This window comes from Enterococcus sp. VV15 (assembly GCF_005236045.1).
Lineage (GTDB): Bacteria > Bacillota > Bacilli > Lactobacillales > Enterococcaceae > Enterococcus_B > Enterococcus_B durans.
On record NZ_QPTY01000025.1, the window covers coordinates 1 to 48869 of the forward strand.

The following is a 48869-nucleotide window of genomic DNA, read 5'->3' on the forward strand; positions in this document are numbered from 1 at the left end:
GAAAATATATTAAGTTTGATCAATGAGAGACCGGTAAAACATTGTATAGTATTTTACACAGGATTATGGACTTGACTTTCGAAAAACTTACTTTATTTAAATAATTGTCATAGGCTTTCATAATCGCTTGGCTATATTTGTTTGAAGACTGTATATCCTCTCCCTCCATCATATATAAATTATTGTATCCTTCCATTTGGGTGTTTTTAGGATCATTGCCACTTTTATAGACTACTATTCGATTCCTCTTATCTAATAATTTAACACCAGCTAGCTTATTTTCTTTAGCAGTTTGTATACGGTTGCTTGCTTCATCAATAGCGACTCGAGCTTCCTTATCTCTTTGGCAAGTTTCCCATAGCGAAGGGTTCGTCACCCAAGGAGAATCAATCAGATTCGTTCCCATGAAAAAAGAAAATTTCTGTTTTAATTCAGGCGAATGATAAATATATCTAAGTCCAACAGCTAACGGAGAGTTATCTTTTCCAAGTATGATGTTTTTATCGTCTATCTGCTTGACTTGAGAAAATTTAATTGAGGCATCCTGGATTTTTTCTGTCATTTTTAACGTAACTAGTAGCTCATATTTTTTAAATAATTCTGACAACTCAATTCGATTTTTGAGTTTCAAGTTTGATAAATCAAAATTTTTATAAGTGTCCACTGCCTGATGAAATTCTTTCCAATAAGGCAAGTTTCTGTCTTCCGGTGATAAAAAAGTAGTATAGTGTTTAAAAAAATACTCTCTCAAATTTTCTATTTTTGTAAATTGCAAATCACAAAAATAATAATACCTGACTGTGCTAGTTTGATTAACCGTCTTGAAAGGAACATTCTCATCATTCACAGATGAAGTAGAATGTCTATCTTCCCTTCTTTTTTCAATAGATTTCATCGTTTCTTCTTGTGTAAGATCAACGTACGTTACTTCAGACATCGCCTTTTTAAATCCTTCAAGTAGTATAGTTAAATATCTGTTTGGAACGATTGGTTTTAGTGAACGATCATCTTGTTCAAATTCTTTTACTTCATTTGCAAAATGGATAGTTAGCTTATTCATTTAAGACCACCTTTATTATTACTAAATTATTTTAATTAACCTTGGATTTTTGGTAAAAGTGTTTTTTTAAGCATAGAAATTTTTTCACTTTTCAAAATTATTGAGTTTCAGGAACTTCTTATACTAACGAGCGTTGCGGTACTTTTGACTTTTATATAATTTTAAATTGGTGGTTTTGCCTGTTGTTTTCGTATTATTTTCTTGCTTCTCTACTAGGTCATCAAGATTTCTCCCTCGTAACTCATTGATCTCTTTTTTATCTGATGAAGAATGTAGAGAAACTAATGGTTTTAATTCAAATTCCATTACTTTTTTTTGTTTGCTGATTTGCTTTTGTTCTTTCTTGTCATTGTTAGAATGATCATATGAATCTCTTGAAATTGATAAGCCTGAATAGAATTTTTTTACACATTTTTTCCAAGCTATCGGATTTTTTTCCCAAGGTGCTTTGTTAAAATTTTCCCCATCATAGAATCTAACTTTTTCCTTTAACTTCGAATGATGGTAAACATACCTCATTGCATTCGCTAAATTAGAGCAAGAGTTTCCTTTTATTACATGATTGAGATAATCAAAATTTTTATCGCAAATAAAACAAATCCTTTCATTTTGACATAAATTCACCATGTCCAAAGAGATTCGCCATTCAGAATGTTTAAGGAAATCGGGTAACTTATCAATATCACGTCTTGATAAATACGGTAGGTTAAATTGCTCATACTGGGGAATTAATTGAAAAAATTATCCCAAAATGGATATTCCATTTGTTTCTTTGTAAAATATTTGGATAAAAGACTTTGAATGTTGCTGTTTCTGCTACACTCTGTTGAACTATTTGAAACAAATGGATTGGTTTCCTCTCCTATTTCTATATCCATCAGGCTTTTTTCAACCGCTTCCAAAAATGCTTGACAATATTCATTTGAAAAACTGATTTCAACTTGCTCTCTTTCTTTTTTTAATCTACAAACTTCACCAAAACCGTTTACATAGTGTTGATTAGGTTCTATGTTTGCATCATGAATCAATAGTTTTTTTATAGAGAGGTTGAAATAATCTTTTTTTTCTCCCAATTTGTTAGGTTTCCCTTTATCTCCACTTTTAATTCCTTTGTCTACGTAATCATGGTCTACTGTTAGCCCAGAATTAAATCTATGTATACATGCTCCCCAAACTTCTGACTGCTGTTTCCATGGTGCGTCAATTTCTTCTTCACCCTTATAAAATTTCACCTTATTTTTTAGTTCTGGCACAAGATAAATATAGCGAATATTATTAGCAAATGGTGAAAGGTCTGCACCTGAAATAATCTTTTCATAATCACTATCAGTGCCCCATAAAACAGTAACGTGGATAGCTTTAGTAATCCTTGCCATATCAAGACTCAATCGATCTTCTGAACGCTTGAATAGGGCTTTTATAGCTATATAGTCTTTTTTCTTGATTTCTGAAAGATTAAAATCTTTATACCATTTTGTTACTTTCATAAATTCTTCCCAATAAGGTAAATTTTTTTCATCTTCAGTTAAAAATGTAAGAAAATTCCCAAAAAAACATTCTCTCATTTCATCTAGGGATTGAAACTCTTTACCACAAAAATAACCAGTTTCTCTAGCCATAAGAGCAAAATCAAAGAATTTATAGAATGCAGTAATTTTATTTTTTACGAAAGATTTTCTTTCATTTAGTAAGTCTGCTTCTTCTATCATTGGATCTGGTAAGTTTTTTTCAAATAACTGTCTTGTAATAAACTGTGACTCATCAAAAAAATAATTATATGCCCGGTGAACGGCTTCTAAGTATTCATTTTGAAAATCTGGTTTTATTTTGAGTGATTCATATGTTTTCAAATCAGTCATTCTATTTTTGGAATTATCGTAAACAATTACTACATTTTCATTATTCATTTTCTTCTTCTCCATTTCATCTACTTGATCGCTTTTCTCCTTTAGTGAAAATCAATCTTATTTATAAATGCGATATTCTAAGAATAGACCTAGAACAAAGACGGTCTCATTTAATAATAATTTCCAAGGGAATATGATAAAAATAATGAATAATCTGTGTATCCACGAACTTCCTTTGTCTCCATTCTTAGAAAAAATAAACCTAATCTTATTCATCACTTTTAAAAAGAACGATCATTATCATACTTACTTTTGAAAGAAAAATTTCCTCCCCTTAAATTTTTAAATCTAACATTGTCTTTATTATCTTCGAATAACTTAATTAACCAATGATCTATTTCTGGATAATTTTGCTTAATTTGCTTAATTTTACTATCTGTTTGCGAAATAATAAATGCTACTACATCTCCCGGAACATGATTCACATAAAAACTTTGGTTTTCACTAGTTAATAAATCATCTATTGTTTTTTTGATTCTCTCTAACCCATATTCATTTGCAAACGGGGTTAAAAAATGACCGAATATATCATTAGTTAGTTTTTCTTTTATTTCCTTTACTGATTTCCCTGTCCTGTCTGAAAGATAGGTAAGGCTAATTTCACTAGATATTAGCGCATCGGGTAACAACTCATCAAATTGATTGATTTGTTCAAAATCTACTTTTTTATGAAAAGATTTTAATATTTCCTGCTCTATTTCAGTGAATGGTAATTCACTATCTTCATAGAAAATTTTACGAACTATCAGATCACAATTAGAATTTTGAGATAGAAATTCAGGCAATTGCCGTGCTAATTGTTCAACATATCTTTCAGCTTTCATTTCAGGAGTTGCTTTGTTTTTTAATAATAGATTCCTCAAAGTTTGCATAGACATCCGATTTCTTTTTGCATATTCATGGCTATCATTATATCCACCTACAAAAAAATTCCGTAACACTATTTTCTCAATCTGCTTTTTATTCACTTGCTTCCCTCCAAATTTTAAAAATATTTATTCGTATCCTCAAATGATAAACTTTTTCTAGACATTACTTTTTCCATTCCATGCTATCTTTTTAGTAAGTTTTTCTTTTTCAACTTTTAACTCATTCATGCCATTTTAGATAGCGCTTTCTTTTAAGAACTTTACAGACATACTATCATTGTACTGGATAGGCATAAGTTCTATTTTTTATTTTTTTTTAAATTAAAGTTCTTACTAAGAAAAAAACAAGTCAATTAATTGAACAACAATTCATTTCTCGTTGGATAAAACAATATTCCGAAGTAAAAATCATTGGTAATACGATTATTACGGCGCTTCAAATCAAAGCACTTCAAAAAATAAATATCCAATTGGAGGAGGATATTCTAATTCCAAAAAATCGATTGCCATTTTCATGTTTCACTCAATGAATGATTAAGCGCAATACACATTCTTCGATACGAATATCGTATTGTTACCTTGTACCGTGTTCGTAAATAGGGCTATCCAAGCACATCCATTATTTCGAGCAGTCATGTTTCATACGAATCAAACCTCTCAATTTACTTCATTTGATTTTAGAAAGTCTTTCGAAGAATATCCAATTATTCAATCACTTTCTAAAACTGGTTACGCATGGGACAATACAAAACAATAGAAGCTTTTTTATATATAAAAGTAAGAACTTAACAGGCGAACATTTCATTCTCTTCAAGAAGCAAAATTGATCCACAATCCTCGTTTTTAATTTTTACTAACATTGATTGAAACACTAACCACCATGTTATGACAGTTTCCGTTTATTTTTTACTCTAATAATAGTCATTGCAACACTTGCATCGACACGAATCCCTTCAAATCTTACAGTTTTACTTGTGACGCTGACCTAGAATTCCTTCACATTGAGATCACATCATCATGCTTGAAATCAAAAGAATGATTATACCCGTCCTCATCTCTAGCAGTTTTCGATTGACTCACAGATAACCATCATACCGAAAAAGGCATTCCTCACCGATCTGTAAGGAATGCCTGAAATAGTTAAATATGGATTGGTAATCCTAATGCTAGTTCTGATGCGTCCATTGTGATCTCTCCAAGTGATGGATGTGGATGGATAGTTAAAGCGATATCTTCCGCATTCATTCCTGATTCAATGGCTAAAGCTAATTCTGACACCATATCGCTGGCACCAACACCACCGATTTGTGCGCCAATAACCACATTATCGTCATTTGTTGTGACTAAACGAATGAAGCCTTCAGTTTTCGCAAGTGACAAGGCACGACCATTTCCAGAAAATGGGAATTTATAAGCAGTCGCTTCTAGTCCAGCTTCTTTTGCTTCTTTGATCGTCATTCCAACAGAAGCCAATTCAGGATCCGTAAATGCAACTGCCGGCATTGCTTTATAGTCGACAGCTACCTTTTTGCCTGAGATAGCTTCAGCTGCAATTTTCGCTTCATAGCTTGCTTTATGGGCTAATGCTGCACCGGGTACGATATCGCCGATCGCATATATATTCGGAACATTCGTACGCCCTTGTTTATCCACTTTGATCAATCCGCGTTCGCCAACTTCAACACCAGCTTGTTCTAAGCCCATGTCATCAGTATTTGGACGGCGACCAACTGTTACCATGACATAATCAGCCGTCACAGTTTCTTCTTTCCCGTCAACAGCATATTTGACTGTTACGCTATCGCCATTATCCACTGCTTCTTTTGCCATGGCATTGGTTACGACGGTTACTCCTTTTTTCTTAAAGTCGTCTTCCACTAGTTTCACCAAATCTTTTTCATAAGTTGGTAAGATTTGTGGCGAACCTTCAAGAATCGTTACTTCGGCTCCAAGATTTGCATACGCACCACCGAGTTCCGCACCGATGACACCGCCACCGATGATCACAAACTTCTTAGGTACTTCTTTCAATGCTAGACCGCCAGTCGAATCAAGTACACGTCCGCCAAATTTGAATCCTGGAATTTCGATAGGGCGTGAACCAGTAGCAATGATTGCATTGTTAAATGAATACGTTTGTGCTGAATCTGGATGGATCACACGCAATGTATGATCATCCACGAAGAAAGCTTCTCCTTCAATCGTTTCTACTTTGTGTTTTTTTAGTAAGAATCCAACACCTGAAGTAAGTGTTTTAACTACCTTGTTTTCTTTCCAATCTTGTGTTTTTTCAAAATCAAGAGTAACATTTTCGCTTGTTACACCAAAAATAGTGGAATCAAGTGATTCTTGATAATGGTGTCCTGCAGCAATCAATGCTTTTGAAGGAATACAGCCGACATTCAAACAAACGCCACCGATATATTCTCTTTCGATGATTGCAACTTTTTGACCCATTTCAGCAGCGCGGATGGCTGCTACATAGCCGCCAGGTCCCGCACCGATTACAACTGTATCTAATTCTACAGCAAAATCTCCAACTACCATTTGTTTATCATCCTTCCATCATTAATAGCTCTGGATCAGCTAAAAGACGTTTGATATTGTTCATTGCTTGTTGTGCTGTCGCACCATCAACGATCCGGTGATCGAAACTTAGAGAAAGTTTCATTACTCGACCTACGACGATTTCACCTTCACCATTCACGATCGGTTGTTGTGCAATTGTACCGACACCTAAGATCGCTACTTCTGGATAGTTGATTACTGGAGTAAACCAGCCGCCACCAACTGAACCGATATTGCTGATGGTGATCGTTCCATTACGCATATCATCAGCAGATAGTTTTCCATCATGAGCTAGTTTTGCTTTTTCGTTGATTTCGTCAGCGATAGCAAACATTCCTTTGCGGTCTGCATCTTTCACGTTTGGCACATATAACCCATGATCTGTATCTGTAGCGATACCGATATTATAGTAATTTTTATACACGATTTCTTGTTTTGCATCATCAATCGAAGCATTCAAGACAGGGAATTTTTTCACTGTAGCTGTCAATGCTTTCACCACGTATGGCAAGAAAGTAAGTTTTGTTCCATTGGCTGCTGCAACTTCCTTGAATCGTTTGCGGTTATCCCACAATTTAGAAACTTCAACTTCATCATGTAACGTCACATGAGGCGCTGTTTGTTTGCTGTTGACCATGGCTTTCGCAATAGCCTTACGTGTAGGAGTCAATGCTACGCGTTCTTCTAGATCACCTAGATTTGACTTGAATGCTTGAGCTGGTTTCGCTGATTTTGTTTCAGCTTTTTCAGCAGGAGCAGTTTCTTTTACAGGTGCTGCTGCTTTTGCAGAAGCCCCACCACCAGAAATGAAGTTTTCAATATCTTCTTTTGTCACACGTCCGCCTTTTCCTGTAGCCGTCACTTGAGAGATGTCAACATCTTTTTCACGAGCGAATTGACGAACAGACGGCATCGCTAACACACGTTTATCTGGGTCTGAAACTTCGACAACAGCGGCTGATCCCGATGTTTCGACTTTTTCAGAAGTAGGTGCAGCTGGTTTTGCACTTGATGGAGCAGTGTTATGACCAGGGGCATCGATTTCAACTAATACATCCCCTACATTTGCCACTGTGCCTTCTGGTACAAGAACATTTTTGACTGTCCCTGTTACTGGAGAAGGAATTTCTTCAACTGATTTGTCATTTTGTACTTCTAATAAAGTATCGTCTTCATTGATCGTATCTCCTGCTTTAACAAACCATTTGACGATTTCACCTTCTGCGATACCTTCACCGATATCAGGCAACTTGAATTCAAACACGCCACCATCTGTCGCTTGTGTTTCAGTATCAGCAGTCGGTTCAGCTGCAGGCTGTTCTGGTGTTTGCTCTTTGGCTGCTACACCAGCATCGCCACCGCTTTCCTCGTTATCTTCGTGTCCAGGAGCATCGATTTCTACCAATACATCCCCTACATTTGCTACTGTGCCTTCTGGTACAAGAACATTTTTGACTGTTCCTGTTACTGGAGAAGGAATTTCTTCAACTGATTTATCATTTTGTACTTCTAATAAAGTATCATCTTCATTGATCGTATCTCCTGCTTTAACAAACCATTTGACGATTTCACCTTCTGCGATACCTTCACCGATATCAGGTAATTTAAATTGATATGCCATGATTTAATTACGTCCCCTCTTCTTAGAATTCTGCGATTTCTTTCACTTTTGCTTCAATATCAGCAGCATTAGGTAACCAGATATTTTCTGCTTGTCCAAAAGGAAAGACAGTGTCTGGTGCTGCAACACGGCCGATTGGTGCCTCTAAAGAAAGGATCGCGCGTTCTGAGATTTCAGAAATCACTTGTGCACTTACGCCAGCTTGTCTTTGTGCTTCTTGCACAACTACAACACGACCAGTTTTTTCAACAGATTGAATGATCGTGTCGACATCCAATGGTGCTACCGTACGTAGATCGATGATTTCTACTGAAATATCTTCTTTTGCAAGATTGTCTGCTGCTTTGATTGCTTCACGAACCATTGCACCATATGTGATGATCGAAATATCGGAACCTTCACGTGTGACAGCAGCTTTATCCAAAGGTACTTCATACGCTTCATCTGGTACTTCCTCGCGGAACGAACGGTATAGTTTCATATGTTCCAAGTAGACGACTGGGTCATTACTACGGATAGCTGAAATCAATAGTCCTTTTGCATCGTACGGATTTGATGGGATGACTACGCGAATTCCTGGTGACTGAGCGATCAATCCTTCCAAATTATCTGAGTGAAGTTCTGGTGTATGGACACCTCCGCCGAATGGTGAACGGATCGTGATCGGTAAGTTTCTTGTTCCGCCCATGCGGTATCTTGTACGTGCCATTTGTGCAACGACTTCATCCATTGCTTCAAAAATAAATCCGAAAAACTGGATTTCTGGTACCGGACGGAATCCTTCAAGAGCTAATCCAAATCCAAGTCCAGCGATTCCTGATTCCGCTAAAGGAGTGTCAAAAACGCGTTCTTCGCCAAATTTTTCTTGCAATCCTTCTGTTGCACGGAATACCCCACCGTTTTTACCGACATCTTCACCAAAAACGACAACATTTTCGTCATTTTCTAGTTCCAACGCTAAGGCATCTGTGATTGCTTGAATCATTGTTTTTTGTGCCATGATTATTTCGACTCCTTCGCTTCATAGATTGCAATTTGTTCTTTGATTGTTTGAGGAGAAACTTCAAACATATTTTTCAAGAAATCTGATACTTTTTGTTTTGGTATTTTATCAGCTTCTGCAATTGCTGCTTTGATTTCTTCTTTTGTTTGTTCAATAACTTGTTCTTCTTTTTCTTCTGACCATAATCCTTTTTCAGTCAAATAATTACGGAAACGGATCAATGGATCTTTTTTCTGCCACTCGTCATCCGTATCTTTCGTACGGTAACGTGTTGGATCATCTCCCGATAATGTATGTGGTCCGTAACGGTAAGTTAACGTTTCGATCAACACAGGGCCATTACCACTTACTGCCCAATCGCGTGCCATCTTAGATACGGTATAAACTGCTAATGGATCCATGCCATCAACTTGGATACCTGGAATACCAGCAGCGACAGCTTTTTGTGCTAGTGTTTTAGCAGCTGTTTGCTTTTCACGAGGAGTCGAGATAGCGAAACCATTATTTTGAATGTAGAATACCGCGTTGGCATGGTAAGCACCAGCGAAGTTGATTGCTTCATAGAAATCTCCTTGTGAAGAACCGCCATCACCTGTGTAAGTGAACACTACATTTTTCTTATTACGTTTCTTTAAGCCAAGTGCTACACCAGCCGCTTGAACATATTGTGCGCCAATGATGATTTGTGGTGGTAGAGCTTTCAATTCTTCTGGATAAAAGTTTCCTGCCGCATGTCCGCGTGACCACAAGAATGCTTGTGATAAAGGTAAACCATGTTTAACCAATTGAGGGACATCACGATAACCTGGGAGCAATACATCCTCTTTATCAAATGCAAATGAACTTGCAAGCTGACTTGCTTCTTGTCCTGCTGTTGGGGCGAAAAATCCTAAACGTCCTTGACGATTCAAAGCGGTTGACCGCTGATCTAAAACACGAGACCAAACCATATTCGTCATCAATTCAACTAATTGTTCATCTGATAAATCAGGAACAAGGTTTTCATTTACTACTTTACCATCTTGGTCTAGTGCTTGGTATACTGGAAAATCTGAATTGACTTCTTCTAATAATGCATTGAAGTCGATAAGTGCTTTCTTGTTTGCCATTATCACACATTCCTCTCTCATCTATAAGAAAATCTCATCTTTCTGCGATTGAAACAGTGATATAATCTGTATCACTATTTAACCGTCTTCATTTATAAATTATCACGTATCATTAAGAAACACAAGCTTAAAGCCCAAATTTTCACGATTTAAAAAAATTATGGATATCCGCTTTATTACAATATTAGTGAAGCCAATCACAATCAAGAAAGCGGTTTACATTTTTTTGCCATTATCGCTTGTTTTTTTCGCCCTCACTATACTAGCTGTTACTATTAACAAAGCTTATTGTTATACCTTTTTAACGAACCAAGCAAAAGCTTCTAAAGATATTAGTGATAAAATAAACAAACACTTATATTCTAATTTACTCCTATATGTGCATTTTTTTCAACTAAAAAGCAACAGTCAGGTTTTTTCCAAACTGTTGCACTATTTATTCCTTCATTTTGTTTATGGTTGCAACCAACCTGACAATTCTTCCATTCGTTTGGCAAAAACAATCATTCGATCTTGGTCAAGTCTGCTGAAATTGATCCTTATCCCATTCGTCTCCCGACCAAATAACCAACTAGGGGCTACGCCCAACCCTTTTGCCACCACTTCACTTGCAATTTCTGCCGTCATTTTCTTTCCCTCCCATGTTACCCAGGCATAATATCCACCTTTGATTGGCCAAACATTGAAAAAGTTCTGCTTCTGTGCCCATTTCTGCAACAACAAACTTTTTTCCTGCAGTTTTTTACGCACAAGTACTAGTTTCGCATCATAACTTTCTTCGAAAACTGCAGTAGCAGCAATTTGTGTAAAGATACTCATGGAGAATTCCATCATTTGTTGTGCTTTGGCTAATTTGAAAATCAACGTTTGCGGGCCGATTATCCAACCGATTTTCGTCGTATTCCCAAGTAATCTAGATAAAGAACCAACATATAGAACATTTTCAGGATCGAGTGAATGGATAGAAACAGGGCTTTTTTCAACTTCCTGAAACGAAAGATCACTAAAAACATCATCTTCAACGATTGGGACCTGATACTTCCTACATAGTACGACTAAATCATTTCGCCGTTTTTGCGACATGACTTTTCCGGTAGGATTTTGAAAATTAGGGTTGACTAGTACAGCTTTGATTTTATTTTTTTGGATGGACTTTTCTAAAATAGCCAAATCTATCCCTTCATCATCCATCGGAATACCAAATAGCCTAGTCCCTGTTGCTCTAAACAAAGCCAAACGATAGAAAAAGGAAGGTGATTCGACTGCTACTGCATCTCCATTGGCGAGAAGTGTTTGTAAAATCAAAAAAATAGCTTGTTGCCCCCCCACCGTCACTAATAACTGTGTGCGGGAAAAATCAAATTGAAACTCGTCACTTAAATATCCTTTAATTTTTTCTACTAATGGAAGATAACCTAGATCCGTCATTTTTTGCTCTTCAGTGATCATTTCTGCCATCGTATGTGCCGGAAATTGTACATCAGGCAATAGTTTATTTGGCATTTCACTGGAGAAAAGATCCAGAAAATCTGGTTGTTTTTTTGCTTCCTTGATCCGTTCTTCATACCAGTCATCTACTTGCTCATAGCGCTGAGAAAAAAGTTCACGCCAATTGATTCGTGGAACAGAAAACTTTCCCCATTCCGTTTGATTGACATAGCGTCCACTTCCCTGTCGACTAGTAAGAACTCCAAGATCACGTAATTCATCCAACGCACGTACCACTGTTGTCCGATTCGTCCTAAAAGCAGCCGCCAATTTTCTCTCAGAAGGCAATCTTTCCCCAGGAGCTAGATTGCCATTTTCGATATTTTTCATTATCTGATCCATCATTTGCCGATAGATCGGTCCCTTCATTTTATCTATTTCTTTCCACATATTTTTTCTCCAGTTTTTTTCTTTATTTTAACGGATTTCCCGTAGAAAGAAACAGAAAATAAAAAATAAGAGCACGATAAAAGGAAAAATCACCTTTGTCGCACCCTCTAAATCGGAACTAACCACTGCTTTGTGTCAATAACATAAGATTCTTAGGAATTTGAAAAACAACTCCTCTGAATTTTCCTTATTTATCGAAGACCACTTTCTGCTATCTCCGTTTTTATTTCATCGATCTTCTTTAGATCGTATCTCCATTGAAAATCGAATTTTTCACGATTACATAATCTACTTTTCGAATAGCTTCAAGGTCTCTTCCACCTGCGTAGGAGATCGAAGACTGTAGATCTTGCTGCATTTCAATCAGTGTATCTTTTAATGATCCTTTATGTTGGATCCAAATTTTCTTACCTTCGACATTTTTCTTTTCACCTTTTTGGAACTCTGATGCAGAACCGAAATATTCTTTATATACGACACCATTCTCCACTTTTGTTTCTCCAGGTGATTCTTCATGTCCTGCAAAAAGCGAGCCAATCATTACCATCGTTGCACCAAAGCGTACTGATTTCGCAATATCACCATGCGTACGAATACCACCATCAGCAATAATCGGTTTTCTTGCTGCTTTTGCGCACCATCTAAGAGCCGCCAGTTGCCAACCACCAGTACCAAAGCCTGTTTTGATCTTAGTGATACATACTTTCCCAGGTCCAATGCCGACTTTCGTGGCATCAGCACCGGCATTCTCTAATTCACGGACTGCTTCTGGTGTACCGACATTTCCAGCAATCACAAAGGTTTCTGGCAAATGCGCTTTGATATGTTGGATCATTTCAATGACAGAATTTGAATGACCATGTGCAATATCGATTGTGATATAGTCTGGCGTTAAACCTTGTTTGGCTAACTCTTCTACAAAAGAATACTCTTCCTTTTTCACCCCAACACTGATCGAACTAATCAATTGGCGTTCCTTCATTTTTTTGACAAATGGGATTCTTGCCGTTTCATCAAAACGGTGCATGATATAGAAATAGCCATTTTCTGCTAGAAATTCTGCGATCGAGTCATCGATGATCGTCTGCATATTCGCCGGTACTACAGGCATCTTGAATGTGTGTTTTCCTAGAGTAACGGTCGTATCACACTCTGAACGGCTATTCACGATACATTTATTAGGAATTAGTTGGATATCTTCGTAATCAAATACTTTCATTGACATCATCCTCCTGATGTTCGAATACAGTAAAACACGAACATTATTTACTTTCAAAGCACTTATTTTTAGCGCCCTATGTAATTTAACCTAATTTAAATAAAAAATCAAGAGAAAAAGCAAACAAAAAAACAAAATCAGTATTTCCTCGCAGATTTTGTTTTTTTGCCCATTGTTCGTTTTTAAGGGTATTTACGTAGTTGATTATAAAAATGAGCGACCCGTACTCTTAGAGCGTCGAGCTCCTATCAGGTCGGTCAACTTTTTTAGCTGTTTCCCGATTTCTTTTTATATAGGACTCATTCGTGCTGTTAGCGACTGCTTGATTGATGACGACACCAAGTCGCCGAGAGTTGATCGACTGATTACTTTGAGCACGTTCTATCACCGGATGATTAAGAGTTTCTTGCTCTTTTTTTGGTGGTTGTGTATTCTCGACAACTTCTTTTTCTTTATTGACTTTCGCTAAGAGCTTATCCTTTTTTCTTAACGCATCATCTATCCTTTCTCGACTGCTTCGATCCGTATAAGCATCATAAAAACCAAGGATTTGGGGAGCTTGATACTTTTCAAGCGCCAATTGAAGATTTCCAATAAACGACTCTTGTGTGTAGTCGACTTTTTTGAGTGTTTGACTAGCATTGATATACTTTATTTTATTCTCTGTATTCAAGGATGTATGATGTACCAACGCTATTCTTGTTTGGTGAAGCTTAGTTCTTACTTGATCCAGAGTCACAAATTGATCGATGTATGTAACAAAATCCTTGCTATGCTCGACACACAACTTCTGATGCTTCAATGCTTCAAGCTCACTGATCGTTCTGCCAATGTCTTTACAGCTATTGAGAATATTTGCGTTAATTTCATCTAACTTCTTTTTACTTTTTTCAATCACTTTTATTTGTTCTGTCACTTCTTTATTCAATCGAGCTTTTTGCGTATATAGGACTCTTCGGCTAAGGGAATTGTTTTTGGTATATGTACCTGGATATAGTTTATTTTTCATTGGATGTACAGGTATAGCTGTATTTAGGTGAACGCCATTATAAGTGGTTTTCAAGCGCTCGATATACGTTTTCAACTGAGAAGGATAGTATATTTCTTCAGCATTCTCCAATTTCCATTTAGTCCACCCTGCTTCATAGTTCAGTCTTTTGAATGTATGGCTACCCCTATAATAGGGATATTTTTTGGCGTAATTGATATCTTTTTCAATTTGTTTCACCCTGCGTAATCTCGGTAAATGATCATCTATCTTTTTCCTATATTGATGCAACAAATCAACGATCTGACTGTCTACGTATTTTTGATCTGAAGTTGTTCTATCTTTGCTATTCCCATTATTAATGTGGAGCACGATCGCTTTTTGTAGTTGATCAAGTTCATGAGTTTCTTTCCTAACATTGGAAAGTTCCCTCACAAAAAGCTTGTTCAATGCTTTTTTCTCTGCTTTCAACAGCTCTTTATATGTCGCCATGTTCTTCTTCCTTTCTTTATTCGTTTTTGTGCTTTATTCTATGTAAAAAAGCCGTTAGATCAACCTCAACTGACTAACGGCTCCATATTGTTTAAGGAAGGATATTTCCTGCTGCACGATAAAGTTCATACCAATCTTCGCGCGTTAATTGGATTTCTGACGCTTTCGCAATTTCTTCGATCCTTCCAGGATTCATCGTTCCAGCAATTACTTGCATATTTGCAGGATGACGCAAGATCCACGCCGCTGCTAAACCGGTCGGAGTCGTTCCGTATTTTTCAGCTAAGTTATCCAATACTTGATTCAACTCAGGGAATTTTTCATTTCCAATAAATACTCCTTCAAAAAATCCGTATTGGTAAGGAGACCACGCCTGGATAGTCATATCATTCAAGCGTGAGTAATCTAATACACTACCGTCATGGTCAACGCTTCCATCATCAGTCATATTGACATGGATTCCTTGATCGATCATTCCAGAATGCTTTAAGCCAAATTGCAATTGATTGGCTAGTAATGGCTGTTTCACATACTTCTTAAGCAAATCGATTTGCATCGGTTTTTGATTGCTGACACCAAAATGGCGAACTTTCCCTGATTTTTCTAATTCATCAAATGCTTCAGCCACTTCGCTAGGATCGACTAAAGTATCTGGACGATGGAGTAAAAGCACATCTACATAGTCCATATTCAAACGTTGAAGGCTTCCTTCCACCGATTCAATGATATGTTTTTTTGAAAAATCGAACATAACACCAGGAACTATCCCACACTTCGTCTGGATAAATAAGTCTTCTCGTTTAAGTGACGTTTTTGCCAACGCATCAGCAAAAATCGATTCACATTCTCCGCCTCCGTAAATATCGGCGTGATCAAAAAAATTGATTCCATTATCGTAAGCTGTTTCAATCACTTTTACTGGATCCTTTGCTCCGTTTATTCGCATACAACCAAGAATAACAGAGGAAACCATCTGGGTTGATGCACCCAATTGAATCTGTTTCATCTCAAAACTTCCTTTCTTTTCGGGATAATTTTACCACAACTTTAATGAAAAGGCTTTAAAAATAGACACCGTATTTTTCTATTCTACAGAAAAATAATACGGTGTCTTGCCCTATTCTCAACTTTATGATTTTACGCGTAGCCCTTTTGCTCCAATATCCATCCGATAGAATGTCTGATTCGTATCTTTTGCCGCAAGCGCTGTGTAGATGTTTGTTCTTGCCTCAGTCAAGGTTTCACCAAAACTCTCCACCAAGTAGATTCGCCCTCCTGATCCCACCAATTTTCCATCTTCTTTCCCTACACCTGCATAATAGACGGTCACATCCTCAGTTGAAAAATCAGGGAGTGACATCCCTTTTAAGTAGTCGCCCGGATACCCTTCAGCTGCAACAACTACACCCACGTTATACCCCTCATTCTCCCATACAAGTTCACTTGGCGCTTGCCCTTTAAGCAATTCATCAATCACTTGGACAAAGTCACTTTTCAAACGGGATAAAACGACTTGCGTTTCAGGGTCTCCGAATCTTGCATTGAATTCAATCACTTTGGGCCCCGTTGATGTTGCGATCAACCCTGCATATAAAATACCAACGAACGGACGTCCCAGTTCTACCATTCCATCAGCGGCTGGTTGAAGGATTTTCTGAATCGCTTCTTCCACTAACTCGTCGGCGATTTGTGGCACTGGCGTATATGCCCCCATTCCGCCTGTGTTTGGACCTCGATCCTCGTCGTATGCTCGTTTATGGTCTTGTGAGATCGGCATTGGATATATTTCATTCCCATTGACGAATGCCAGTAAAGAAAATTCCTCTCCCGATAAAAATTCTTCAACAACGATCAATTTTCCGCTGTCTCCAAAGCGATGATCTTCTAACATTTCTTTCGCAGCCTGAACTGCTTCTTCCACTGTCAAAGCCACTACGACACCTTTACCAGCAGCTAATCCATCCGCTTTGATCACGATAGGTGCACCTTGTTCTTCGATATATTTTTTTGCAGCTGCAAAAGTCGTAAAGTTCTCTGATTCAGCTGTGGGAATGCCAAATTTTCCCATCAACTCTTTTGCAAAACTTTTCGACCCTTCGATTATCGCCGCAGATTGAGTTGGGCCAAAAATTTTTAGCCCAGCGTCTTGGAAGTCATCAACGATCCCATTCAACAATGGTTGTTCTGGACCAACGAACGTCCAAGTAATCTGATTTTCTTTGGCAAATTCAATCAACTTTTGATGATCCAGTTCATGGATATCTACTTGTTCGATGCCATCAATGGTCATACCTGGATTACCAGGTGCACAATAGACCTTGTTAACTTTCGGACTCTGTTTTATTCTCTTTCCTATCGCATGCTCTCTGCCACCAGCACCTATGATCAATATATTCATCTGCTACTCCTTTGTATTAGTGTCTGAAATGACGTACACCAGTAAATACCATTGCCACACCATATTTATTTGCCATATCAATGGATGCTTGGTCTTTGATACTTCCCCCCGGCTGGATGATCGCTTTGATTCCATGTTTTGCGGCATATTCGACAGAATCATCCATCGGGAAATAAGCATCACTTGCTAATACTGCATCCTTGGTCTTAGCTCCTGCTTGTTCAATAGCGATCTTAACAGAACCCACACGATTCATTTGTCCCGCACCGATTCCTACTGTTTGATGTTCATTTGCCAAAACAATCGCATTTGACTTCACATGTTTCACTGCCCGCCATGCAAAAGCCATAGCAGCTAGTTCCTCTTCAGTCGGTTTTCGATCAGTCACTACTTGCCAATCTTGTTTCTCTTCCATCGCAACATCTTCGTCTTGGACTAATAATCCACCTAAAACAGAAACCGTTTCTTCCGTATACGTAGACTCTTTCACAGTAAAATCAACAGTCAACAATCGAATATTTTTCTTCGTCTTCAATACTTCTAAACTCTCTGGTGTAAACGATGGTGCAATGATGATTTCTAGAAAAAGCTTATGCATCGCTTCAGCTGTAGGCAGATCTACTTCTCGGTTGAGAACGATAATTCCGCCAAAAATCGATACGGGGTCTGCTTCATAAGCAGCATTCCAAGCAGCAAAAATCGTTGAAGCAGAACCAATCCCACAAGGGTTCATATGTTTCAACGCAACAACAGTCGGTTCTTGATACTCTCGCATGATCCGTAGCGCCGCATCCGCATCACGAATATTATTGAAGGACAATTCTTTTCCATGAAGTTGTTGTGCTTGGGCAATCGAATAACTTTCCGGCAATGCCGTTTCATAAAACGCTGCCTTTTGATGACTGTTTTCTCCATAGCGAAGATCCTGTTTTCGATCAAAGGTAAGCGTCAATTTTTCTGGTTCGCGTTCAGCTACTTGACCGGTTAGATACTGTGCGATCAAAGCATCATATGCAGCAGTATGGCGAAATACCTTTGCAGCTAATTTTTTTCTCGTTGCAAGCGACGTTCCCCCCTGTTCCTTCAATTCCGAAAGAACCACAGGATAGTCTGCAGGATCAACGACTGCTGTCACAAACTGATGGTTTTTAGCTGCGCTACGCAACATACTTGGTCCACCAATATCGATATTTTCAATTGCTTCTTCTTCCGTTACACCGGATTTCATGATCGTTTCTTTAAATGGATATAAATTGACACAGACAAAATCAATTGGCGTGATCTGCGAAGCTGCCATGTCCTTCATATGACTAGATAGATCTCGACGACCCAACAATCCCCCATGGATCTTTGGATGAAGGGTTTTGACACGACCATCCATCATCTCAGGAAAATCCGTTACTTCTTCAATTGAAATCGTGGGAATACCTGCTTCATCAAGCACTTTCTTCGTCCCACCAGTAGAGATGATCTCAATGCCATTTTCTATTAGCCCTTCAGCAAACGCAATAACACCTTTTTTATCTGACACACTTATTAATGCTCTTGTCATTTTATATGAGCCTCCATTGTCTTCATTTCTTTTACAACTTGTTCAATCACTTTTGGGTAGATTCGATGTTCTACTTGATGTATCCGTCTTTCTAGCTCTTCCAGTGTATCCTCTTTTTTGATTTCTACACTTTCTTGACAAATGATCGGACCAGTATCAACACCTTTATCAATGTAATGGATCGTCACTCCTGTTTTCTTTACTCCTGCTTCAAACGCATCACGAATACCATGTAATCCTGCAAAATCAGGTAATAAAGAAGGATGGATATTGATGATCCGTGATTCATATTGCTCTAGTAAAGTAGAACCGATGATCCGCATATATCCTGCTAGAACAATCAGTTCTACTTCTTTGTCCAACAAACATTCCAATATTTTTTCTTCGTATGCTTTTTTTGTCTGAAATTCTTTTGGAGAAAATACACTTGTCGAAATATCCAGTTTACTCGCACGTTCTAAAACGTATGCATTCGGTTGATCACAAAAAAGCCACACAAATTGATCTGTTAAACCTTTTTCACGGAAATATTCGACCAACGCTTGAAAATTACTGCCATTTCCCGAAGCAAATACTGCAATCCTCATCTTGTTGCCTCAGCAAATTCCACTTTTTCTGTTTCTAACGGCACGACTTCTCCAATACGATAAACAGCTTCCCCTTGTTTTTGTATTTTCTCCATGATCTCATCAGCTTCGATGGCTTCTACTGCTAATACCATTCCAATGCCCATATTAAAGATTTCATACATTTCTTTCGTTGGTATTTCTCCGTACTTTTCCAAACAATCGAAGATCGGCAATATCGGCCAAGAACCTAGTTGGATGCGAGCCGCTGTTCCTTCAGGCAGCATGCGAGGGATGTTTTCAACAAAACCGCCACCAGTGATATGAGCTGCTCCCTTGATTTTTTGCTCTTTCATGATCGGCAATAGTGAAGAAACATAGATTTTCGTAGGTTTTAGCAATTCTGCGTTAAGCGGTTCTGATAATCCGCTGATCGTATCAGATAATGCAAAAGCGTGTTTCTCAAAGAAAATTTTGCGCACCAATGAATAGCCATTAGAATGAATACCACTAGAGGCCAAGCCAAGAAGGACATCTCCAGCTTTGATTGCTTTTCCTGTGATCAATTGCGATTTTTCAGCGATACCTACCGCAAAACCAGCAAGATCATACTCGTCTTCCGTGTACATCCCCGGCATTTCCGCTGTTTCGCCGCCGATCAGAGCCATATCGGCCTCAACACAGCCAGTAGCTACTCCCGCTACGACTTTTTCTAACTTTTCCGGAGAATTCTTTCCTGTTGCCAAATAATCCAGAAAATAGAGCGGTTCAGCACCTTGCGCAAGAATATCATTCACACACATCGCTACACAATCAATTCCGATCGTATCGTGTATCCCAGATTCGATCGCTAAGAGTAATTTCGTTCCCACACCGTCTGTGCCAGAAACTAGGACCGGTTCCTTTAAATGGCTGAATGAACCAAGCTCGAAACACCCGCCAAAACCGCCAAGAGCCCCCATTACACCAAGTCGTTCTGTCCTTTTGACATGCTTTTTGATCCTTTCGACTACTTCATAACCTGCTTCGACATTCACACCCGCATTCGCATAAGCATTTCCCATCTCGTTCGTGTCCTCCTTAATAATCAAAAAAACGATACTTTTTCTTTTAATGATTCCTGATACTTTTCGTCGTAATCGTAGAGTGGAGTAGGATAATCTCCATTGAAATAAGCCATACACAAACCAGAATATGGAGCATCCTCCGCTAGACCGATTGCTTGGATCAATCCTTCTTCACTTAAAAATTCAAGTGAGTCAGCTTCAATACATTGTCTGATTTCTTCTACACTATGATTCGCTGCAATCAGCTCTCTTCTAGTTTGGATATCGATGCCATAGAAACAAGGATATTTCAATGGTGGTGAAGCAATCCGCACATGGACTTCTTTCGCTCCTGCTTCTTTCAGCAAACGAACGATCCGCCGACTCGTCGTTCCTCGAACGATCGAATCATCGACCATCACGATCCTTTTTCCTTCGACTACACCGCGAACTGCTGAGAGTTTCATCCGGACTCCTTGTTCTCTCAGTTCAGGGGTTGGTTGGATGAATGTGCGTGCAATATATTGGTTTTTAACTAAACCAATTTCATAAGGGATACCACTTGCTTCAGCATAGCCGCTAGCAGCAGATAAAGATGAATTAGGAACACCAACTACCATGTCAGCATTGACTAACGCTTCTTTTGCTAAATTCCGCCCCATGTTCTTACGCGCTGTATGGACATTGATTCCTGCAATATTGGAATCAGGGCGCGCAAAATAGATATATTCCATTGAGCAGATGGCTAGTTGCGTATCTTTTGTATACGTTTCAACACGATAACCTGAATCATCGATGATCACGATTTCTCCTGGACGAACGTCACGCACAAACTTGGCACCTACTACCTCCAGAGCACAAGTTTCCGAAGCAATCACATACGCACCATTTTTCATTTGTCCAATCGCAAGCGGACGAAATCCGTTAGGATCAAGAGCCGCAATCATGGCGTCTTCTGTCAGTAAAAGATAAGCAAACCCACCTTTCACCTCATTCAACGCATATTTTAGTTTGCCAAGAAAGGTCTGCTCACCACTTCGGCGTATCAAATGCATCAGGATTTCTGTATCAGAATTAGAATGAAAAATCGCTCCATCTTTTTCTAATTCTGTGCGTAGTGAGCGCGCATTCGTTAAGTTACCGTTGTGTGCTAGACCAACTGACTGATCATAAAATTTAAATAGAAAAGGCTGGATATTATCGACACTTCCATTTCCCGCCGTTGCGTAACGGACATGACCGATCGCAGCCTCACCCGATAATGCCTTTAATTTTCTTTGATCTTTGAACACTTCCGAAAGCAATCCGAGATCTCGATGACCTAACAGTTTCCCTTGATTATTCGATACGATCCCGGCTCCTTCTTGCCCACGATGTTGCAAACTATGAAGACCAAAATAAGTGATACTCGCAGCGTCTGAATGCCCCCATACGCCAAATACCCCGCACTCTTCATTTAAACTCTTTACTTCATAAGGCATTCGATCGCTTCCTTCCAGTTTCTATAGGCAACTTGAGTAGCCACATCGATTTTCCCATCAGAAGCTTGGATGGTGATTCTTTTTTCCGTGGTTACCTGCCCGATCAATGTCGCTTTTTCGCCTACGATTGTTTCAAAAGCTGCTTTATTCTCTGGCGAAGTCGTCAAAACGAATCTTGACTGTGTTTCAGAGAACAGTTTCGCTGTTGTCATTGTCGTCCGTACGTCTAAGCCGAATTCTTTAGGAAAAGCTGCTTCTGCCAAGGCAACAGCCACCCCGCCTTCTGCGCAATCATGCGCACTTGCGACTACTCCAGCCTTAATCGCTGCTAACACTATTTGTTGGTTCTCTTTTTCAATCGTCAAATCAAAGTGTTCGATATCTCCTTGGATTTTTCCTAATTGTAATTTTTGGAGTTCACTGCCATTGAAGTCCTCGTAAGTTTCACCAAGCAGATAGATAAGATCCCCTGCTTCTTTGAATTCTTGTGTCGTGATATTCTGTTGTTTTTCAATCAAACCGACCATTCCGATCATCGGTGTTGGATAGATTGCTTGACCATCTGTTTCGTTATAGAGAGAAACATTCCCAGAAATAACGGGCGTCCCTAACACTTTGCACGCTTCAGAGATACCTTCAGCAGATGTTTTTAATTCCCAGAATACTTCTGGTTTATCTGGAGAGCCATAATTCAAACAATCTGTGATTGCTAGTGGTTGCCCACCGCTTGCAACGATATTCCTTGCTGCTTCTGCTACAGCGATCTGCCCACCGATTTCAGGATTCAGATAGATGTAGCGAGCATTACAGTCAGTAGTCATTGCCAATGCCTTTTCTGTCCCACGAATCCGTAAAACTGCCGCATCACTTCCCGGTCTGACCACTGTATTCGTTTGTACTTGTGAATCATACGTTTCATAAATCGAATGTTTCGAAGCAATCGTTGGCTGACGTAATAGATCAAGTAATACTTCGTTAGGATCAGTGATCACTGGCTGATATTGACCTAATTCTTTGAATTCTTTGATCCGGGCAGGTTCTTTTGCTTCCTTTTCATAGACTGGTGCGTCTTCTGCCAACGCATCCACTGGTAAATTTGCTACTTCTTCCCCATGATGGTATAGACGATAAAGTCCATCATCTGTCACTTTACCGATCGTCACAGCATCTAGATCATATTTTTTGAATAACTCTTTCACTTGTGCTTCTGCGCCTTTTTTTACACAAATCAACATCCGTTCCTGTGATTCAGAAAGCATCATTTCATAAGGTGTCATATGACTTTCTCGTTGTGGGACATCGTCTAAACTCAGTACCAAACCCGAACCAGCTTTAGACGCCATCTCAGAACTTGAAGAGACCAAGCCAGCAGCCCCCATGTCCTGGATTCCCACTAGAATATCAGCATGATCTAAAACAAGTTCTAAACAAGCCTCTAGTAAAAGTTTTTCCATAAATGGATCGCCTACCTGCACAGCTGAGCGTTGTTGCTCTTCTTCTTGGCTGAATTCTTCAGAAGCAAATGTCGCACCGTGGATACCATCGCGACCGGTTTTTGCACCAACATACATGATTGAATTCCCGACTCCTGAAGCTTGTCCCTTTTGAATATTTTGATGATCGATCAAGCCTACACACATTGCGTTAACTAATGGATTCCCTTCATAACATGGATCAAAAGCAATCTCACCACCAACAGTTGGGATACCGATACAATTTCCATAACCGCTGATACCAGCTACAACTTCATCTAATAAATATTTCGTACGAGAATTATCTAGCTCACCAAAACGCAATGAATCTAGAATGGCGATTGGTCGTGCGCCCATACTGAAAATATCTCTGATGATTCCTCCAACTCCTGTAGCTGCACCTTCATAAGGTTCAACTGCTGAAGGATGGTTATGGCTTTCCGCTTTAAAAACAACTGCTTGACCATCACCGATATCAACGATCCCAGCCCCTTCACCAGGACCTTGTAAGACTTGCGGACCGCTTGTTGGGAATTTACGTAAGATGGGTTTCGAGTTTTTATAAGAACAATGTTCGCTCCACATCACAGAGAACAAACCTGTTTCTGTATAGTTAGGCATTCTTCCTAGAATATCTTCTTCGATCATGCGATATTCTTCATCAGTCAATCCCCACTGTGAATAGATTTTTTTCTCTTTGATTTCTAAAGCACTTGGTTCACTTAATGTTTTCATTTCAAACAGTCACCTTTCCAAAGTTCTTGATCATTGAAGCAAAAAATCGTTTTCCATCTTCTGAGCCCAACAATTCTTCCATCGCTCTTTCTGGATGAGGCATCATCCCTAGTACATTTCCCTTTTTATTCGTGATCCCTGCAATATGTGCTACACTGCCATTAATATTTTCAGCAGCGTAAGTAAAGGCAATCTGATTGTTTTCTTTCAATTCCTGTAAGGTCTCTTCATCACAAAAATAATTTCCTTCCCCATGTGCTACAGGTAACTGAATGACTTCATCGGTCCCATATTCCGAAGTAAAAGGTGTCTGGTTATTCACTTTTAACGGCACTGACTTACAGATAAAGCGTAAAGAATCATTTCTTCTCAAGACACCTGGAAGCAGGCCTGCTTCCGTCAATATTTGGAAACCATTACAGGTGCCAAAAACTGGTTTTCCTTCATTTGCAAAACGAATCACTTCTTCCATGATCGATGAAAAACGGGCAATCGCTCCACAACGCAAGTAATCACCATAGGAGAATCCACCAGGAAGCAAAACACCATCAAAACCTGCTAATGAAGTTTCATCATAACGAACGTAATCGGCTTCGACACCCATGATTTCACGTATTGCCCATAACATATCTGCATCACAATTTGATCCAGGAAAGACGACCACAGCAAATCTCATATTAGATTTCCTCCAATTGTTCGATTTCATAACGATACGTTTCCATATTGACATTCGCCAACAATTTGTCACAGATTGCTTCGATCGTTTCTTCAACTGCCTGTTTCTCTGCTGAGACTTGGATCTCGAAGTATTTGCCGATTCGAATCTCTTCTACAGTGTCATACCCTAAACGATGAACGGCATTCTTGACCGCTTCTCCTTGAGGATCTAAAACAGAATCTTTATAGGTGACATAGACTTTTACAAAATACATGTGCTTTTCTCCTTTTACCCATTGTTTTTTATTGATTGATTTTTTCTAAGCGATTCAATACTTCTTTATATACAGGGACGATCTCACCGATTTTTCGGCGGTAAACATCTTTGTCCATGTGGGCTTCCGTTTCTAGATCCCAAAGGCGACACGTGTCAGGAGAAATCTCATCTCCTAAAAGAACAGCTCCATCACTGGTTTTACCAAATTCCAATTTAAAGTCGATCAGTTGTAAGCCGATCTGTTTGAACAATGGTACCAAAGCATCATTCACTCGTTTGGCTTGTTCCTTTAATTCAGCAATTTCCGCCATCGTTGCTACCTTCAAAAACAAAACATGTTCATCATTGATAAACGGATCATCTAGTTGATCATTTTTGTAATAAAATTCAACAATGGGCTGAGGTAACGTTTGTCCTTCTGGTATCGCCAAACGTTTAGAAAAGCTCCCTGCAGCGACATTACGCACGACTACTTCTAAAGGAATGATATTTAATTTTTTTACTAATTGTTCGTGTTTTGATAGTTGTTCAATAAAATGATTCTCAATACCTTGCTCGTTTAGATAATTGAATATCTTACTTGTGATTTGATTATTCAGTTCTGCTTTACCAACGATCTCATCTTTCATTGCACCGTTAAGCGCAGTGGCTTGATCGAGATACTCGATCCAAATCACTTCTTCATCACTAGTACGATACATTTTCTTGGCTTTTCCTTCATAGAGCAAATCTCTTTTATCCACAGTTCCATCTCCTTAGTTACTTTACATTCATCAGCAAACCGCTTCTTTATGTTCGTGTTTTCACTTTTGATTTTAACAAGGCTTGTCAGATCAATCAATATAAATATGTACATTTTTACCATTAAAATTGTCTAATGTTCGTGTTTTTATCTTTTAAAGCTGATGGGAAATTTTGACAAGCGTTTACACAGATAAAAAATGGTGCTATAGTAGAATTAAATAAACTTGGATACTTTGTTCAAGGAGGTAATTGAATGGAAGAGTCAACCTATGCCAAACGTTTTTTATCTGAATTATCACCAGAAGAGAAAGCCCGTCTGTATAATGACTTGCTCTCAATCAAAGATGTCTATTTATGTAACAAAGATACGAGCTTTTATACCTTCCGTAAAATCCGTCGTGCGGCTAAACGACGAACGGAATGCCGGAAAAGAACGTTTCAGTTTCAAACAAACACGAAGCATCATTTGGTCATCTGCCAAATTCATGAACAAAGACTTTTTAAAAACCATTATCGAATTCAAGTAACCTACGATCAACAAGAATTCACTTATACTTTTATTGAAGAATTATTACAGCTACTTCATACACAACATTTTGCTTATGGAGATCACGCTGTTTACGCATAGTTTTTGAACCTTGCAGTCATAGATACCAAAAAAGGTACGACAATCCCTTTGTCGTACCTTTTTTGGTTATTCTGATAGGTTGAAACGGTTCTAGTGATCGTTGCACTATAAAACAGTAACTTTTTTATATTCAACTATTCGTTGTTTATTCTAATCCTACCCGTTTAAAAATCGTATCCACATTTTTCAAATGATGACGATAATCAAACGCGTCATCGATATCTTCTTTCGATAAAACCGAAGTAATGGCTGGATCTTCTTCTAATAACGGACGGAATTGTACTTGGTTGTCCCAAGCATATGCCGTTTTTGGTTGCACCAAGTCATAAGCTTCTTCCCTTGTCATACCCTTGTCGATCAATTTAAGCATAACACGTTGGCTATAGATCAAGCCAAACGTAGCAGACATATTTCGTTTCATATTTTCAGGGAAAACCGTTAGATTTTTAACAATATTCCCAAAACGATTCAACATATAATCCAATAAGATCGTCGTATCAGGTAAAATGATGCGTTCTGCTGAAGAATGTGAGATATCTCTTTCATGCCACAATGACACATTTTCATACGCCGTGACCATATGACCGCGGATCACTCTCGCCAACCCAGCCATATTCTCTGATCCAATCGGGTTTCGCTTATGAGGCATTGCAGAGGACCCCTTTTGACCTTTAGCGAAAAACTCTTCTACTTCTCGTGTCTCAGATTTTTGCAATCCGCGTATCTCCGTCGCAAAACGCTCGATACTCGTTGCAATCAAGGACATTGTTGCAAAATATTCTGCATGTAGATCCCGTGGCAAAACTTGTGTAGACACTTCTTGTGGGCGAATACCCAACTTGTCACAAACATATTCTTCGATAAAAGGCGGGATGTTGGCAAACGTACCCACTGCACCAGAGATTTTGCCAGCTTCCACTCCTTTGGCAGCATGTTCAAAACGTTCGATATTTCTCTTCATTTCAGAATACCAAGTAGCCAATTTCAAACCAAAAGTCGTTGGTTCAGCATGTACCCCATGCGTTCTCCCCATCATGACTGTCAACTTATGTTCTTTTGCCTTTTCGCCAATAATTGCTGTAAAACGTTTCAAATCTTCTCTTAAAATATCATTTGCTTGTTTGATCTGATAGCCATAAGCTGTATCGACAACATCTGTACTTGTCAATCCGTAATGGACCCATTTGCTCTCTTCACCTAACGTTTCCGAAACTGCGCGTGTGAAGGCCACAACATCATGACGTGTCGATTTTTCGATTTCTAAAATTCGGTCAATATCGAATGAAGCATGTTCTCTGATTTTTTGTACATCTTTTTTAGGGATTTCTCCTAATTCGGCCCAAGCTTCATCAGCTAAGATCTCCACTTCAAGCCATGCTTGATATTTATTTTGTTCTGTCCAGATATTGCCCATTTCAGGTCGTGTATAACGTTCTAGCATCAATTATTCTCCTTTAATCCCAAATATTGGTTTTCTTTATTTCATCCAATGTTTGTTGGATATCTTCAGTCAAAATGGTGATATGTCCCATTTTACGACCTTTTTTCGCTTGTGATTTCCCATAAAAATGAAATTGCCAGTCAGGCTTTTTGTCGATTAGATGATAACTTTCAAGCAGTTGTTCTCCTAATACGTTTACCATGACTGCATCGCTGAGCAAACGAACTTTGTCACTCAATGGCCAACCACAAATTCCACGGATATGGGCATCAAACTGACTCATCGAACAAGCTTCGATGGAGTAATGTCCTGAATTGTGCGGACGTGGTGCTAGTTCATTCACGTATAATCCACCTGATTTCGTCAAAAACAACTCGACACCTAGAACGCCCGACAAGCTCACCGCTTCGGCAATTACTCGAGCGATCCGTTCTGCTTCTTCGATTACTTCACTAGAAACATGAGCTGGTGCAATCGTTTCGTGTAAAATATTGTTACGATGGATATTTTCAACTACTGGAAATGTACTATATTCGCCTTGGCCATTCCCTGCTACCATGATTGAGATTTCTTTTTCAAAAGGGATCCATGCTTCCAATACGCAAGTCCCTTCTCTTAACAGATCCATCGCTGGAGCAAGATCTGTACGACTTCTCAATACATATTGTCCTTTTCCATCGTATCCTCCTCGCGTTGTTTTCAATACACAAGGATACCCGATACCGTCAATTGCATCTTGGATATCCGTTGGGCTAACGATTGTCGCATAAGGAGCGATGACGATGTTGTTTGTTTCCAAAAAGGACTTTTCTAACAGCCGGTCCTGTGTGATTGCCAATAGATCCGTTCCTTGGGGGATAAATGACATTGGTAAAATCGCATTAAGTGCTTCGACACTGACATTCTCGAATTCATAAGTGATAACATCTGTTCTTCTAGCAAGTTCTTCTAGTGCAAACGTGTCATCGTAGGTTCCTTGAATCGTCCAATTTGCCACTTGTGCAGCTGGACAATCAATTACAGGATCAAGAACACCTACTTTAAAGCCCATTTCTTTCGCGCTGATCGCCATCATGCGGCCAAGCTGACCGCCACCGACGATCCCGATCGTTGATCCAGGCAACAAAGGTTTAACCAAGTTGATCACTACTTTCTATAACAGTTTCTGCTAACATTGAGCGTCGTTGCGCTAATTTAGCCTCCAACTTTAAATCATACATTGAAAGCATCTCTATCGCAAGTAGTCCAGCGTTAATTGCCCCTGCTTTTCCGATTGCCGTCGTTGCAACCGGCACTCCTCCAGGCATTTGAACAATCGATAGTAGCGAATCCAATCCATTCAATGTTCGTGTTTGTACCGGCACACCAATAACTGGTAGTGTCGTTTGAGAAGCCACCATCCCCGGTAGATGAGCAGCACCACCTGCACCTGCAATAATCACTTTGATTCCTCTCGCACGTGCTTCTTTCGCATATTGAAACATCAAATCAGGTGTCCGATGTGCAGACACCACCTTTTTTTCGTAAGGAATCTCGAATTCATCCAAAATGTCACAAGCATTTATCATCGTCTCCCAATCGGAGGTACTTCCCATAATCACAGAAACTGTTGCACTCATGTCTTTCTCCTCTCTCTCTTTTACATCCATATTTTAGCAATGAGTTTTTTTGTTGTCAAAGAATTTTCGAATATTATCTAAACAATTTGCAAAATTGTTCGTGTTTTATCTAGAGCAAAAATATAGAGGAACATTTTTACATGTTCCTCTATATTTGATCTTTTCTATTTATTTTTTCTTGCTATCGCTTCTTCCAGTATTTCTTCATCTTTTTTGAACCCATTAAAGATCAAGTTTAGAATAATTGCAGTCACACTACTCATGACGATACCGTTTCCTGTAAACATTTGTACTGTTTCAGGCAACCGACTGAATAAGTTCGGCATGATATTGAAACCTAGGCCAAAACCAATCGAAACTGCGACAATCAAAAGATTTTTATCATTTGTAAAATCAACTTCTAATAACATACGGATTCCTTGGACAGCAACCATACCGAACATGACAAGCATGCCACCGCCCAATACTGGTTCAGGGATGATCTGTGCCAATGCACCGATTTTAGGAAACAGACCCAAAACGATCAAGAAAAAGGCAGAAAAATAAATCGGTTTTCTAGTTTTTATACCTGAAAGTTGAACTAAACCAACATTTTGAGAAAAACCAGTATAAGGAAATGTATTAAAGATCCCACCCAAAATCACAGCTAAACCTTCTGCACGATACCCTTTTTTCAATTCTTCTTCTCCGACTTTTTTGCCTGTAATATCCCCTAATGCAAAATAAACACCTGTTGATTCAACCATACTGACCATTGAAATGATGATCATCAATAGGATCGACCAAACATCGAAGGTCGGTTTACCAAAGTAAAAAGGTTGCGGAACATGGAATAATGGTGCTTGACCGATCGCACTCAAGTCGATCAACCCCATGAACGCTGCCAAAAGACTGCCACCAACTAACCCGATCAGGACAGCAATCGAACGAATGAAGCCTTTTCCTAACATTTGAACCCCCACGATCAATAAGATGGTCACAAACGCTAATAACAAATTCGTTTTATCGCCAAAGTTTGAGGCAGCTGAATCCCCACCACCCATTTTTTCAATAGCAACAGGAATTAACGTTAGCCCAATAACAGTGATAACTGTTCCTGTAACGATCGGCGGAAATAATTTTTTGATTTTAGAAAAGAAACCGGCAATCAAAACAACGAAGATTCCCGAAGCGATGATCGAACCATAGATGGCACCAACACCTTTACTACTACCAATCAAAATCAAGGGGGCCACTGCTTGGATCGCACATCCTAGCACGACCGGTAAGCCAATACCGAAAAAGCGGTTGACAGTCAATTGTAGCAGTGTGGCTAATCCACACATAAAGATATCGATGGAAATAAGATAAGTCATTTGTTCTTGATTAAACCCTAATCCTGTACCGATCAACAATGGGACAGCTACAGCACCTGCATACATCGCCAGTAAATGTTGTAAGCCTAGGACAGCGGCTTTGCCATTTTGTGTTTCTTTTTCCACGATTATGCGTCCTCCTCAAGAAATTCGACTTGCCCATTGGATAAAGAAGCAATCCGCGCAAGTGAAACAACTCTTAATCCCATCTCTTCCAATAATTGACGACCATCTTGGAAAGATTTTTCGATGACGATGCCAATACCTTCGACTTCAGCTCCAGCCTGACGACATAGTTCGATTAACCCTTTTGCTGCTTGTCCATTCGCCAAAAAGTCATCAATGATCAATACTTTATCCTCTGCAGACAAAAACTTACGAGAAATAGAGATCGTACTGGTTACTTGTTTCGTAAATGAATAAACAGATGCTGTCAGTAATTCTTCATCCATTGTTAAGCTTTTCGCTTTTCTGGCGAAGATCATCGGTACATTCAACTCTTTTGCCGCAAATAAAGCTGGGGCGATACCAGAAGCTTCGATCGTTACTACTTTTGTGATTCCTTTTTCTTTGAATACTTCTGCAAAACGCTGTCCCATTTGTTCCATCAATACTGGATCGACTTGGTGTGTGACAAAGCTATCAACTTTTAACACTCCTTCACCCAAAACATGTCCATCTTTTTGAATACGTTCAACTAATTCTTTCACTTTATTTGCTCCTTTTTCATTTATTAATACAAAAATAACCACTTTTCACAAAAAAGTCCAATTATTCCTATTTTCCGCTCGGTTCAGCGTGAATAAAAAACACCCGTTTACTTAACGATAAGTAAAAAAGGGTGTACAAAACACTCTTTTACTTATAGTCCAGTATTTACGGTACTGGCTAGATACTGTCAACCTTATCATGACGATATATAAGTAGAGGATGATCAGAAAAACAATTATAACCAACTACTAGAACGAAGCATACGCTAGCTCTTACATGATCAAACAATCGTTTTTCTGACTTTTATTAAGAAAAATGCCAAAAATAGGCGGATAGATCAAAATAGTTTTTTCGTAGTCATCCAAGTACTTGAACGACTGTTATGTTTCAAATATTGAAAATAGTCTAACATTTGTTTCTGAAACTGACAACCAAGTTTCAGCGTTTTTTTCTAAAATCTAATATTTCTAATTTTGAATATCGATTTTGTTCGGGTTTTCTTAAAGATCAAACTAAAAAAATAAAGTCAGAAGCAATAAAGACTGTTTATCCCACTCTTTTTTGTTTCCAACTTTATTTAGGAATATCAAGATTGATCATTTTTTTCGATTTTTCGATATTTTTCCATTTTCCGACTGAATAGCTCACCATTACTTGGCGGAGTGTACGTAATTGCATTGGCGCCTGCTTCTATCGTTTCTCTGATACTTTCTTCAGTAGGACCTCCTGTAGCTATAATAGGCAACTTTGGGTATCTTTCTCGAAAATATTTGACTGTTTCAGCAGTTTCTTTTCCTGCGCTAATGTTAATGATCGTGATTCCTGCTTCAAGCTTCTCATCGATTTCTGTATATTTCGATGTGACCGTACTGATTACAGGAATATCCACCACTTGGCAGACTTCTTGGACCGTTTCTAATGGCGTTGGACCATTAAGTACCACCCCGAGGGAACCTTGCGCTTCAGCAAACAGACTCATATAAGAAGACCGCGCACCTTGAGTAAGACCACCGCCCACACCAGAGAATACTGGGATATCTGCTGCTTCAATAATACTTTTAGTAATTGCTGGATGTGGCGTGAATGGATAGACGGCAATGACCGCATTTGCATTTGTATTTCTGACAATTGCTATATCTGTGGTAAAGATGATGGAGCGGATCAATTTCCCAAAAATCTTGATTCCACTTGCTTCCATGATTACTTCGGGTACTTTTACGATATCTTTACGTAATTCTGTCATGATCTCCGGAATAAATTGTTCCGCCATAGTGCCACTTCCTTTTCCCTGTTATTGATCGTACTGATCCAGATGATATGTCTCAATGACTTGAATGATCTTTTGTGCATAGGTCGGATCCGTCGCATACCCTGCATCTTGCAGTGCTTGTGCGGCTTCACGATAATTCGTTGCTGTAATTACTTTTTCATATAATGCGGGGTTCCAGTCCACGCCATTCACAAAAAGTTGTGTGTGATCATCCATCGATTGCTCCCAAGAATCATATACGCGAAAATCGCCTTGGATCGTGATCCATTCTTCATTCACATATTCTTTGGTTTCTAGATTTACTTTTTTTTGATCCCCGTATGCTTTGATTCCAAAAAGGTTGTGGTATTCGCTAGCTAAGGTGCTTTTTCCCCAATTCGATTCAAGGATCGCTTGTCCCAAAATAATGCTAGGCAAGATTCCATAACCGTTTTGTAATTCTTTCGCATGCGGAGCAAGCTGATCAATAAACTGTTGATGGCTTTTTGCTTCAGTTTCTTGTGGTTGATCTGAAAACGGTGTGGACAAACTTCGTAAAGAAAGAACAAAAGCCATCATGATCAATATACCACCCAAAACAACAGCAATAATACGGACATTTTTACGCTTTTGCTTTTTCCATTTTTTTTTGGCCATCGGATACTCCTATTTTTCTTTCAATTGATCCAAGTACTCTTCCAACGTCAGATCATGCTTCGTGATATATTCCGCACTTTCTTTTCCTACATAACGCAAATGCCATGGTTCATAAGTGATTTTCGTTATATCCTGACGATCTTTTGGATATCGAACGATGAACCCAAACTTCGGCGCATTCTCAGCGATCCATTTCGCACCTGGCTGGTCGCCATAACTTGCGTCTAGCAGTTGAGAAGTATAATTGTTGTACCAATTGTTATCTACTACATCGACAGCCAGGCCCGTATGATGTTCACTATACCCAGGAACTGTAATCGTCTGCTTTGTGATTTTTGTTGCTTCATCTTCAGAAACACCTTTACTACTCATCACTTGCTGTACATTTTGGGAAAAGACAGCTTGTTGAGAGGAAACTGAACGATAAGCAGAGACCATCACTAACGGAAACCCCGCTGCTTCAGCTGCTTTCTCAAGTTCCTCGTAATTTGCTTTGATGCGTTTATCGATCATATACCCATTGTCTAAAGCAGTCAATTGTGTTGCTTCATCAATTTCTTGATCGAGCTTATGATCGGGTCCGACAAGAATCAACTCCCAATCCTCAGCCTTAACATCTGGTAGGTTATTTTTTGTTTTCTTAGTTGAAGTACTTGTCTTCTTTTCATTACTGGATGAAGTTGTGGTCTGAACTTTCTCCGTTGTTTGTTTTTCAGCTTCTACGGCAGTTGATGTATGTTGCTCACTGACTATGACATATCCCATAGCCCCGATCATGATCACGACCGCTGCAAATCCTAATACTTTATTCAATTAAAAAATCCTTTCATTCTTCTTTTGGCTCTTCCTTTTCATGAACGTAAGTTTCTTCTAAATTTTCGTTTACCCAATCCAGGAGTTCCACCTTTTCTCCTTCGATCTGCTTTTGGATATCAGCAGGCAGACGGAAATTCAAGATGTCATCATAACCCCATTCATCATAGTTAATACTTACTTTCAAGTCAAGAAACCGACTGAGATATTGATCATTTTTCAATGGGATCAATTCTACTTTAGCGATCCCTGCTCCTAACCATTTTTGAGCGATCCTCGTTTTGATTTGTTTATATTCTGCTACAGCAGTCGTCCTTTTTTCAGGGAAAATGATCGTCTGACGTAAAATCTTTTGTGTCAGCATCCATTCATAATCTGTAAAGAGATTTTTGATCTTTTGCATGGCTTCAGAAGGAAGATTCTTTTCTCCAGTTTTCCAACCTTGCCACTGCTCCTCGCTAATCAATAAATAATCATCTAAAAAATTCTTTTCTGTCTCAAATTGTTCGAGTAATACACTAATAATAAGATCAACGTATACTTGATGCACGATAATCTCCTCCTCTAATTTATTTTACTTAAAATTCCTAAAAAAATCACTACTTCTTTATTCTTTCTTATCTAAAGTGTTTTGACTGAAAAAACAAAGAGATATTTGCTATAATCAAGTCAGGGAACACAGAGCGCTAAATGATAAGACTCTCTATTAAATATAACACGAGAAGGAGTTTTGAAGTATGAAAAAGTATCAATGGGGCATCGTCGGTCTAGGTTCGATCGCCCATGAATTTGCCAACAGCTTTGAACAAGAAACGAGCGAATTGGCAGCAGTTGCCTCAAGAACATTAGAAAAAGCAGAAACTTTCGCCAAACGCTACGCTATTCCTAAAGCATATGGCAGTTATACAGAACTTTTGAATGATGAAGCAATCGATATCATTTATATCGCTGTTCCTAACCGGCAGCATATCGACTATATTTTGCAAGCACTGCATGCAAACAAACACGTCTTGTGCGAAAAAGCAATCACAATGAATAAAGATGAATTAGCGAAAGCCATGAAATTGGCAGAAGAAAAGCAGTTAGTTTTAGCGGAAGCTATGACCATTTTCAATATGCCACTTTATCAGCAATTACGCTCCTTGATCGACTCCCAAAAACTAGGAGCGTTAAAAATGATCCAAGCACCCTTTGGCAGTTACAAAGAACCCGACCCAACCAATCGCTTTTTTAATCCAGAACTTGCTGGTGGAGCTTTGTTAGATATCGGTACCTATGCTGTGTCTTTCGCTCGTTTCTTTTTAAGTTCTCAACCAGAAGTCATCGCATCCAGTATGGTTCCCTTTAAGACTGGCGTCGATGAACAATCTGTCACTCTTTTAAGAAACAAAGAAAATGAAATGGCGACGATCAGTCTTACATTCCAAGCAAAAATGCCGAAAGTTGGGATTGTTGCCTTTGAGAATGGTTACTTAACGATCACCGATTACCCTCGTGCTGATCGTGCAGAAATAACCTATAACGATGGCACCAAAGAATGGATCGAAAGTGGTTATACTGCACAAGCAATGAACTATGAAATTGAAAATATGACTAAAATAATCGCCGGTGAGCGCCCTAACAAATCACTTTTCTTAACGAAAGATGTCATCGCTCTCCTTGATGACATGCAAAAACTTTGGGAAAAAGAAAAGTAGGCTCAACCACACATTAAAAATATGGACCTCCAGTATCAGTAAACCCAACTGTCGCGTATATCGCTTCTGTTCCACATTGGTTACAACAAAAACTGGAGGTTTTCTTTTTTTGCACGTCTCCATAAATCTTAAAAACATCAAGCTACATTAGTGACCCACCTATAAATGCACTGTTTCTCCGTCTGTTATCCAGTGATTTCTCTTCTAAAAACTAACTTGTTGCGAAAATTCTGCTTTTATTTCAATAAAACTCTTATAAGATTGTAGAAATTGGAATAACTCTGCACGTTCCTCAAATTCTAATCGATCTTTTGGTAATGGCATGTCACGATATAGGTCATACACTGCTTCAATTCGTTCTAGCAACTCTTTCCCATCATTTCTTTCAGAAAAAGTCTCTGCAGTATAGATCAATAAACCATAGATATGTTTACCATATAAATCTGGGCGTTTGATTCTTTGAAGCGTATCCTGCATATCTCTAATCACATTCACTTGCGCACGTCTCATCGAAAAATAAGTCTCATAATATTGTGTCTGTTTCAACCAAAAGTTTTCTTGGTGTATTCTGGCATCTGTTTGACTGGTACGAATAAAAACAAGCAATTCTTCACAGGCTTTTTCATTCTCTATCTGCTCACCTGAAAGAAGAAACTGAGCCATATTCTTTAAGATCATGCGAAATCTTTTTTCGATCACCAATTGTTTTTCTTGAAGTCTTCGTTTGGTATTCGGCATATATATATTTGCAAGCAGGGCAAATAAAACGCCAATTGCCATCAACCCTGCTTCGTTGCCGATCAAAGACCAACTCATATTTTGTTCACTTAAATAGTGTGTAACTAATACTGAATTGACAACGATTCCCTCGGTCAATTTAAAATAAACTGTCACAGGTATGAACAACAATAAAAATAACCCAAAACCTAGAATCGTATATCCTAAAACAGAAAAACTAATAAAAGCAACCAATGTAGCAAGAATAAAGGCCGTGATTCGATAGATGCCTGTGTATAAAGTCGATCGTTTCGTATTCCCAACACTCAATAATGCAATGATCCCTGCTGAGGGCCAAAACAACAAGGAACAGGCATGGGCAACCGCCATCGACAACATACTGCTCAAAACCGTTTTTACTGTTCGTAATCCAATACGCATAAGTCACCTCTTCCTTTTCTTAGGATTATACTAAAAGCAACAACGAAACACTAGCAATCTTCCAGAAAATTAGTTATCCTATTAAAAAGGAGAATAAGGAGATCACTCTATGCAATTTGGTCGTTTTCGCCTCGGTATGCGAACCACAAAAACTGCTTTAGCCGTTTTCTTATGTATTTTGTTTTTTCATATATCTAATCGCGGCCTTCCTATGATCGCCGCTTTGTCTGCTGTTTTCTCATTAAGACAAGATTTGACTACTACAGTTTCCTTTGGCCGTTCACGAATCATCGGCAATACATTAGGAGGACTCTTAGGGATTTTCTATTTTTTTGTCAAAAACTATTTTCACAATGATTTTCTCGTAGAACTTTTTTTGCTTCCTCTTTTAGTTATCGTTGTCATTGTTGTATCTGACGGAATCGATAATAATTCAGGTATCATTTCCGCCATCGCTACGCTACTTTTGATTTCTTTAAGTATTCCGCAAGGTGAATCCTCCTTGTATGCGATTCAGAGAGTCCTAGATACTTTTATCGGAACATTTATTGCAATCGGGATCAATTTCTTCTTGCGCCCGCCAGAAATCGAGAAGAAAGAAGAATTAGCAGAAGACCTTGTTGAACTAAAAAAAAGAGAAGAACGACTGCGTGAGGATCTAGCAAAAGTCGAGGAACAGATCAAGAAACAAAACAGTCATCTTGACCAGTAATACATATAAAAAACTAGTGTCTCCCCATCAGATATCCCTAAATATTTCTTTAAAGATAAAGGGAATCTGTCAGATAGAGACACTAGTTTTTTCATTATCCATTAATTCGATGTTATTCTTCTGAGTCTACTTTTGTATCGTACAGATTGACTTGTTTCATCGTTCCGCGATTTGATAAGTTCTCAATGATGTCTTTGATATCTAACCCAGTCGTTTCTTTTAATGTTTCTTGAGTGGATGATAAAAGATTCGTTGCGTAACTTGTTACTCGATTCGCCCCACTATTTTCTCCAGTACCGCTACTTGTATCCACTACAGAAATCTTTTCGATATTCCCTAAAGGTTGCGCAGCTTCTCGCATCAATTGTGGCAACATTTCGATCACCATACTCAACACAGCAGCTTCTCCATATTCTTTGAAAGCATCTGCAATTTTTTGTTTTGCTTCGGCTTCTGCCTTTCCTTTGGCTAACGTTGCTTCCGCTTCGGCTTGCCCTGCCAATCGCGTTTTATTCGCTTCGGCTTGTGCTAATGCTTCTACTCGGAACTGTTCAGCTTCCGCTTCTGCTACTTCTCTAGCTTTTTGAGCTTGAGCTTCTTGTTCTTTAGCATAGCGGTCTGCATCTGCTCTTTTCTTCACTTCTGAATCATATTGCTTTTCACGGCGGATGATTTCTTTTTCTTCTAATTCGATTTGTTTTTGTCTTTCAACGACTTTCACTTGCATTTCTTGTTCAATAACTTGTTGTTGCGCACGTGCACTTTCCAAATTATAGGCTTGGTCTGCTTTGGCCTTAGCTATATCTTGTTCTTGTTTGTAAGTAGCAAGTTTCAGTTCTTTTTCTTTCAACGCTTCAGCGATTTCAGTTTGTCGTTGTAATTCAGCAGCTTGTGATTCTTTTTCTGCTTCAGCTTTTTTGATACGCGTTTCTTTAAACGCTTCGGCTTCGGCAATATCTGCATCACGCTTCACTTGAGCGATTCTTGGTTTCCCTAAAGAATCTAAGTATCCATTTTTGTCTCGTACTTCTTTGATTGTGAAGGAAACGATGATCAGCCCCATTTTTGCTAGATCCACTGAGGCGACTTCTTGAACACTTTGACTAAATTTATCACGATTTTGATAGATCTCTTCCACAGTCATTGAACCTAAGATTGAACGCAGATGTCCTTCTAATACTTCTCGTGCTTCATTTTCTAGTTCTTCTTTTGTTTTGCCTAAAAACTGTTCAGCAGCAGTAGCGATTTCTTCTACGGATGAACCGATTTTGATGATCGAAGTCCCATCACACATCACAGGGACCCCTTGTTCAGTGTAGACTTCTGGCGTGGATACATCCAGTTTACTAGAAAGCAAACTGATGCGATTCGAACGCTGAAACACAGGTAAAACAAATGCTCCTCCGCCTCGTACGATCTTGATCTTATTGTTGCTGTCATCGGTATGGACATTTTTACTTCCTAAGTAACTACCGCTGATGATCAGTGCTTCATCTGGTTTAGCTGTTTGGTATTTTGCGACAAAAACAATCAACAACATCAATAACACTAACACTGCAACACCTATTACTACAAAAATCTCTGGTACTACCATTCAATACACTTCCTTTACATTTTTAACATCTCTTCATAAGGTGTGACGTAACAGACCCTATCTTTCACTTCAATAATAAGTACTCGTTCGCCACGTTCAGCAGGTGAATCTTGTGGTGCATAAAAACAAGCAGGTCGGCTGATCGAACCAGTGACACTTTTTAGTCTGATCTCACCCATTCCTTTTACCGGTATCGGTGTGATCACCTCAGCCATTTGCCCTTCCAATGTCTTTTCGGACGCAGATAAGGTCGATTCAGCGTTCTTCATCGGCATCAGCACGTAAAAATTAAGCAAAAAAACTAAAACGGTTGCAATAACTCCACTAATAATAAGTATTAGTACGGAATGCAACGGTGTTAAACGTTCTCCTAAAAAACCAAACAAACTAGTAAACGTTAACCAAGGAACGATAAGCATCGGGTCGATTGGCCCATCAAAATCAAATATATCTCCAAAAACGACTAGAATAATTGCTATTCCAGCGCACACCAACAAGGTATACCAATAGATAACTTCTAGTGACACTCCCCCTATCATTTTATCGCCTCCTTCATCTTCTACGTCTATCATACCAATAGAAGAATTTCCTGTATAGCTTCTTTCGCAAATAACATCGATTTATTTGTTCTTCTTTGCCTGCATTTGATTATCGTTTATACTAATAATCGAGGTGAAAAAATGAAAAACTTAACTAAACTGTGGGGAACATTGGTCACCCTACTGATTGTTGGCGCAGCCAGCTGGTATGGACTTGATCCATCCACTCACGATACTTCGCAAAATCAAGTATCTGAGAATACGAAAATCACGGATAGTTCAATTGGACACCGAAGTTCTGCATTACCTACTAAAGCAGACTTAAAACCCGTGGGAACCAACAGTGGGCCTCAAGAATCAGGCCCTGCCACTTTTACCAACAGCGAGCTAAAGGATACGTCAGAAGGCTGGATCAGCTACGATCCGCTTGATCATTTGAAACGACCAACTGGCGCAGAAGCTTTATTGAAAAAGGCAATGATCAATACTGGAACCAGTGCTAATCGAAAAATACGCCCACCTGGTTTCATCTCTGGTCCAAAATACGATCATTCCCGTGGTCATTTGATCGCAAAACAATTTGGTGGTAGCGGTGATGACCCTAAAAATCTGGTCACTTTATATCAGTATCCTGTAAATGATCCATATATGAACTATTATGAATTAAAAATTCGTCATGCTTTGAATAAAGGTGAAACGATCCGCTACCGTGTGATTCCTCAATATTCAGGACAAGAATTGATCCCGGAAATCATCATTTTAGAGGCAAAAGGACTGGCTTCTAACACAACGATCGATTTCAAAGTAGTTATCCCAAATAAAAAGTAGGTGTTTATTCTGTTTGAGCAGTTATCCCAAAAAAAATATTCCCTTGACGAGACACTCGAATGGTTAAGAAAAAAACAAATCGATGCTTTCGAAGAATTAGTGTTCTTTCCCCCACTACCGCATTTAAAAAATAGTATCTTTTCAACAATGACTGACCAATCTTCTGATACCCTATTTTTCGAGCAACTATTCACTAACTATCGGTTGGTGGCTCGAACGATCGATGGCGATCATTTATTTGCGAAAGAAGAACAAGTATTGTTGCTTCCACGTTCTCATTTTCCAGATGAGATTCTTCACTTTCATAATAGTTTCGCCCATTTACTAATTAACTACGCAAACTCTACTCAATCGATCACTTATTTTTTCTCTAAATAAAATCATTTGATCGATTGGTCAGTACAAAGGAGCACTACTTCAAATAAACCAAAATCGAGCGTGGGACAAATCTAAAAATCAGGTTTGCTACAGACTCGCGAATAAACGGCGTCCAAAAGTCAATTTCTCAAACCTGAACGACTTTTGTCTCGACCTCCTTACTTTGTTGACCTCTTCAAAAATGAGTATTCATCTTAGCCAAGTTTCCGTTCAAAGAACTCATCTCTTCAAAAAATGATATACCTTACATTCATTTATCCAACCGTTGTTCAAAAGTTAAGCTAATCAAACGTAGTATTACGCTAAACTTAACTTTTTCATTCGTAAATATACTAACAAATCGCTCCCAAATTTCATTCCCAACATCACCATCGCAATCAAGCTGATATTAGCGATAAAAGAGTGAAAGAAAAACATGTTATCCCGACTAATCCATAACAATACTTTGTCGATTTCAAAAGTGTTGATTGGGAAAAGATAAAGAATTTTGTTTGGTAGACCAGTCACAAGAAGTTGCTTCAATGCTTGTGGGACAAAAAACAGACCCAAAGAAATTGCCAACGCACTAAATGGCGAACTACACAAACTCAATACTAACATTGTAAGGCCTGAAACAAATAGTAAGCCTATAAGATGGAAGCAAATACCAAATATATATCTGTAACATATTCCATTCAAGAGGAAAATCGACTATTCGCCAATCTAGATTAGCCTGTACGCTTGTATCCATCCACTAAATCCATAAAACATCCAAATACCGTAAGAATAATCAAATGAATATGATAGCCATAATACTCATCAATAGAACGACTCAAGCACCAATGAATGATTTATTTTTAAAAATCTTTAAAAACTCAAATTTTAAAATCTGCATTCTCCTAAAACCTCCGTTCTGAAATAATAGAGGTATAGATCCTCTAGTTTTCTATTTTTTTGCGGATATTATCCGTAATACCACATCATCCTCTTCATATTTTTGATTACTGATAAAAAAACTATGATAATACGATTTCATTTCTCTCTGTGGTATTCTCACTTCCCAAACACTATTTTCAATATTTTTCAGTAATTGATTCACGGAACCTCGATCCTGGATAACTCCCTTATTTAAAACAAGTACCTCATCCGAAATAGATTCAACATCCGAAACAATACGAGTGGATAAAATGATTATCGTGTTATCTGATAACGAACTGATCAAATTTCGGAATCTCACCCGTTCTTTCGGATCTAACCCAACTGTAGGTTCATCAAGAATCAACACTTTGGGGTCATTGATTATCGCTTGTGCAATACCTAAACGTTGCTTCATTCCCCCTGAATATTTCTTGATTTTCTTGATTTTTTGCTCCGATAACCCAACTAAACCAAGTAATTCCAAGGATCTCTATTTCGCTAACTTTCCTCTTAAGCCTTTTAATGCAGCGATATAGAGCATAAACTTCAACCCTATAAAGTCTGCATAATAACTGAAATCTTGGGTAGAAATCCTAATACTGATCTAAACATCTCCCCATTTAACGAAATATCTTCACCATTCTTAGAGGCGTTTAAGTGAAAAAAATAAGCATTATTGATAAAGAAAAAAGGGCCAACTGACCGACAGATCATACTTTTCAAAATGAAGTGTGCAATTGGGTTTCCTATAACCGTTCCAGAATGAATCATTACCATAAAAATAGTTGCAACAAACTGAGCAAGGTATAGTTTCTGATTTTTATTTTTCATATTTCTCCCTTCTGTTTTTGACCTTTCACTAGTAATGAACAACTAGCTTCCCAAAATCATTTAGCCATTAGGAATTTTTAATAAAAAACGACCAGATTTTAAAATGGACCCTAGATAATTGTTTCACTGACATTTTTTTACCAGTGTCTATTATCTAAGATCCATTTTATTCTGGAATCATTCTTCGTATTCAACTATCATTTAGTACTTGACTAAACGTAGGAAATGAATGTGGGACAAAAGTAAGAAACACTTTTATCTCGACCTCTTTTTTTGATTACTCTTCTTATTGTACTTGCAAGGCTGGTAGCTCATTTTTATTCAATTTCCTCAAGTAGGGAACAAGCATGATTACACCAGCAATAAACGCGATACCTTCTGTAATCGTCATTGACCAGATCAAACCATCCAAGCCGTGGAAGTGATGTAATAGCAAAACAACTGGAATAAAGAAAGTGCCTTGGATCGTTGACATCACGCCTGTCTGAAATCCATAACCAGAGGCCTGGAAGATGCCCGTAAATAGACCTGAGAAGCCGTTGAACACTGAAGAGACCAATTGTGCAGCTAGGATTGTCAATCCTACTTGGATGACACCTGGATCACTAGTAAATAACTCCAATACAGGCACTCGGAATAGGTAAACAATGAGCGCAAAGAAAATGGAGATACCTCCGATCCACAACGAAACTTCCTTCAACGATTCTTTTAAACGTTTTGTATCATGAGCAGAAAAACTGTAGGCAAATAGCGGCATTGCTCCTAGGAATAAGCCCATTGTCAAAAATTCTGGCAACTGAGTGATTCGAACAGCAATACCAAAGCTGGCAACAACATTGTTACCATATTCAACAGAGAAATTATTCAATAATAAAGTTGTAACGATCATAAACGTCGATTTAAACAATTCAGAGATACCAATTTTATAGACTTCTAACCGATCTTTGAATGAAAGTCTAAAATGCTTTAAAAAAACTTGCAATGATTCACTTTTATTCTCCAAAAACCAAATATAATAAATTGTAGAGGCAAGATTTGCGATCACGATCGATATCCCTGCACCGATTACATGGAGGTTAAAGATTAAAATCAGCAAGGCATCTAATATGATACTGACCGCAACACTAATGAACATGCCGTACATTGATTCTTTCGAAGCCCCTTCTGAACGAACCAATTGTTCTAAGGCAAAGTTCAAGATAAAAGCCCCGCCACCAGCAAATAAAATCGTGATATATTGTTTAGTATAAAGCATAGTTTGACCATCCGCACCTAGTAGATGAACAATGGGATTCATAAAAATAATCGCTACGATACCGATGATAATCCCCAAAATGATACTTGCGTAGAAAGAATAGCCAGCAACTTTCTTCCCTTTTTGGGTATCCCCATTACCTAGCAACCGTGTGATAAAGCTGCCTCCACCGACTCCAAACATATTTCCAACAGCCATTAAAATAATCGTGATAGGCATTGCTAAGGTAATTGCGGACATCATATTCATATCGTGGATCAAACCAATGAAGTACGCATTGATCAAATTGTAAATCGTTGTCGCTGAGATCCCGACCATCATTGGAATCGATAAATGAGCAATGGTTTTGCGAATCGGACTTTCTTTTAAATAGTAAATATTTGATTCATTCACTTCAAATTCTTCCATGGTAATTCCTTCTTTTGTTAGATTTTTAAATGTTAGACTTCTAACTATTTTGTTACAAGCAGGTAAACACTGCTTGTTGATTAAAGGCTGCGATCGATTTTTCTTAACAACTCCGTCAATTGTTGGACTTCTTTTTCATTCAGCGCATGGACCAATTCTTTCTCAGCTGCATAAAAGGCTTCATTTGTTTCATCAACTAACGCTTTTCCTTTTGGTAGAACATAGATATTTTTTTGTCGCTCGTTATCTGCAGGAATGCGTCGCTCAATATACCCTTTTTTCTCTAACCCTTGCAACATACTCGTGATACTTGCTCCACGGCGTTGAAATACTTCTGCTAAGTCCTTTTGAATTAAACCCTTGTCTTCATTTTGCGCAATGTAAGAGATCATTCGCCCTTGTTGCGGACTGACATCCATATCCTTGACACGTTGCTCCATCGATTCGCGAGATTTGTTCATGATTGACCGTAGTAAATTGGAAACGACCATTTTATCAAAAATGAATCCCCCTTTTCAAAATAATTAGATATCTAATTATTAAGAAAGTACCTAGAACCAATAGTTCTTCTCTAAAAAAGTGGAGCAATAATCAAATTGTCTTTTGACTATTGCCCCACTTTTTATCATACTGAAACGCCTTCTACTACCAAATCATAAAAAGAGTTCCACTATTTTTATACATTTTTTATTTATAGTCCTTGAATTGGAGTCTGCTTTATTTCTCCAATCGGTTATGCTCTACTTTATTTTGCTGTTAACTGTTCCATTCACGCTTAAGCAATAGGAATCTAAGCGTGGAAACGTTCTACACCATCTAAATATGTGGCATCTAACGTCATATCAGGATTCAATACGATAAAGTCAGCATCGCGTCCTTTAGCAATTTTTCCGCAAGTATCATCGATCTTACAGCTGATAGCTGGAACTAAGCTTGCCATCATCACTGCTTGTTCTGGTGTAGCTAATCCCCAGTCAACGACATTTTTGATTGCTTCTTTTAATTTTAAGATACTTCCAGCAAGGTTACCAGACTCTAAACGTGCTGTACCTTCTTTTACTACTACAGGAAATTCGCCTAGATTGTAGTTTCCATCTGGCATCCCACCAGCCATCATACAGTCAGTGATCAATGCCACATGGTCATGGCCAGCTTTTTCCATTAGGATTTGTGCAGCATTTGGATGGACATGACGCCCGTCACAAATCAATTCTGAGAAAACATGTTCAAGTGACAATAATGCCCCAACCATACCAGGTTCACGATGATTCAACCCACGCATACCGTTATAAGCATGAACAAAGACACTTGCCCCAGCTTCAACTGCTTTTTGTGCTTCGTCAAGCGTTGCATTACTGTGACCTAAAGAAACAACCACGCCTTCTTCAGTTACTTGTTTAACAAACTCTTCTACACCATTACGTTCTGGAGCTAATGCGATCTTTTTGATCAAACCACCAGAAGCTTCTTGCCATTCATGGAAAGTATTCAAATCTGGGTCACCAAAGTAACTTGGATTTTGCGCACCCTTATGTTCTTCTGTAAAGAAAGGTCCTTCAAAATAAATACCTTTGATTTTTGCTCCTGGAGCTTCTTGATACATCTTACCGATCGTTTCCGCAACGTCACGTAAGCGTTCTTTGCTTGATGTTAACGTTGTTGGCAAGAATGACGTAACACCACAAGACAACAGGCCTTCAGACATCGCTTTCACGCCTTCTGCATCGTTATCCATCACATCATGGTTCATATAACCATGGATATGCGTATCCACTAAACCAGGTGCGATCCATTTTCCACTTTGGTCGATGATATTGACTTCTCCCTCTGGTGTTTTTTGAGAATAATCCCCAAAAAGTCCATCAGTGATTTCAAGATAACCTGCATTTTTGACACCAGATGCCAAAAAGAATTTGTCTGCATAGATAAATGTTCTCATTCTACTCTCTCCTTTGATTTGCTACCTTTAAGGTACTCTTATTTCAGAGAGAAGTCAAGAATGGTCTAAACCATTTATAAACTTTTTGAGATTTTTTTCACCGCTTGCGCTAATTCCTCATAGAACAACGCCTTATTTATTTCTCCTTTGTTTTTAAAAATCAAACTTTTCAAAATAAATAGATCGTTCAAGTAGTAATAGCTGTTCTTTTCTTGCGCCCATCTGATTCCCTGATTCACCTGTTCTAAGGCAGCCTCGATTTCTCCTTGATGCAATAAAAAGCTTCCATAGTTATAAAAAATCTGCGTAAATTCGCTCTTTGTTCGATCCTCGATCGATTCATGGAATAATTGGATGCTTCGGCTCAGATAATACCTTGCTTCACCACTTTTTCCAGCTACACCGTAAATTTTTCCAATGCAACTGATCAATTGGATCTCTACATCTGACACTTGGATACGATCTTTTTGGCTTGAATAAGTTAACGCTTCTTTTAAATAACTAAGTGCTTGAGTAATATTTTTTCGAAGAGTGAACTCACACACACCTAAATAATAGTAATATTTCTGATAATCAGCTGCATCATGGAGATTTTCGATCATCATTGAAGATTTGATCACTTGTTCTAATTTTCGATAATCTCGCTGCTGGAAGTACAAATCTGTTAATTCGAATTGCTTCAAGGCAGAACGAACTTTTCCCTTTGATAAATTCATGACATGATCGATTGTTACCCCTAGTCGCTGGCAGATTTGTGCCATTACAACAACATTTGGCAATTCTTCGTTATTTTCAATTCTGCTCAAAACGCTTTGTGAACAGATATCTTGCGAAAGCATCTTTTGTGTCATTTTTTGTTCTTTTCGAATTTCTTTTATGATTGTACCAAAGGAATCGACTAACGTTTCCATAAGTATCCTCCTCAAAATATGCATATTCGCATTATACAAGTATTTTACTTTACGACTGAAGAAACATCAAGAAAAGACCCATCATAATATTTTAGTCTTCGCTAGTTTCTACTCCTCACTCTATTAGCCTTCATACCAAAAAGAGCCTAAACCTTTGCGTTTGGCTCTTTTCAGGTAAACACTTTGCTTTGAATTTTATTGTTGTCGATAGGTTGATAAAAATTCACGCATTTTAACAGCGGTTGTTTTTAAATCATCCATTTTTGGTAGATAAACGATTCTAAAATGGTCAGGTTGAGGCCAATTGAATCCTCCACCGTGAACAAGTAAAATATGGTGTTCATGGAGAAAGTCTAGTACAAATTTTTCATCATCGAAAATATTGAACCGTTTTGTATCGATTTTTGGAAAGATATAAAATGCTGCTTTAGGTTTTACTGCTGAAAGCCCTGGAATATCATTGATTGCATTGTAGATATATTCTCTTTGTTCATAGATTCGACCACCCGGCAGAAGTAATTCATCCACACTCTGGTACCCACCTAATGCGGTCTGGATGATTTGTTGCGAAAGGACATTCGAACAAAGACGCATCGAAGAAAGCATATTTAGTCCTTCTATATAGCCTTGTACATTTGATTTGTCGCCACTTAACACCATCCAGCCAACGCGAAATCCTGCCACTCGGTGTGATTTAGACAACCCATTTAAGGTAACGACAAAAAGATCAGGTGCAAGGGTCGCAATTGGAATATGTTCTCTACTATCCATAACGAGACGATCATAGATCTCATCTGAATAAATGATCAAATTGTTTTGTCTTGCGACTTCTACGATTTCTTCTAAAAGTTCTTTTGGATAGAGCGCCCCAGTCGGATTGTTAGGATTGATGATGACGATTGCTTTCGTCCGACTTGTCACTTTCGCTTTGATATCTGCAATATCTGGATACCATTCTGCTTCTTCATCGCAAATATAATGAACAGGATTACCACCTGCCAAAGAAACAGAGGCTGTCCACAAAGGGTAATCAGGCATTGGAACTAAGACTTCATCTCCATTATCCAACAACCCTTGCATACACATAGTGATCAATTCACTGACACCATTCCCAGTATAAATATCGTTGATAGTCACATTAGGGAATTTCTTGACTTGACAATATTGTTGGATTGCCTTTCTTGCCGAAAAAATCCCTTTCGAATCAGAATATCCTTCTGACTCACGGGCGTTCATAATCAGATCACGAATGACTTCATTCGGTGCTTCAAAGCCAAAGGGAGCTGGATTCCCAGTATTTAATTTTAAGATGCTGACCCCTTCTTCTTGCATACGTTCTGCTTCTTCCAGAACCGGGCCACGTACATCGTAACTGACACCTTCTAGTTTATTGGATTTTTCAAATTTTCTCATAACACTATCCAATCCCTCTTTTCAAAAAAAGTTAGAAATTTCTGATTTTTTATTATTTACATATTTATTCCAATATCATACTCTATTCTTTCCAAATTTGCTATATTTTTCATAAAAGATAAAGTCCATATAATTGTGTAAAAGATAAAAGGCCATGTAACAGCCCTTTTACGGTACAATGTTTTTAACCACAA

At 38.5% G+C, this 48869-nt stretch carries 44 protein-coding genes, 1 pseudogene and 1 riboswitch; of the genes and pseudogenes, 5 read left to right on the plus strand and 40 right to left on the minus strand.

What is annotated here, in order from left to right; translation table 11 throughout:
* Nucleotides 1-19: 19 nt before the first annotated feature.
* From DVW83_RS09685 to purC, 21 genes are all read right to left on the minus strand, one after another.
* Nucleotides 20-1060, minus strand: coding sequence for a hypothetical protein (locus DVW83_RS09685; protein ID WP_137239316.1), 1041 nt, complete (start codon nucleotides 1058-1060; stop codon nucleotides 20-22).
* A 123-nt stretch (nucleotides 1061-1183) separates the two neighbouring features.
* Nucleotides 1184-1693, minus strand: a complete 510-nt coding sequence (locus DVW83_RS09690) for a hypothetical protein (RefSeq protein WP_137239318.1) — start codon at nucleotides 1691-1693, stop codon at nucleotides 1184-1186.
* A gap of 95 nt (nucleotides 1694-1788) precedes the next feature.
* A complete protein-coding gene (locus DVW83_RS09695; protein ID WP_137239320.1) occupies nucleotides 1789-2967 on the minus strand; it encodes a hypothetical protein in 1179 nt (392 codons plus the stop codon).
* Between the two features lie 221 nt (nucleotides 2968-3188).
* Entirely contained in the window at nucleotides 3189-3935 is a 747-nt protein-coding gene (locus DVW83_RS09700) for a hypothetical protein (RefSeq protein ID WP_104660267.1), read from the minus strand.
* 1041 nt (nucleotides 3936-4976) lie between these two features.
* Nucleotides 4977-6383 carry a dihydrolipoyl dehydrogenase gene (gene lpdA, locus DVW83_RS09705; protein WP_005876491.1) on the minus strand — a complete coding sequence of 469 codons (1407 nt, stop codon included), beginning with the start codon at nucleotides 6381-6383 and terminating at the stop codon, nucleotides 4977-4979.
* Between the two features lie 7 nt (nucleotides 6384-6390).
* Nucleotides 6391-8025: a dihydrolipoyllysine-residue acetyltransferase gene (locus tag DVW83_RS09710; RefSeq protein WP_104660268.1), complete on the minus strand. Its 1635-nt coding sequence runs from the start codon at nucleotides 8023-8025 to the stop codon at nucleotides 6391-6393.
* Nucleotides 8026-8047: 22 nt separating this feature from the next.
* Nucleotides 8048-9025 carry an alpha-ketoacid dehydrogenase subunit beta gene (locus DVW83_RS09715; protein ID WP_137239322.1) on the minus strand — a complete coding sequence of 326 codons (978 nt, stop codon included), beginning with the start codon at nucleotides 9023-9025 and terminating at the stop codon, nucleotides 8048-8050.
* Between the two features lie 2 nt (nucleotides 9026-9027).
* Nucleotides 9028-10137, minus strand: coding sequence for a pyruvate dehydrogenase (acetyl-transferring) E1 component subunit alpha (gene pdhA / locus DVW83_RS09720; RefSeq protein ID WP_104660270.1), 1110 nt, complete (start codon nucleotides 10135-10137; stop codon nucleotides 9028-9030).
* 453 nt (nucleotides 10138-10590) lie between these two features.
* Entirely contained in the window at nucleotides 10591-12015 is a 1425-nt protein-coding gene (locus tag DVW83_RS09725; RefSeq protein WP_104660271.1) for an aminotransferase-like domain-containing protein, read from the minus strand.
* A gap of 241 nt (nucleotides 12016-12256) precedes the next feature.
* Nucleotides 12257-13234: a GMP reductase gene (gene guaC / locus DVW83_RS09730; protein ID WP_104660272.1), complete on the minus strand. Its 978-nt coding sequence runs from the start codon at nucleotides 13232-13234 to the stop codon at nucleotides 12257-12259.
* Between the two features lie 229 nt (nucleotides 13235-13463).
* On the minus strand, nucleotides 13464-14714 hold the full coding sequence (locus tag DVW83_RS09735; RefSeq protein ID WP_104660273.1) for a hypothetical protein: 1251 nt from the start codon (nucleotides 14712-14714) through the stop codon (nucleotides 13464-13466).
* Between the two features lie 91 nt (nucleotides 14715-14805).
* On the minus strand, nucleotides 14806-15720 hold the full coding sequence (locus DVW83_RS09740; RefSeq protein ID WP_137239324.1) for an aldo/keto reductase: 915 nt from the start codon (nucleotides 15718-15720) through the stop codon (nucleotides 14806-14808).
* A gap of 123 nt (nucleotides 15721-15843) precedes the next feature.
* On the minus strand, nucleotides 15844-17112 hold the full coding sequence (gene purD, locus DVW83_RS09745; protein ID WP_104660275.1) for a phosphoribosylamine--glycine ligase: 1269 nt from the start codon (nucleotides 17110-17112) through the stop codon (nucleotides 15844-15846).
* A gap of 16 nt (nucleotides 17113-17128) precedes the next feature.
* Nucleotides 17129-18664, minus strand: a complete 1536-nt coding sequence (purH, locus tag DVW83_RS09750; RefSeq protein WP_104660276.1) for a bifunctional phosphoribosylaminoimidazolecarboxamide formyltransferase/IMP cyclohydrolase — start codon at nucleotides 18662-18664, stop codon at nucleotides 17129-17131.
* Complete coding sequence (gene purN / locus DVW83_RS09755) at nucleotides 18661-19251, minus strand: phosphoribosylglycinamide formyltransferase (RefSeq protein WP_104660277.1); 591 nt, start codon at nucleotides 19249-19251, stop codon at nucleotides 18661-18663. The genes purH and purN overlap by 4 nt, the downstream gene beginning before the upstream one ends.
* The gene (gene purM, locus DVW83_RS09760) at nucleotides 19248-20294 is read right to left on the minus strand and encodes a phosphoribosylformylglycinamidine cyclo-ligase (protein ID WP_104660278.1); all 1047 of its coding nucleotides are present in this window, start codon (nucleotides 20292-20294) and stop codon (nucleotides 19248-19250) included. The genes purN and purM overlap by 4 nt, the downstream gene beginning before the upstream one ends.
* Before the next feature lie 23 nt (nucleotides 20295-20317).
* Nucleotides 20318-21757, minus strand: a complete 1440-nt coding sequence (gene purF / locus DVW83_RS09765; RefSeq protein WP_104660279.1) for an amidophosphoribosyltransferase — start codon at nucleotides 21755-21757, stop codon at nucleotides 20318-20320.
* Complete coding sequence (gene purL, locus DVW83_RS09770; protein WP_104660280.1) at nucleotides 21742-23964, minus strand: phosphoribosylformylglycinamidine synthase subunit PurL; 2223 nt, start codon at nucleotides 23962-23964, stop codon at nucleotides 21742-21744. Before purL ends, purF begins: the two co-directional genes overlap by 16 nt.
* Nucleotide 23965: 1 nt before the next feature.
* Nucleotides 23966-24640 carry a phosphoribosylformylglycinamidine synthase subunit PurQ gene (gene purQ, locus DVW83_RS09775; RefSeq protein ID WP_104660281.1) on the minus strand — a complete coding sequence of 225 codons (675 nt, stop codon included), beginning with the start codon at nucleotides 24638-24640 and terminating at the stop codon, nucleotides 23966-23968.
* A 1-nt stretch (nucleotide 24641) separates the two neighbouring features.
* Entirely contained in the window at nucleotides 24642-24896 is a 255-nt protein-coding gene (gene purS, locus DVW83_RS09780) for a phosphoribosylformylglycinamidine synthase subunit PurS (protein WP_005876462.1), read from the minus strand.
* Between the two features lie 28 nt (nucleotides 24897-24924).
* Entirely contained in the window at nucleotides 24925-25641 is a 717-nt protein-coding gene (gene purC / locus DVW83_RS09785) for a phosphoribosylaminoimidazolesuccinocarboxamide synthase (protein WP_137239326.1), read from the minus strand.
* A gap of 254 nt (nucleotides 25642-25895) precedes the next feature.
* Here purC and DVW83_RS09790 point away from each other — a divergent pair, with 254 nt between their 5' ends.
* Nucleotides 25896-26270, plus strand: coding sequence for a hypothetical protein (locus DVW83_RS09790; RefSeq protein WP_005876458.1), 375 nt, complete (start codon nucleotides 25896-25898; stop codon nucleotides 26268-26270).
* 145 nt (nucleotides 26271-26415) lie between these two features.
* On the opposite strand, the gene purB is transcribed toward DVW83_RS09790, so the two are convergent.
* The 9 genes from purB to DVW83_RS09835 all read right to left on the minus strand — a co-directional run bounded on the left by purB (nucleotide 26416) and on the right by DVW83_RS09835 (nucleotide 34665).
* Nucleotides 26416-27711: an adenylosuccinate lyase gene (purB, locus tag DVW83_RS09795; protein WP_104660284.1), complete on the minus strand. Its 1296-nt coding sequence runs from the start codon at nucleotides 27709-27711 to the stop codon at nucleotides 26416-26418.
* 13 nt (nucleotides 27712-27724) lie between these two features.
* Nucleotides 27725-28849 carry a 5-(carboxyamino)imidazole ribonucleotide synthase gene (gene purK / locus DVW83_RS09800; RefSeq protein WP_005876455.1) on the minus strand — a complete coding sequence of 375 codons (1125 nt, stop codon included), beginning with the start codon at nucleotides 28847-28849 and terminating at the stop codon, nucleotides 27725-27727.
* Nucleotides 28842-29330 carry a 5-(carboxyamino)imidazole ribonucleotide mutase gene (gene purE / locus DVW83_RS09805; protein ID WP_104660285.1) on the minus strand — a complete coding sequence of 163 codons (489 nt, stop codon included), beginning with the start codon at nucleotides 29328-29330 and terminating at the stop codon, nucleotides 28842-28844. The genes purK and purE overlap by 8 nt, the downstream gene beginning before the upstream one ends.
* 164 nt (nucleotides 29331-29494) lie before the next feature.
* On the minus strand, nucleotides 29495-30811 hold the full coding sequence (locus DVW83_RS09810; RefSeq protein ID WP_104660286.1) for a nucleobase:cation symporter-2 family protein: 1317 nt from the start codon (nucleotides 30809-30811) through the stop codon (nucleotides 29495-29497).
* Nucleotides 30812-30813: 2 nt separating this feature from the next.
* Nucleotides 30814-31395 (minus strand): xanthine phosphoribosyltransferase, encoded by a 582-nt coding sequence (locus DVW83_RS09815; protein WP_104660287.1) that lies wholly within the window; start codon nucleotides 31393-31395, stop codon nucleotides 30814-30816.
* A 135-nt stretch (nucleotides 31396-31530) separates the two neighbouring features.
* A riboswitch (purine riboswitch) is annotated at nucleotides 31531-31628 on the minus strand.
* Between the two features lie 354 nt (nucleotides 31629-31982).
* Nucleotides 31983-32666: a hypothetical protein gene (locus DVW83_RS09820; RefSeq protein ID WP_005876447.1), complete on the minus strand. Its 684-nt coding sequence runs from the start codon at nucleotides 32664-32666 to the stop codon at nucleotides 31983-31985.
* 21 nt (nucleotides 32667-32687) lie between these two features.
* Entirely contained in the window at nucleotides 32688-33302 is a 615-nt protein-coding gene (locus DVW83_RS09825; RefSeq protein WP_005876445.1) for a glycoside hydrolase family 73 protein, read from the minus strand.
* Nucleotides 33303-33311: 9 nt separating this feature from the next.
* On the minus strand, nucleotides 33312-34115 hold the full coding sequence (locus DVW83_RS09830) for a M15 family metallopeptidase (RefSeq protein ID WP_104660288.1): 804 nt from the start codon (nucleotides 34113-34115) through the stop codon (nucleotides 33312-33314).
* 13 nt (nucleotides 34116-34128) lie between these two features.
* A complete protein-coding gene (locus tag DVW83_RS09835; protein WP_005876441.1) occupies nucleotides 34129-34665 on the minus strand; it encodes a hypothetical protein in 537 nt (178 codons plus the stop codon).
* Between the two features lie 187 nt (nucleotides 34666-34852).
* On the opposite strand from DVW83_RS09835, the gene DVW83_RS09840 reads away from it, so the two are divergent.
* Entirely contained in the window at nucleotides 34853-35812 is a 960-nt protein-coding gene (locus DVW83_RS09840; RefSeq protein WP_104660289.1) for a Gfo/Idh/MocA family protein, read from the plus strand.
* A 204-nt stretch (nucleotides 35813-36016) separates the two neighbouring features.
* On the opposite strand, the gene DVW83_RS09845 is transcribed toward DVW83_RS09840, so the two are convergent.
* The gene (locus tag DVW83_RS09845) at nucleotides 36017-36970 is read right to left on the minus strand and encodes an aromatic acid exporter family protein (protein ID WP_104660290.1); all 954 of its coding nucleotides are present in this window, start codon (nucleotides 36968-36970) and stop codon (nucleotides 36017-36019) included.
* Between the two features lie 109 nt (nucleotides 36971-37079).
* On the opposite strand from DVW83_RS09845, the gene DVW83_RS09850 reads away from it, so the two are divergent.
* On the plus strand, nucleotides 37080-37682 hold the full coding sequence (locus DVW83_RS09850; RefSeq protein ID WP_104660291.1) for an FUSC family protein: 603 nt from the start codon (nucleotides 37080-37082) through the stop codon (nucleotides 37680-37682).
* Between the two features lie 112 nt (nucleotides 37683-37794).
* On the opposite strand, the gene DVW83_RS09855 is transcribed toward DVW83_RS09850, so the two are convergent.
* A complete protein-coding gene (locus DVW83_RS09855) occupies nucleotides 37795-39276 on the minus strand; it encodes a flotillin family protein (protein ID WP_123862465.1) in 1482 nt (493 codons plus the stop codon).
* Between the two features lie 14 nt (nucleotides 39277-39290).
* Nucleotides 39291-39815: an NfeD family protein gene (locus tag DVW83_RS09860; RefSeq protein WP_104660293.1), complete on the minus strand. Its 525-nt coding sequence runs from the start codon at nucleotides 39813-39815 to the stop codon at nucleotides 39291-39293.
* 141 nt (nucleotides 39816-39956) lie between these two features.
* On the opposite strand from DVW83_RS09860, the gene DVW83_RS09865 reads away from it, so the two are divergent.
* Both DVW83_RS09865 and DVW83_RS09870 read left to right on the plus strand, forming a co-directional pair.
* Nucleotides 39957-40643, plus strand: a complete 687-nt coding sequence (locus DVW83_RS09865) for a DNA/RNA non-specific endonuclease (protein WP_104660294.1) — start codon at nucleotides 39957-39959, stop codon at nucleotides 40641-40643.
* Between the two features lie 99 nt (nucleotides 40644-40742).
* A complete protein-coding gene (locus DVW83_RS09870) occupies nucleotides 40743-41021 on the plus strand; it encodes a hypothetical protein (RefSeq protein WP_224785120.1) in 279 nt (92 codons plus the stop codon).
* 297 nt (nucleotides 41022-41318) lie between these two features.
* Here the strand turns inward: DVW83_RS09870 and DVW83_RS15535 are convergent, their stop codons facing one another.
* The 7 genes and pseudogenes from DVW83_RS15535 to DVW83_RS09905 form a co-directional block, all read right to left on the minus strand.
* Complete coding sequence (locus DVW83_RS15535; RefSeq protein WP_224784394.1) at nucleotides 41319-41621, minus strand: hypothetical protein; 303 nt, start codon at nucleotides 41619-41621, stop codon at nucleotides 41319-41321.
* Between the two features lie 261 nt (nucleotides 41622-41882).
* Nucleotides 41883-42749: pseudogene (locus DVW83_RS09880) on the minus strand (ATP-binding cassette domain-containing protein).
* 286 nt (nucleotides 42750-43035) lie between these two features.
* Complete coding sequence (locus tag DVW83_RS09885; protein WP_104660295.1) at nucleotides 43036-44412, minus strand: MATE family efflux transporter; 1377 nt, start codon at nucleotides 44410-44412, stop codon at nucleotides 43036-43038.
* A gap of 80 nt (nucleotides 44413-44492) precedes the next feature.
* Nucleotides 44493-44873 carry a MarR family winged helix-turn-helix transcriptional regulator gene (locus tag DVW83_RS09890; RefSeq protein WP_104660303.1) on the minus strand — a complete coding sequence of 127 codons (381 nt, stop codon included), beginning with the start codon at nucleotides 44871-44873 and terminating at the stop codon, nucleotides 44493-44495.
* A 329-nt stretch (nucleotides 44874-45202) separates the two neighbouring features.
* Complete coding sequence (gene nagA, locus DVW83_RS09895) at nucleotides 45203-46351, minus strand: N-acetylglucosamine-6-phosphate deacetylase (protein ID WP_104660296.1); 1149 nt, start codon at nucleotides 46349-46351, stop codon at nucleotides 45203-45205.
* 74 nt (nucleotides 46352-46425) lie between these two features.
* Nucleotides 46426-47262, minus strand: coding sequence for a helix-turn-helix domain-containing protein (locus DVW83_RS09900; protein ID WP_104660297.1), 837 nt, complete (start codon nucleotides 47260-47262; stop codon nucleotides 46426-46428).
* Nucleotides 47263-47457: 195 nt separating this feature from the next.
* Nucleotides 47458-48675: a pyridoxal phosphate-dependent aminotransferase gene (locus DVW83_RS09905; protein ID WP_104660298.1), complete on the minus strand. Its 1218-nt coding sequence runs from the start codon at nucleotides 48673-48675 to the stop codon at nucleotides 47458-47460.
* Nucleotides 48676-48869: the final 194 nt, after the last annotated feature.

What these genes read in the sequence shown, in the direction of transcription:
- DVW83_RS09685 (WP_137239316.1), bottom strand. Translation starts at nt 1,060, where the DNA reads ATGAATAAGCTAACTATCCATTTTGCAAATGAAGTAAAAGAATTTGAA.
- DVW83_RS09695 (WP_137239320.1), bottom strand. Translation starts at nt 2,967, where the DNA reads ATGAATAATGAAAATGTAGTAATTGTTTACGATAATTCCAAAAATAGA.
- lpdA (WP_005876491.1), bottom strand. Translation starts at nt 6,383, where the DNA reads ATGGTAGTTGGAGATTTTGCTGTAGAATTAGATACAGTTGTAATCGGT.
- DVW83_RS09710 (WP_104660268.1), bottom strand. Translation starts at nt 8,025, where the DNA reads ATGGCATATCAATTTAAATTACCTGATATCGGTGAAGGTATCGCAGAA.
- DVW83_RS09715 (WP_137239322.1), bottom strand. Translation starts at nt 9,025, where the DNA reads ATGGCACAAAAAACAATGATTCAAGCAATCACAGATGCCTTAGCGTTG.
- pdhA (WP_104660270.1), bottom strand. Translation starts at nt 10,137, where the DNA reads ATGGCAAACAAGAAAGCACTTATCGACTTCAATGCATTATTAGAAGAA.
- DVW83_RS09725 (WP_104660271.1), bottom strand. Translation starts at nt 12,015, where the DNA reads ATGTGGAAAGAAATAGATAAAATGAAGGGACCGATCTATCGGCAAATG.
- guaC (WP_104660272.1), bottom strand. Translation starts at nt 13,234, where the DNA reads ATGAAAGTATTTGATTACGAAGATATCCAACTAATTCCTAATAAATGT.
- DVW83_RS09735 (WP_104660273.1), bottom strand. Translation starts at nt 14,714, where the DNA reads ATGGCGACATATAAAGAGCTGTTGAAAGCAGAGAAAAAAGCATTGAAC.
- DVW83_RS09740 (WP_137239324.1), bottom strand. Translation starts at nt 15,720, where the DNA reads ATGAAACAGATTCAATTGGGTGCATCAACCCAGATGGTTTCCTCTGTT.
- purD (WP_104660275.1), bottom strand. Translation starts at nt 17,112, where the DNA reads ATGAATATATTGATCATAGGTGCTGGTGGCAGAGAGCATGCGATAGGA.
- purH (WP_104660276.1), bottom strand. Translation starts at nt 18,664, where the DNA reads ATGACAAGAGCATTAATAAGTGTGTCAGATAAAAAAGGTGTTATTGCG.
- purN (WP_104660277.1), bottom strand. Translation starts at nt 19,251, where the DNA reads ATGAGGATTGCAGTATTTGCTTCGGGAAATGGCAGTAATTTTCAAGCG.
- purM (WP_104660278.1), bottom strand. Translation starts at nt 20,294, where the DNA reads ATGGGAAATGCTTATGCGAATGCGGGTGTGAATGTCGAAGCAGGTTAT.
- purF (WP_104660279.1), bottom strand. Translation starts at nt 21,757, where the DNA reads ATGCCTTATGAAGTAAAGAGTTTAAATGAAGAGTGCGGGGTATTTGGC.
- purL (WP_104660280.1), bottom strand. Translation starts at nt 23,964, where the DNA reads ATGAAAACATTAAGTGAACCAAGTGCTTTAGAAATCAAAGAGAAAAAA.
- purQ (WP_104660281.1), bottom strand. Translation starts at nt 24,640, where the DNA reads ATGAGATTTGCTGTGGTCGTCTTTCCTGGATCAAATTGTGATGCAGAT.
- purS (WP_005876462.1), bottom strand. Translation starts at nt 24,896, where the DNA reads ATGTATTTTGTAAAAGTCTATGTCACCTATAAAGATTCTGTTTTAGAT.
- DVW83_RS09790 (WP_005876458.1), top strand. Translation starts at nt 25,896, where the DNA reads ATGGAAGAGTCAACCTATGCCAAACGTTTTTTATCTGAATTATCACCA.
- purB (WP_104660284.1), bottom strand. Translation starts at nt 27,711, where the DNA reads ATGCTAGAACGTTATACACGACCTGAAATGGGCAATATCTGGACAGAA.
- purE (WP_104660285.1), bottom strand. Translation starts at nt 29,330, where the DNA reads ATGAGTGCAACAGTTTCTGTGATTATGGGAAGTACCTCCGATTGGGAG.
- DVW83_RS09820 (WP_005876447.1), bottom strand. Translation starts at nt 32,666, where the DNA reads ATGGCGGAACAATTTATTCCGGAGATCATGACAGAATTACGTAAAGAT.
- DVW83_RS09825 (WP_005876445.1), bottom strand. Translation starts at nt 33,302, where the DNA reads ATGGCCAAAAAAAAATGGAAAAAGCAAAAGCGTAAAAATGTCCGTATT.
- DVW83_RS09840 (WP_104660289.1), top strand. Translation starts at nt 34,853, where the DNA reads ATGAAAAAGTATCAATGGGGCATCGTCGGTCTAGGTTCGATCGCCCAT.
- DVW83_RS09845 (WP_104660290.1), bottom strand. Translation starts at nt 36,970, where the DNA reads ATGCGTATTGGATTACGAACAGTAAAAACGGTTTTGAGCAGTATGTTG.
- DVW83_RS09850 (WP_104660291.1), top strand. Translation starts at nt 37,080, where the DNA reads ATGCAATTTGGTCGTTTTCGCCTCGGTATGCGAACCACAAAAACTGCT.
- DVW83_RS09855 (WP_123862465.1), bottom strand. Translation starts at nt 39,276, where the DNA reads ATGGTAGTACCAGAGATTTTTGTAGTAATAGGTGTTGCAGTGTTAGTG.
- DVW83_RS09860 (WP_104660293.1), bottom strand. Translation starts at nt 39,815, where the DNA reads ATGATAGGGGGAGTGTCACTAGAAGTTATCTATTGGTATACCTTGTTG.
- DVW83_RS09865 (WP_104660294.1), top strand. Translation starts at nt 39,957, where the DNA reads ATGAAAAACTTAACTAAACTGTGGGGAACATTGGTCACCCTACTGATT.
- DVW83_RS15535 (WP_224784394.1), bottom strand. Translation starts at nt 41,621, where the DNA reads ATGTTAGTATTGAGTTTGTGTAGTTCGCCATTTAGTGCGTTGGCAATT.
- DVW83_RS09885 (WP_104660295.1), bottom strand. Translation starts at nt 44,412, where the DNA reads ATGGAAGAATTTGAAGTGAATGAATCAAATATTTACTATTTAAAAGAA.
- DVW83_RS09890 (WP_104660303.1), bottom strand. Translation starts at nt 44,873, where the DNA reads ATGAACAAATCTCGCGAATCGATGGAGCAACGTGTCAAGGATATGGAT.
- nagA (WP_104660296.1), bottom strand. Translation starts at nt 46,351, where the DNA reads ATGAGAACATTTATCTATGCAGACAAATTCTTTTTGGCATCTGGTGTC.
- DVW83_RS09900 (WP_104660297.1), bottom strand. Translation starts at nt 47,262, where the DNA reads ATGGAAACGTTAGTCGATTCCTTTGGTACAATCATAAAAGAAATTCGA.
- DVW83_RS09905 (WP_104660298.1), bottom strand. Translation starts at nt 48,675, where the DNA reads ATGAGAAAATTTGAAAAATCCAATAAACTAGAAGGTGTCAGTTACGAT.